Here is a 48,865-nt window from a genome sequence, read left to right as displayed (position 1 = left end):
CGATCAGTTCCATGCCGACTTCCGCGGCCATCTCATCGCGGAACTTGATCATCTCCTGGAATTTCCAGGTGGTGTTGACGTGCATCAGGGGGAACGGCGGCACGCCCGGCGCGAAGGCCTTGCGCGCCAGGTGCAGCATCACGGCGGAGTCCTTGCCGATGGAGTAGAGCATGACCGGATTGGAGAACTCGGCCGCCACTTCACGAATGATGTGGATGGACTCGGCCTCGAGCTGCTTGAGGTGGGTCTGACGTTCCGGTGTGATACCGAGTTTTTCAGCCGTGGACGATGCTGTCATTACAGATTCCTTGAGATCACTCTGCTAGTTGTTCCTGCCCTCTTCACTCGCAGACGAAGCCGCACATCCTGAAGAAGACCACGTATCCTTGACATCAGACTGACATGTACAGACGTCAGTCCTGTGACGCCGTGGCGCATCCCACGCAGTCGGGCATCACGCCCAGGGGGCTGCCGGTCTGGCGCACACGATGAAATAGGGATTCAGCACGCTATCGTGCTGGTTGTAGCGCAGCGCCTGGCGGGTCTCGGCATTGAGCACCTGACCACCGGCAGCCTCGACGACGGCATGTGCCGCGCCGGTATCCCACTCACAGGTCGGGCCGAGGCGCGGGTAAAGATCTGCCGCCCCTTCCGCCACCAGGCACAGCTTCAGTGAGCTGCCCATGGCGACGATGTCACAGGCATGGAAATCGGCGACGAAGGCCTTGAAATCATCGCTCTGGTGGGAGCGGCTGCCGACGATGCGCCAGCTGTCCTGCTCACCGGGCACATGAGCGACGGAAATCGCCTGACGCTCGCCCTCGCCGACCTGCTTCTCGGCGATGGACGCCTGGCCCTCACTCTGCTGGGCACCCACATAAAGCGTCTCGATGGCCGGCGCATAGACGACGCCCATCGTCGGCACGCCCTGCTCGATCAGCGCGATATTGACGGTGAATTCGCCATTGCGCTTGATGAATTCCTTGGTGCCATCCAGCGGGTCCACCAGCCAGTAACGCGACCACTCGCTGCGCACGTCCCAGCGGATGTCGGCATCTTCCTCGGACAGGATCGGCGTGGCGCCGAACTCAGCCTCCATCTCCTTGAGGCCCTCGACGATGACGGCATGTGCCGCACGGTCTGCCGTGGTCAGCGGGGAGTCATCCGCCTTCATGTCGACAGTGAAGTCGCCACTCTCATAGATGTCCATGATGGCGGCGCCGGCCTTGCGAGCAATCGACTCGAGCGCGGTCAACATCGCGCGTGTGGTACTTGCCGCAGTCGTGTCTGTCATGTGCCTTCCTGTGCGTATTGATGTCTTGTACTGAGGTGGATTGTGTCGCTGATGGCTGAGGTGATACGCGCCTGTGCCGCCATCGGCGTTCTATTGTTTCGGCCATGTCCTGCCAGCGGCGCCACATCGCCTCGCCTGATGCAGAGGCAAGAAACCTGCCATCACCGGCTTTCCCGGGTCCCCAGTCTAACCAGTGAATGGCCAGATCACGGGAATCAGGACGACGGATGTCACCCCGACGATGAGGCTCATCGGCAGCCCGACCTTCATGTAATCCGAGACCTTGTAGCCACCGGGCCCCATCACCATCAGATTGGTCTGATAACCCAGAGGTGTGAGGAAACTGGCTGAGGCAGCAAACATGATGGCAATCGCATAGGGCATCAGGGAGACGCCCATCTGCTCACTCACCGCCATGGCGATCGGGAACATGAGCACGGCGGCGGCATTGTTGGTGATGATCTCGGTGAAAAGCGTCGTGGTGAGATAGACCAGCACCAGCATCAGGAAGGGAGAACCACCGCCGAACTGCATCAACTGGTCAGCCACGATCTGGGCTGCACCACTATCGGTCATGGCCTGGCCCAGCGCGAGGGCGGCGGCGATCACGACCAGCACGCTGCCATCGATGCTGGCACGCGCCTGGGCGGCAGGCAGGCAGCCGGTGAAGACCATCAGAATGGCGGCGGCGACAGCGGCCTCGACGAGTTCGACCATGCCGGCCAGATGCGTGACGATCATCAGGCTCATGATGGCAAGCGCGATGGGCGCCTTGGTCAGGTTGGGCATGCCGTTGCCGTCCAGGGTGCTGACCAGCAGGAATTCGCGATTGTAACGGTGCAGGCGCGTGAAATCGGCCGCGGCTTCCAGCAACAGGGTGTCCCCGGGGCGCAGCACGATGTCCCCGACCTTGCTGTTGATGCGCTCACCGTCCCGCGAGACGGCCAGCACCACGGAGTGATAGCGGGTACGAAAACGTGCTTCCTTGATGCTCATCCCGACCACCGGTGAGCTGGGCGCGATGACGGCTTCGACCATGCGGCGCTGGTGGTGGTCGAGATCCAGCCCGGCCGCATCGCTCTCGAGCCCGCGGAAGGCGCGGACTTCATGGGCGGTATCCGCCACACCGACGAAGATGAGGCGATCGCCTGACTGCAGGATGGTGTCAGGCCCGACCATGGACAGCAGCTTGCCGGAGCGTTCGATCTCGGCCAGATAGCCGTACTGCAGACTGCGAAGCCCCGCCTCTTCGATGCTCTTGTCGTGCAGTGGACCCTTGTCGGCGACACGCATGGCCACGGAGTATTCGCGACCATTGCCGAGCTGCTCGACCAGCCCCTTGCGCTGCGGCAGGAAGCGCCAGCCCACCAGCACCATCCAGAGCGTGCCCGCGATGAGCACCGGGATCCCCAGCGCCGTGATGTCGAAGATGCCAAGTCCGGGCTGCTTGGCCTGTGACTGCAGCAGGCCATCCACCACCAGATTGGTACTGGTGCCGATCAAGGTACAGGTGCCGCCGAGAATGGCGGCGTAGCTCATCGGCATCAGCAGACGGGAGGGAGAGATCTTCATGCGCGCGCACCAGCCCTGAACGAGACCGATGAACAGTGCGACCACGGGAGTATTGTTGAGGAAGGCACTCAACAGCGAGGTGATCGGCATCAGGCGTGCCAATGCGGAAGACGGTGAGGTGGGACGCCCGAGCAGACGCTCCAGCATCCAGCGCAGCGCGCCGGTCTCCTGGACCCCGGCCGCCACCACGAAGAGTGCGCCGATGGTCATGATCCCCGGATTGGCGAAGCCGGACAGGAAGGTGGTAGGAGAAATGACACCCAGCAGGATCAGCAGCACGGCGGCTGCCATCATCAGCCACTCAGCGGGCCAACGGTTCCAGATCAGTCCTGCCAGCACACCTATCGTGACGACGAGTGTAATGACAGCATCCATATGCTGCGCAATATCCATCTACAGATGTTCCCTTGGCATCCTGCCGCTTCTCGTTTCTGCTCAGCGCGTTCATTCGTGAGGTGCATGACCCACCGAGCTTGGCGAGGAGATATTCTCTATCGAAGCGGGACACATTAGCAGCAAACCTCATGCCACTAAAGCATGCAGTTAATAAGACTGACTTGAGGCAAAACGCTCAGACTAATCATTTGCCTGCTACCAGTTTCACCCACGAAGACTTTGATTGAATTCATTCGTCACTTTGCGTACTTTCCCTATTTGCGGACTCTGCGTCAACGGTAATGCCGCAAGAGCGGCAAGGACGTCGCCATCACCACGAGTGAGTAGTCACTTTTTTTCAGTGCAACGGATATCTTGCATGCTGGGCGCAATCAAAAAACACGGATGGTGGCTTTTCATGCAGTCTCGCTGCGCCTTTCTCGCTGACTCCCCGAATCGCCGGCCCCCCCCGACATGCGGGGCCTCCCGGCGGACACTGTGCTTCTCGCGTGGAATCCTGCGCCAGCCTCACCTTGAGGCTTTCATTCCGGAGCTGTTGCCACTGAAGAAGGCCGGTGTCTCGGCATCTCTCGGTGCGACATGCCGTGCGCCTGCATGCTACCACCCCTCGTGTCGCCCGAAAAACGCTGCTGCCACCCCACCTGCGACCGGCAAAAATGTAAGAAAATCACCACTTTTTGCATGTTTACCTCGCCAGGAAACAACGCCTATCAAGGCCACTTCTTCCCCTTCGATATTCGGCTTTAGTAGTACAAAAAATGCTAATATATGCAGTATTTTCCGCACTGAATCCAGCGCTGTCGTCGGATGGGGACACAAGGCAACGGCGGCTCAGGCGCGCGCGTATGCCCGGCGACATGCGCTGCCCTATATCGCATTGGAAGATGGCTTCGTGCGCTCACTCACGCTGGCAAGTGCAGGCTACCCCGCCATGTCGATGGTGGTGGATCATCAGGGCATCTATTACGACGCCCGCCAGCCGAGTGACCTGGAGCAGCTGATTCTTGAGGCGCCTGAGCGTCAGGACGAGGCGCTTCTGATGCGTGCCCGCACTGCCATGCAGCGTCTGCGCCACCAGCGCCTGAGCAAGTACAACCATGCGCCGGAGCGACAGCTGCCCGCCAGAACGAAGGCGCGGCGTGTGCTGGTGGTAGACCAGACATCTGGCGATGCCTCGATAGAAGGCGGCATGGCCACGCAGGCGACCTTTCTCGCCATGTTGAGAGAAGCCTGCGCCGAGCCGGAGGCCGAGGTGTGGGTGAAGACGCATCCGGATGTGATCGCCGGCAAGAAGCAGGGCTATCTGGTGGAAGAGGCGCGCCGACTGGGGTGTACCCTGCTCAGCGACGACATCAATCCCTGGTCACTGTTCGAGCAGGTGGACGCCGTGCATGTGGTGACCAGCCAGCTGGGCTTCGAGGCACTGCTGGCCGGCCTGCCGGTGACCTGTCATGGCCTGCCCTTCTATGCCGGCTGGGGGCTGACCGAGGATCGCCAGGCGTGCGAGCGCCGCGGCGAATCACGCCGTCTGGAACAGGTCTTCGCCGCGGCGTACCTCGAGTATTCACGCTATGCCAACCCCTACACCGGGGAGCGCGCTTCGCTGGAGGAGGTGCTTCAGCTGCTGGTAGACCAGAAACGTCAGAGTGAGCATCTGACAGGCCACTGGATCGCGCCTGGCTACTCGCGCTGGAAGCGTGGATTCCTGCCGGCATTTCTCGGCCCCTGGGCTAGATGCGATTTCACTCGCCGTGAGTCTCAAGCGCTGGAGACGCTCACCCATGGCACTCCCGAGAATGCTCCGCTGCGCGTTCTCAGCTGGGCCGGCAGGACCACTCAGGATTTCGCCCGATCCGTCGAGCGTCTGGGCGGAGAGATCTGGCGCATCGAAGACGGCTTCCTGCGCTCGGTCGGTCTGGGGGTGGATCTCACCCGCCCCCTGTCGCTGATCGTCGACGACAAGGCGATGCATTTCGATGCCCAGCGTGCCAGCACGCTGGAGGACCGGCTTGAGCACCACGAGCTTGACGACGCTGAACTTGCGCGGGCGCGTCGTCTTCGGGAGCGCATCATTGCGCTGGGACTGAGCAAGTACAATGCAGAACATGACGCCCTGCCGGACCTGCGGGCCCTGGCCGGCGAGCGCGAGATCGTGCTGGTGGTCGGCCAGGTGGAGTCGGACGCCTCGATCCGTCATGCCTGCCCGGGCATCAAGACCCACCGTGAGCTGCTGGAAGCGGCGCGGGAATTGCATCCTGATGCCTACATGATCTACAAACCGCACCCTGACGTTGTCTCTGGTGGTCGGCGCGGGGAGATGTCCGGCGAGAACACGCCAGAGGACCTGGTGTTGACCTCAGGCGATATCTGCCAGCTGCTCGAACAGGTCGATCATGTCCACACGCTGTGTTCCCTGGCGGGCTTCGAGGCACTGTTGCGCGGCGTGGAAGTCACGACCCACGGGCTGCCGTTCTATGCCGGCTGGGGGCTGACCCATGATCGCGTCAGCTGTGAACGTCGCACACGGCGCCTGAGTCTTGATGCGCTGGTGGCGGGTGCCCTGATCGAATACCCGCTGTACGTGGACCCGGTGTACGGGCATCACTGCAACGCCGAGACGGTTGTCACGATTCTGGAACAACAACGCACCATGCTGAGAAATGGCACCCGCAAGATCACCCTGCCTTGGAAAACAAGGCTCTACCGCGGCTATCGTGCGCTATTCATTGGAAGGCACTGACCTATGCAACAAGGAAGTCTGGCGTTGCCGAATCATCATTCTCCCCTGTCGGGCGGCTCTGAAGCGCGCGGCCTGGCATCGCTGCAGCCGCTGTTCAAGCTGTCGGAAGATATCGGGGTGATGCATCCGACCACGCAAGACGCGCCTTCCTCTCTGCTGCCCCCCCCACCTGTCGCGCGTCGCATTCCCGGTGGTGGACAGCGGCGTGTCTTCCTGCTGTTGCAAGGGGTCTGCTCGCCCTTCTTCCTGCATCTTGCCCACAAGCTGAAGCAAGACGGGCACGAGGTCATCAAGGTCAACTTCAACAGTGGTGACAGCTTCTACTGGCGCCACGACAAGGCCTACGCCTATCGCGGCCGGAGTGAAGACCTCGGCGAGTGGATCGCCGAGCTGTGGCGCAGGCACCACGTCACGGATCAGGTGCTGTTCGGCGATCGTCGTCCCGTGCATCGGGATGCCGTGCTCAAGGCGGAATACTTCGGGATTCGCACCCATGTCTTCGAGGAAGGCTACTTCCGCCCCTTCTGGGTGACGCTGGAGCGCGAGGGGGTCAATGGCCACTCCCTGCTGCCGCGTGACCCCGACTGGTTCCGTAAGGCGGGCAGGCAACTGGACGACGCGCCCACGCCGCAGCGCTTCAAGGCCTCCTTCTGGGAGCGCGCCCGTCATGACATGACCTATCATCTGGCCGGTGCCGCCAATCCGCTGCTGTTCCCGCGCTATCGTCCGCACAGCATCAATGCCGCGGAGGAATACTGCGGCTATGCCACGCGCCTGCCGTTGATGCGCTGGTACAAGCGGCGGGATGCCGGGCGCATCGAACAGCTGATGAACAGTGGCGCGCCCTTCTACCTGCTGCCGCTGCAGCTCAATACCGATGCCCAGATCCGTCATCATTCGCGCTTTTCCAACATGCAGGAAGTCATCCAGCGGGTGATGAAGAGCTTTGCCCTGAACGCTCCGCGCGGGGCGCGCCTGGTGATCAAGAACCACCCACTCGACATGGGTCTGGTGGATTACCCGAAGCTGATCCGAGAGCTCGAGCGCCGCTATGACGTGATCGGCCGCATCGTCTATCTGGAAAGCGGCAATCTCGAGAAGCTGCTGCAGCATGCCAAAGGCATGATCACCGTCAACAGCACCACCGGCAATGTCGCGCTTCAGTATCGCTGCCCGACCTACTGCATGGGCGACCCGATCTTCAACCTGCCCGGCCTGACCTTCCAGGGCGGCCTGCACGAGTTCTGGACTCAGGGCGAGAAGCCGGACACCACGCTGTTTCGCAGCTTCCGCAACACCGTCATCCATACCGTGCAGCTCAATGGCGGCTTCTACTGCAAGCCGGGCATGCAGCTCGCGGTGACGGGAGCCTCGAAGATACTGTGTGCCGAGCGCTCGCCGCTGGAGCAGATGTTGAGTCGCTGCTGATCCTGCCTCCGGGCCGAACATCGAGATCGTCGTTGGCAGGGATGCCACCGTCGATCATGAGAGCGCCATCAGGCGCCTTGCAGAGCAGGAACCCCCGAAGGCAGGCCGTATGTCTGCCCCTGGGCCACAAGAAGAACGACCATGAACAACGCAAGGGAACTGCCGACCGTGAGTGTCGGGATTCAAGGGAGACGATCATGACGGCAATGCCCCCGCAGCAGCCTGACACCCAGGCACCGTCCGCACGGGATGACGCAACGACCACCGAGCAGCGTGAAGGAAAGCAAGCTCCGGATGGCGCACCGCAGCAGAATTCGCGTTCCGCCACTGCCCTGCGCCGCGTGCTGATCACGGGCGCGACCGGCGAGATAGGCGGTGCGCTCGCGCGCGCCTATGCCGCCCGGGGCACCACGCTGATCCTCACCGGTCGCAAGCAGCGCAAGCTGGATGCCATTGCCGGCGAATGTCGCGCACTGGGTGCCGAGGTGGAGTGCACGGTACTCAACCTGTGCGATGAAGAGACACTCTTCACCTGGCTGGATGAGGTCTGCGCACAGGGAGTGCCGGACATCGCCATCGCCAATGCCGGTATGAACACCGACATCGGCCCCCAGGGCAATGGCGAGCGCTGGGAAGACGCGCGTCGCCTGCTGCAGACCAACGTGGTGGGCACCTTCGGCATGGCGCATCATCTGGCCATGGCGATGAAGGCGCGGGGCAGCGGCCAGCTGGTGCTGCTCAGCTCGCTTGCCGCCTGGCACGGCCTGGCACTCACGCCGAGTTACAGCGGCAGCAAGGCGGCGGTGAAGGCCTACGGGGAAGGACTGAGAAGCTGGCTGAAGCCGTTCGGGGTCGGCGTGACGGTGGTGATGCCCGGCTATGTCACCTCCCCGATGTGCGAAGCGATGCCGGGCCCCAAACCCTTCGAGATGCCCGCCGAGCAAGCCGCACGCCGCATTCTCAAGGGTGCGGCACGCAACCGGGCCCGCATCAGCTTCCCCTTCCCGCTCAATTTCGGCTGCTGGTGGCTCAGCGTGCTGCCAGCCGGTATCTCACAGCGTCTGCTGGGATGGTTCAATTACACTCACTGAATGGCTGCCTCACCCCACCCTGTCCGTCGCATGCCAGGCATCGCGGGCAGGGTTCCAGACGGTCGCGATCTGCGCCAGAACATTACACCGCTGCTGCCGTGGCAGCGCTAACGAGGTCGGCATTACATGGAGTTTGTCATTGCGTTCGTGTCTTTCATGGTCTGGCCGCTGCTGGCAGGGCTGCTGGTCACGCTGGTGCTGGAGCATCTGATCCTGCGCCAGATGGACTCGGCACCGGTGGTCTTCTGGCGCCGGTCCTGGAGCGCCCAGCTCGCCCATGTGGGGTATTGGTGCGCGAGCTGGGCGCTCTGCACCCTGATCACGCAACGCCCGTGGTTTTCCGTGGTGGTCGTCAATGCCCTGTGGCTGGTGGTGCTGCAGGTCAGTCACACCAAATACGTCTCGCTGCGTGAGCCTTTCCTGAGCCAGGACTTCGAGTATTTCACCGACGCCATCAAGCATCCCCGGCTTTATATCCCCTTCTTTGGCATCGGCCTGACGATTGCCGCCCTCTGCGCCGGCGCACTGGCGATCGGGACGGGTCTGTGGCTGGAACCCGCGCTGGGGTTCTCTGCGCGCTACGCCGATGACACCAGCGCCTGGCTGGTGCCGCTGGTCGCCCTGCTGCTGGCGAGCGGCGCCATGACCTATGCGCTCGGCAATCGACTGACTCGAGACATCATGCTGTTCCCGGAATATGACCTGCGTGAGCGCGGCATGGTCGCCTATCTGTTGGCATACGCTCGCCTGGCCCGTCGTCCGCTGATGCCGGATCACGATCCCCTGCAGGCGGCTGGGCAGACGGCGCGTGAGGCGCTGGAGGCGATCGGCAACGAAGCTGCACCAGGCTGTCTGCCCCACGTGGTGAGCGTTCAGAGCGAATCCTTCTTCGATGCCCGCCGCGTCTACCCCAAGGTGCGCGATGACCTGCTGCCGAATCTGGACCGCTGTCACTTCACCGCCCTGTCTCAGGGGCTGCCCTGCGGACGACTGGCCGTACCGGCCTGGGGCGCCAATACCGTGCGCACCGAGACGGCCTTCCTCACCGGCCTGACCGCCGAGCAGCTCGGCGTGCACATGTTCAACCCCTACCACCAGCTGGCCAGGCGTGATGTCTCCAACCTGGCCGCCAGCTACAAGGCGCTGGGCTATCGCACCCTGTGCATCCACCCGTATCCGGGTACCTTCTATCTGCGCAATCAGGTGCTCAAGCGCATGGGCTTCGATGAATTCCTCGACATCGCGCACTTCAGCGATGCCGACAGGTGTGGTCAGTACATCAGCGATGCCGCCGTGGCCGCCAAGGTGGAAGACTGTCTGCTGGCCGCGGGCGATACCCCGTTGTTCATCCAGGTGATCACCATGGAGAATCACGGGCCGCTGCATCTGGAGACATTGGACACGGCTCGCCTGTCGGAGTGGCATGACGGCGATCTGCCGGACAACTGTCAGGAGCTCGGCATCTATCTGCGTCACCTGGTGAACGCCGATGCGATGATCGGCCAGCTGACCACGGCGCTTTCCAGACTGCCGCGCGGCGGGCTGCTGTGTTTCTATGGGGATCACGTACCGATCATGCCCGAGGTCTATGCGACCCTGGGAGAACCCAATGGCGTGACCGATGGTTTCATCTGGTCCAGCGCCCTGCCGGAATCCGACGACACCGCACGCCAGACCATGGCGACCGTGCGCGACGAGGACCCGGAGCTGATGGAGTGGGCCCTCGATTGCGATGGGCCTTTCAAGACTGACGAGCAATGCCGCAAGGGCGACCCGCGCGTCACCAATATCGACACATTAGGAAGTGCGCTGCTGGAGGCGACCGCCCGTCATGCTCGCCACAGCGCCGCGACTCAGAAGTTCAGGAGCCTCTCATGACCCGACGCGTTGCCATCATCGGCGCTGCCAGCCGTTTCCCCGGCACCACTCAGGCCACTCTGTGGGACGACCTCCTGGCCGGCAAGGACATGGTGACCGAAGTCGCCGATGACCGCTGGAGCAAGGACTCCCTCCTGCACCCGGACAAGAAGGCACCGGGGATGAGCTACAGCTTCGCCGCTGGCTCGCTGGGCGACATCTCGGGCTTTGACCCGGCGTTCTTCGGCATCAGCCCACGCGAAGCCGCCAACATGGACCCTCAGCAGCGCATGCTGCTGGAGATGAGCTGGGAGGCCATCGAGCACGCCGGCATTCCCGCCGAGAAGATGCGCGGCTCGCGCTGTGGCGTCTTCATGGGCGTGGCGAGTCTCGACTATTCCTATCGCATGGCGGATGACCTGAGCGCCATCGGTCCGAATACCGCCACCGGCAATACCTCCAGCGTGGCCTCCAACCGTCTGTCCTATGCCTTTGACCTGCATGGGCCGAGCCTGTCGCTGGACACCGCCTGTTCCTCGTCGCTGGTCGCCTTCCATCAGGCCTGCCAGTCGATCTGCAGCGGCGAGACCGACATGGCGCTGACCGGCGGCATCAGCCTGCACCTGCACCCTTACGGCTTCCTGATCTTCTCCAAGGCCACCATGCTCTCGAAGACCGGCCGCTGTCAGGTCTTCGATGAGGCGGGCGATGGCTACGCGCGCTCCGAGGGCGGCGGCATCTTCCTGCTCAAGGATCTCGATCAGGCACTCGCCGATGGCGACCGCATCCTCGCCGTCGTCGCCTCCTCGGTGGTCAATACCGATGGCTACAAGTCCGGCCTGACCGTGCCCAACCCCGCCGCGCAGATCCAGCTGATGGAGCGCGCCTGTGAACTGGCCGGCGTGACGCCTGACGAGATCGATTATCTCGAGGCCCACGGCACCGGCACCGCCGTCGGTGACCCACTGGAAACCCGCGCCATCGGTGCCGCCATCGGCCAGAAGCGCTCAAGCCCGCTGCCGATCGGCTCGATCAAGAGCAACATGGGCCACCTGGAGACGGCCTCCGGCGTGGCGGGGCTGGCCAAGGCGCTGGGTGTGATCGCCCACCGCGAGGTGCCGGCCACCATCAAGATCCAGCGTCTGAATCCGAAGATTCGCAGCGAGGAGTGGAATCTCGACATCGTCACCCAGCCGCGCAAGCTCAAGGCCTCCGGCCGTCTGGTGGTCGGGGTCAACTCCTTCGGCTTCGGCGGCGCCAACGCCCATGTGCTGCTGGAAAGTGCCCCCGAACCGGCGGTAGCGCAACCGACGGCTGACGGCGACCAGACGCCGCCGCTGCGCCTGAGCGCCCGCTCCCCCGAGGCCCTCAGACAGATGGCGAGCGAGCTGGCCGAGCACCTGCGCGAGACGCAGGCGCACGATGCCGCCCCGAGCCTCTACGACCTCGCCTGGCATCTGGCGGCCCGCCGTGAGCATCACGTGCACGGCGCGCTGCTGAGTGCCGACAGCCTGGAGCAGCTGATCGAGGACCTCGACACCCTGGGCGGTGAGGCAGCGCTGGGCGATCATCCGCGCATCACCCTGGCGGACCGCCTCGCCCCGCTGCCCGCCGAGAGTGACAACGGTGCCTCGCCGCGCAAGGCGGCCGGCGCGCCCTCCCTCACTCGCGAGCGTGGGCCGGTGTTCGTGTATTCCGGCAATGGCTGTCAGTGGGCCGGCATGGGTCGCACCCTGATGCAGGAATCCGCCAGCGTGCGCGCCTGCCTGACCCGACTGGATGCAGCCTTCCGCGAGTACAATGGCTTCGAGCTGCTCAAGGAACTGGACGGCAGCCTGGCCGAGGACGGCGAGAACCGCCTCGACGCCACCGAGATCGCCCAACCGACCCTGTTCGCCCTGCAGGTGGCGATCACCGAATGGCTGATCGAACGCGGCATCCAGCCGGTGGCCGTCACCGGCCACAGCGTGGGCGAAGTGGCGGCGGCCTGGGCCAGCGGTGCCTTGAGCCTCGAACAGGCGACCCGTGTCATCTTCCAGCGCAGCCACCATCAGGGACGCACCCGCGGCAGCGGCGCGATGATGGCGGTGGGCCTGGGTGAGAGCGAGATGTGCGAGTGGCTGGAACAGCCACAATGGGCCTCGCTGTCACTGGCTGGCATCAACGGCCCGCGCGGCACCACGCTGGCCGGCGACCGCGAACGCCTCGAGGCCCTGAGTGCCGAGCTTTCCGCACAGGGCACCTTCGCCCGCGTGCTGGGGCTCGACTATGCCTTCCACAGCCCGGCGATGGACCCGATCAAGGACGGCCTGCTCGCCTCGCTCGAAGGGCTGACGCCCCGCGCCACCCGCATTCCCTTCCTCTCCACCGTCACCGGCAGCGTGATCGAAGGCGAACGCCTGGACGCCAGCTACTGGTGGGAGAACATCCGTCAGCCGGTGCAGTTCGAGGCCGCCGTCACGCGTCTGGTCAGCTGGCAGTCCGCCAGCGAGTCGGACCTTGGCCGTCATCGTCTGCTGGTCGAGATCGGTGCCCATCCGATTCTGCGCAGCTATCTGAATGATGTCCTCAAGGCGCGCAGTGACGAGGCGCCGGCGGGACAGGTGCTGGCCAGTCTGGAGCGCCGCCATGATGGCCTGGAAGCGCTGGAGCACCTGCGCGGCCGTCTGCTGCTCTCCGGCGCGGTGGATCTCACTCGTCTGTTCCCGGTGGCCGGTCGCTTCGTCGATCTGCCGACCTACCCCTGGCAGCGCACGCCGTGCTGGGTGAAGACCACCAGCGAAGGCCAGCGCCTGCTGGAGCGCCATTACGTGCATCCGCTCCTTGGCTATCGTCTCGCCCAGCAGCAGCTGACCTGGGAGGCGCAGCTCGATACCCGCAAGGTCGCGTGGCTGGCCGATCACCAGGTCGGCGAAAGTGCCGTCTTCCCGGGTGCCGGCTATCTGGAGCAGTGTCTGGCGGCCGCCCACGAATGGCAGGCCGCCAGCGCGGAGGAGGATTCCCTGCCCGACGTGCTGGATCTCGAGGACTTCGAGATTCGCGCCCCGCTGCTGCTCGATGACACCACCCTGCGCCTGACGCGACTATCACTGGACAGCCGCAACGGCGCCATGCGCCTGGAAAGCCGCGAGACCCGCGCCGAAGATGCCGACAAGTGGAATCTTCACGCCGTGGCGCGCGCCTTCACCGCCACACGTGGACGCCTGCTGGAGCGAGCCGCCCCGGTCATGCCGACTCGCGCCGCCGATTTCGGTCGTGATGAGCACGTGGCGGCTGCCGCACAACTCGGCCTGCATTACGGCCCGCACTTCCGCGCCGCCGAGCAGATCTGGGTCGAGCGTGGCAGCGAAGGCGCAGTCAACAGGCACACCGTCGGTGCTACTCCGCATCCGCAGGTGCTGGCGCGCTTCGCGCTGACCCCGGAAATGCTCATGCAGGACGGTGATTTCCACCTGCACCCCGGTGTGCTCGACAGCGCCTTCCAGCTGTTCATCCCGCTGCTGGGCGTGCTCCAGGGCCAGACGGCCGCCAGTGATGGCATGGCCTTCGTGCCGGTGCGGGTCGGCCGTCTGCAGGTGCGTGAGCAGGTACGTGCCTCACAGATCACGACCGCCCGCGTGGTCCTGCGCTCGCGCGGCCCGCATTCGCTGTGTGCCGATTTCGAGCTGTACGATGCTGACGGGCGCGCCGTGGCCGTGGCCGAGGAAGCGCGCTTCCGGGCCGTGCGCCTGGGTCGCGATGGCACGGCCCACCTCGATTTTCTGGATATCGCCCTGACGGCGGCGCCGCATCCGCTGAGTCCGCGCCCTGCCACCGCACTGGCGCTGGAGTCGCTGGTCGCCGAGGCGATGGCGCCCGAGCTTGCCCACAGCGACGACACCACTCATCCGCTGGAAGACAGCCACCGCTTCCGTGATGAGCTGGAGCCGCTGCTCGACAGCCTGATGCTGGCCAGCGTGCACGAGACACTGATGCGCCACGCGGCGCCGGGCGATCCGGCAGCCCCGCATCTGGATCACGAAGCGCTATCTCGCTGGCAGCGCCGTAGCCCGCTGTTCACCCGCGTGCTGCTCGACTGGGCCAGCGCCCAGGGTCTGACCGAATCCCGCGAGAGCGGCGACTGGCAGATTCACCCGCTGGACCTGCCGGCGGCCCGCGACATCTGGCAGCTGCTGGTCCGTGACTATCCGGGGCAGTTCCCGCTGACGCATGCGGCAGGCCGTCTGCATCTGCACCTGGACGAATGGCTCAACCGTGGCATGCCGATGGGCGGCACACCGTTGGATGGCGCCGAGGCAGATTCCGCGGCGGACGTGTTGGATGATACCGAGCAAGCCTCGCCTACCGCTCAAGTCTCCAGCGTGGAGGGCCTCGCCACTGACACCCTCACCCAGGACGCCGAAGCGGCGCTGGCACAGTTGTGCCAGCCGTTGATCCCCACCCTGCTCAAGACCGCCGTCGGCAATGCCGGCTGGCAGTGGCTGAGCGCGCAGCTGGATCAACGCCTCGCCCGCAGCCTGAGTGAACTGCCCGCCGGCCAGCGCCTGTCGGTGCTGGAACTCGGTGCCGGTGGCCCGTGGCTGGGACAGCGACTGGAAGCACTGCGTCTCGCCGACCAGCGTGAGCCGTCTTTCGATGCGCTGGATTACACCTTCCTCGCCGCCAGCCAGAGTGCGCTCGGCGAGGCCCAGCGCCTGCAGGAAGACCTGCCGCTGATCGATGTCACCACCAGCGAGGGCTGGGAAAGCCCCCAGGCGCCGGTACAGGTCGCCATCGTGCATCTGGACATGGAAGCGCCGTCTCAGGCCCGCGAGCTGCTCAGTCAGCTGGTGCAGCGCCTGGCCCCCGGCGCAGAGGTCCTGCTGTGTGGCTGCGAGCCTGCCGCCTGGAGCGGCCCGATACTGGCACTGGATGATGGCGAGCAGCTGCGCAGTCATCCGGGCATGGTCCAGTGGCAGCGTCTGCTCGGCCAGCTTGGCCTGAGCCTGCCGGCGACGGATACCAGCGCGGCGCCGATGTCCGGTGCCTGGTGGCTGGCCGCGAGCAAGGCGATGGCCGAGGACTCCGCTCAGTCAGATGCGCCACAGACGTCTCTGAAGATCGCGCTGCTGGATACCCCACAGGCGGCTGCGGACCAGGCGCTGATCTCGTCACTGTCGCAATCCCTGGAGGCGCGTGGCCATCAGGTGGCGCACGTGACGCTGCCGCTGCAAGACACCCCGGAGGCGCTGTTCGCTCGCTTCTCGAGCGTCGATCATCTGGTCGCGCTGCCGGCCAAGGCCAGCGACGCCGCTGCCGCCAACGCCCGGCAATGTGCCCGCCAGCAGCTGCTCACCAAGATCACCCAGGCCTTCGAGGCGGCGCAGGAAGAGGATGACAGTCTGGTGGCGCCGACCCTGTGGGTGCTCACGCATGATGTGGCCGCCATGTGGCAGTCGCCGCCCTCGGGGGATGCGACTGCCACCGAGGCGCCTGCCGATGCCGCCAGCTGGGGCTTTGCGCGCAGCCTGGCCAACGAGAGCCAGTCACTGGATATCCGCCTGTTGGACACGCCGACGCTGGGAAGCGACGCCGTCAGCACGTCAGCCTTGATCAACGCGCTGGTACAGGAAGTCGAAGCTCCGGATCACGAGCAGGAAGTCGTGCTGGATGCCAATGGCGCCCGCTTCGCGACGCGCCTGCGTCAGGTGACAGCCCCTGCACAGGCAAGGCTTGCGATGGCCGCCGAGCAGGCATCCCACGAGACGGCGGCAGGCCAGAGCGAGACAGCCAGGCAGGATCGCCGCAGCGTGAGTCTGGGCTTCAGTCAGCCGGGCCAGCTGCGCAATCTCGAGTGGCAGCCGCGTCACCTCCCCGAGGTGGCACGCGGTGACGTCGAGGTACGTGTCGAGGCCACCGGCCTCAACTTCCGCGACGTGATGTACACCCTGGGGCTGCTGTCGGATGAAGCCATCGAGCACGGCTTCTCCGGCCCGAGCCTGGGGCTCGAATTCTCCGGTATGGTGACACGTGCCGGTGACAACGCCGAATTCGCGGTCGGTGAGCGGGTGGTCGGCTTCGGCCCCGCCAGCTTCTCGGACCGCCTGGTGATCGCGGATACCGCGCTGGCCCGCGTGCCTCAGGGCGTCAGTCTGGAAGCGGCAGCGACCATCCCGACCACCTTCTTCACCGTCTACTACGCCCTCAAGCATCTGGCGCGTCTGGAAGCCGGCGAGAAGGTGCTGATCCACGGGGCTGCCGGGGGGGTGGGCATCGCGGCGCTGCAGATCGCCGAGTGGCTGGGCGCCGAGGTGTTCGCCACCGTCGGTTCGCCCGCCAAGCGTGACTTCCTGGCGCTGATGGGCATCGAGAACGTCTATGACTCGCGCAGCCACGGCTTCGCGGAGGACATCCTGGCCGATCTCGCCGCCCGCCAGCAGCGCGATCCGAGCGTGGATGCACGCGGTGTCGACGTGGTGCTCAACTCGCTGGCCGGTGAGGCCATCGTCCAGAATCTGCGCGTGCTCAAGCCCTTCGGGCGCTTCTGTGAGCTGGGCAAGCGTGACTTCTACGAGAACACCCCGATGGGGCTGCGTCCGTTCCGCAACAACCTGAGCTATTTCGGTATCGACTCCGATCAGCTGATGAAGGAATGCCCGGGCCTGACCACGCGTCTGTTCCGCGAAATGATGGCGCTGTTCGAGGATGGCACCCTCGCACCGCTGCCCTACACCACCTTCGATGCCAGCCAGGTGGTGGAAGCCTTCCGCTACATGCAGCAGGCCCGCCAGATCGGCAAGGTGGTGGTCACCCAGCGCTCCCTCGCAGCACCGCTGAGCGAGGCGCAATCTGCTCTCGCCGGTTCCGGGACTTCTGGCATGACCGCCGGCGGCTTGGCGGCGCACTCCGGCGAGCTGAGTCTCGACCCGGCGGCCAGCTATCTGGTCACCGGCGGTCTCGGGGGCTTCGGACTGCGCAGCGCCGAGTGGCTGGCCGCACAAGGCGCCCGTGAACTGGTGTTGCTGGGGCGCTCCGGCGCTGCCAGTGACGAGGCTCAGGCAGGTGTCGCGCGTCTCGAGGCACAAGGCGTGCGCGTGCATGCGCTGGCCTGCGATGTCGCCGATGAAGCGGCGCTCACGGCCGTGTTCTCACGCTTCGTCACGTCGGCGGATGCCAGTGAGGCGAAAGATGCCATCGCGCCGCTCAAGGGCATCATCCATGCCGCGGCGGTGATCGACGATGCGCTGATCCGCCATCTGGACGCCGAGCGCATCCAGCGAGTGATGACCCCGAAACTCGAGGGCGCACGCCTGCTGGATCGTTTGAGTGCCGAGCATGCGCTGGACTTCTTCGTGCTCTACTCCTCGGCGACCACGCTGTTCGGCAACCCCGGTCAGAGTGTCTACGTGGCGGCCAATCACTGGCTGGAAGGGCTCGCCGCCAATCGTCGTGCGCGTGGCCTGCCGGCCACCTGTGCCCGCTGGGGGGCGATCGAGGATGCCGGCTTCCTGGCGCGCAACGAGAAGACTCGCGAAGCGCTCAAGAATCGTCTGGGCGGCGATGCGCTGATGGCGGATCACGCCCTGGCCTGTCTCGGCGAGATGATCGTGACGGATCAGCAGGCGCTGGCACTCGGCCAGCCGGGTCGCTCGCTGGGCGTGCTGGAGCTGGAATGGGGAGCGCTGGCGCGCTTCCTGCCCACGGCCGCGACACCGCGCTTTGACGAGATCGCACGGCGCGCCGGAGACGATGACGGCAGTCAGGCGCAGCAGGACGATATCGCCGCGGCCCTGGCGGGCTTGAGCGGTGAGGCGTTGCAGACCGCCATCGTCGAGATCCTCAAGGGCGAGCTGAGCAAGATTCTGCTGATCGACGTGGCCGCCATCGACGTCAACAAGAGCGTCTATGACATGGGCTTCGACTCGCTGATGGGGGTCGAGCTGATGACGGCGGTGGAGGCGCGTCTGGGCATCAGCATTCCGGTGATGATGATCAGCGAGGCTGCCACCCTGTGGCGTCTGGCAGAGCGTCTGATGCACAAGATGAGCGCGGCCGATGGCGAGGACGCCGAGAGCAGCAGTGAAGATCAGGCCATGGCGCAGCTGGTCAAACAGCACGGTGGCGATGCCATTCCCCAGGGTGAGCGCGGCGAGATGGTCAGCAAGTAGCCGCCGGGAGGATGAGACGCGGGCGACGGCGGCAGGACGGTGACGGCGAGGCGAGACTGGCGCCGGCTCCCGTCTTGCCGTAACGTCCCAGTCATATCGTCACAGGTTCGCGTCGCCTCCAACGGCGGCGCCGACATGCATCACGTACCCGACGGGCGGGGAGCCACGGCTCTCGCGCCCGTTTTTGGGTCAGCAACATCGTGAAAGGAATTCGACTCTTGGCATCACGTCATACCCCCGGATCTTCCGCCAGTGACATGAAACAGCAGTTGCTGGACAAGGCCCGTGCACGCCGTACCCGCCCCACCAACGCACAGGCTCAGGGCCCCGAAGACGACATCTTCGCGCACAGGACAACCGCCCCACTGGAGATCAGCGATGACTTCGTGCGCTTCGATCACCAGCCCGGTTATCAGCAGCTGAGCATGATGCAGCAGGCCGGCGCCGCCTTCGGCGTGCCGGAGCCCTTCTTCCGCGTGCATGAAGGCTGCGCTGGCGCCACCACGCGCATCGATGGGCGCGAGCTGGTCAACTTCGCCAGCTACAACTACCTCGACTATTCCCGTCATCCCGAGGTGATCAAGGCCGCGGCCGAGGCGGCGGCCCATTACGGTACCTCGGTGTCGGCCTCACGCGCCGTCTCCGGTGAGCGTCCGATCCATCGCGAGCTGGAAGCGGCGGTGGCGCGCACCTACGAGGTCGAGGATGCGGTGGTGTTCGTCAGCGGTCATGCCACCAACGTGTCCACGCTGGGCTATCTGCTCGGCCCGAAGGACCTCATCCTGCATGACGAGTGGATCCACAACAGCTCGCTGGTCGGCGCCCAGCTCTCCGGCGCTCGTCGCATGCCCTTCGCGCACAACGACCCGGATGCGCTGGAAGCCCTGCTCAGCAGTCAGCGCGGCAAGTTCGAGCGCGTGCTGATCGTCACCGAAGGCCTCTACAGCATGGACGGCGACGTGCCGGACCTGCCGCGCCTGATCGCCCTCAAGCAACAGTACCGCTGCTGGCTGATGGTCGATGAAGCCCACTCCTTCGGCGTGCTCGGGGAGCGTGGGCTCGGCCTGAGGGAGCACTTCGACATCGCTGCGCGTGACGTCGATATCTGGATGGGCACGATGAGCAAGACGCTGTCCGGCTGCGGTGGCTACATCGCCGGCTGCAAGGAGCTGGTCAGCATGCTGCGCTACTTCGCGCCGGGCTTCCTCTACTCGGTGGGCATGCCGGCACAGGTCGCCGCCCCGTCGCTGAAGATCCTCGAACTGCTCCAGGGTGACGATGCCAGACAGCGCATCGCCCGCCTGCATGCCGTCTCCGGCTACTTCCTCACGCGCGCCCGTGCGCTGGGGCTGGATGTCGGCGACAGCCTGGGGGTCGCGGTGGTGCCTGTCATCCTTGGCAGCTCCCTGGTGGCGGCACGCCTCTCCAACCAGCTGTTCGAGGCCGGCTTCAACGTCCAGCCCATCCTGCACCCCGCCGTGCCGGAGAAGAGCGCCCGTCTGCGCTTCTTCCTCTCCTGCGAGCACACTGAAACCCAGGTGGATGCCGTCCTCGAGACCCTCATCCAGCAGCTGAGCGACATCAAGGCAGGGCTCTGAGGGTCGTCAGTCCACACGTGACGGATCGGCCAGTTCTGCCAGTTCACACCCCCGGAACGAAAAACGCGGCCCTGCTGAAAAGCGGGGCCGCGTGCGTCATGGGGTATGCGTTCACTCTATACAGCCATTGCGAAACGAGTATCTGATCCCGTCACTTCAAACACCGTTCAATATCGTCCTGATACCTGACAATTGGTGATGCCAATATTTTCCATTCAAATAAATCAGTATTTCGTAAATTAAACTCTTGGCCAATAACCAAAATAATCCCGCAACTCGTTATCGTATCCTGTATATTCTCGCTGAGATGATCACGCCAATGACTGACATGGTTCCTTGACATCTTTTATACAGAACTCTCAGGGACATGAAAGTGATAAGCGCATCACGAAGTCATATCTACACTCATGCAACGATTACATGGACGTATGCACGATGTCTCAATCTGGAAATCTCTCCCTGACCGGGAAAATCGACAATGGGGTCTCACGAATCCTCTGTCAGATATTGAATACCCTCAAGACCCTCCTGCTCTGGCTCACCGGCCTGATGATAGTGGTTCTACTCCCTTTCGCCATCTTCGAGTACGGTGAAGGCCTGGCTGACATGTCACTCCTGGAATGGGCATTCGTGGTGCTGTCAGGCCTGCTGGTGTGGCGTCATGTCCATTACTGCCAGCATTTCTCGACAGGCTTCTGGAAAGGGGCCAGTCGCTTGCTGGTGTCTCTGGGAATCCTCACGGTTGTGGAACTGGTCGTGATTGGCCTGTGTGAAATATTTCTCTGGCAGTCAGAATATGAAGAGCTCCCGAAGCAGTATCTTCTCGAAGATGATCCGCTCGTCAAACTGGCCACTTACGCCACGTTGCTGATTGCCCTCTATCTGGCAGCACCTACTGCGCTCCGCAGCACAGCGACGAAAGATGAGCAGCAGGACGAAAAGCCCTCTCTTTCCCCCGATGAGGCTGATTCAGCCACGAGTGATACTTTCAAGGAGCCCACACTGTGAAAACCCCATACGGTCAATACTCATTCATCGCTTTCCTCGTGACGCTGGCATTCACCTCGGCCACGCCTGCCCAGGCCAACAAGCATTCGGAACGTCTGATCCAGAGCTGCAACGAGCTGGTGGGAATCTATGCCGAGAGAGATAAACAGAACCTGCTGGCAGGTGTCACGACAAGTGTCTCGGAAGCCCTGCAAGCAGGCTACTGCATGGGTGTGCTGGATGAGTATCGTCGTCATGACAGATGTTACTCCCATGACTGGTTCACTCAGGCTCAGAAGATAGCGGAGATGTCGGTTGGCTACAGCGAGCGCATCTCGGTCAACGAGTTGCTGGAGTTCTCCTGTGAGCGAAGCTGACAAGGGTAACTGGCGCGAAATATCGTCTGTATACGAGGACTTGCTATGCCGCAAGGTAGGCTTGAGCAAGCCCCTCAGTCAGCATGGCAAGCTCCTGAACTCGATCAAGACACTGGTCAATGCTCTGAGTCCTTCTCTCAAGCACAAGGACGATGTCTGTCGCAAACCCGACCGCAGCAAGACGCAACACCTGCGCCTGGATTACACACCAATTGGTCATGGCTGTGACAGCCGGAACCGGGTGCGAATCCACCCAGGCGACATCACGCTTCTCTGGAATGCCATCCTGCTTCAGGGAATCTTCGGTGAGCCAAAGCTCGTCATTCAGCTCCTGGAGCAGAAAACCAGGCGACAGGAGCTGGTCGAGTGGGCACGTGAGCTGTTCTTCGAGCGCCAGTCACTGGCTGGGCTGGGCCTGTTGCGTCAGGAGCTGATTCACCTGCTGGATAGATTGCCTGATGCTGATCTCACGTCAGAGGAATTGCCTAACCCCTTTGCCGATGCGTTACCGCAGATGGGCCTCGGTCACCTGCAGGGCAACGTGCTCAAGGGGCTGGCCGCTCAGACAGCGGCCCTCTCCCAGGGGGACAGCATGATGGCTGCCTACTTCAGGGGAGATCTTCAGGAGGCCTACCAACAGGCATGCCAGCTGAAGACGGACAACGAGATGCTGGTGAAGTATCGCGGCCTGATCCTCCGTCAATACAAGGACGCTTCCTCCTTCGATGCACTGCTGGACACCTTCCGCAAAAAAGAGTGTTGAAGCATGCGTGTTGTGGAATCCACAAATAAATACTGGTTTCGTCAACCAAGACGGAGCCAGTCATGCCAACCATCGATACCATCCTCGCCCGCTGTCCCCATGAGGTCAGCCGCTGTTACCAGTCCAAGGCCATCCAGATTGATCACGCCATGGCCAATGGCACGCCCTACCGATCACTTGGCGGGAAACGCCTGCGCTGCCGCAAGGGCTATCTGCGCTTCAAGATCGGGCATGCCTGGCGTCTGCTTTACCAGCTGACTGCCAATGGCTATGAGCCCTGCGCCCTGATCAGTCGTCAGAGTTTCGACCGTGAGATGAAACGAAGGCGGGACATCAAGTTCTGCAATCCCCCCTCACAGGAGTCATGCTCATGAATGCCATCGTTTCTCTGAACCAACCCCGCGTGGATCGTCACGGGCTGGACATCAATGTCAGCCGTCTCGACCTTGCTCGTCTGAAGCACAAGTACACGGCCTCCAGCGAAGCCGAAATGTCGGTGGAAACCTGGGACCAGGCGGAGCGTGAGTATCGCCGCTTCCTGTCACTCAAGGCCTTCTATCCTGCTGTCTCGCTCGTGCCCAGCAAGGAGGTCGATGCCTTATGGCATGCACACATCCTGGACACACGTGCTTACCGCGAAGACTGCCACCAGGTATTCGGTCGCTTCATTGACCACTACCCCTACTTCGGTATCTACGGTGAAGACGACTACCAGCAATTGAAGGATGCCTTTGCACAGACGGTAGCGCTGTATGAAAAACACTTTGGCGCCTACCCGGGTGGCGGCACTGAATCACAGGCGATGCGTTGTGAAGGACATGCCTGCCACGTAGGTACCACGTGTGCTTGTCGCGTAGAGGGAGCCTGCAAGTAAACGCCGTCTACAGGCATCTGAAATCTTCCAATAGAACATCTTCAATGAGAGCTATCACAATGAAAAACACGACCAAGACTCACGCTCCAGCATCCAAGGCCCCTGCTCGCAAAGCCCCGGCTCCGAAAGTGCCGAACGGACCGAGCACGACCGGCAACCCCTCCGGCGGTCGCCGTGGCAACAACCCGCCCAAGAAGGCTCAATCTCCGGCGCCTAAAGCCCCTGCACGCAAAGCCCCGGCTCCGAAAGTGCCGAATGGACCGAGCACGACCAGCAATCCCTCCGGCGGTCGCCGTGGCAACAACCCGCCCAAGCGTGCTTGAAGGTAGTGTGTCTGAACTCTGCTGAGTGATTGACACACCCCAGAACGCAAAACGCGGCCCTGCTCTTCAGCGGGGCCGCGTTTTTGTCACGGGATCGTCACTACCGAAATCAGTGCCTCAGTGACACCTCATTCGGTGAGGCTCAAGCCTGATCTCCCGAAAGCTCGCTCAACACCTGCTCGAACACCTCTTTAGGCTGGGCCCCGTTCAAGGCGCTACGACGATTGAAGACGAAGGTCGGCACGCTGGAGATGCCCATCTGCTGCCAATGGGCTTCGCGCGCCCTTACCTGCTGGAGGGCTTCCGGGTCGTCCAGCTGTGCCAGCCCTTCGGTGGCATCCAGCCCGACCGCGGCCAGAGAGTCCGCCATCACGGCACGATCCGACATGTCCTTCTGCAAGGTGAAGTAGTCAGCGTAGAACTGCATCATCAGGTCATGCTGCATACCCTGTTCGGCGGCGTACTCGAGCAGGACGTGGAGCTCGAGGGTATTCACCATGCGCATGTCGTCGAAGAAATTGAAGACCAGGCCTTCCTCGGCTGCCAGAGCGGTCAGATTGCGACGTGCCTCGGCACTGGCCTTGGGCGTGGTGTCGTACTTGCGCTCGATATGGGCGCGCAGATTCTCGCCGTGTGCCGGCATGTCCGGATTCAGCTCGAAGGGCTGCCATTCGATCTCGACGCTATCTTCCAGGCCGAGTGACTGAATGGCGCTCTCGAGGCGCTTGTAGCCGATCACGCACCACGGGCACATCACGTCGGAGACGATGTCGATCTTGAGCTTGTCTTGCATGTCAGTTCTCCTGAGCGGTGAAGCAGCCTCCTTCACCCCACGTGAATAGTCGTGAGCGATTGCTCAAATTTTGCGCGTACTGTAGACCTGTCACCTTCGCAGGTCAAAATACTCTCAGGGTGCCTGCAGTGTCTCGAGGCGTCGCTCGTGGGCGCGCAGCGTGCCCCACACGATCGCCAGCCAGAAGGCGTAGACCATCACGCCGCTGGCCTGGGAGAACATCACCCAGGTCATCCCGAAGTCGAGGAAGGTCAGCGGCAGCAGCACGCCGGCGACAGCCAGTGAGCGCAATGTCAGGTCGTCGCTGTCCAGGCGACGATAGAAGAGTCGCAGCGGCACCAGATAGAGTGCCAGCAACGCCAGCAAGCCCAGTACCCCACGCTTGACCCAGGCATCGAGAAACTCGTTGTGGGGATGCTCATAAGGTTGGACATGGCGACTCAGCTCTCCCCGCTCGATCATCGCATCACGCGCCTCGGCATACCCCGTCTCGCCCCTGCCCAGCCACGGCTGCTCGGCGATCATCAGCAGAGCCCCCCGCCACATCTCGAGACGCGCCCCCGCGGAGGTGCCGGCATTGCGGTCCTCCACGTACTTCGTGACATCCGAGACACCGGCTTCGACACGTTGCTGGATACCGGTCGCCGGCGTCATCACCATCAAGGCGATCACCCCGGCGCACATGAAGACGCCCAGCCTGAGCACACGGCGTGAAATCACCTCACCATAACTGCGATACAGCACCCAGGCCGCGAAGGGAAAGCCGATCCAACCGCCGCGTGTCCCCGACATCAACGAGCCGATGATGCCGAACGCCCCGCCAACCAGCAGCGCCAGTATCCAATAGCGCCGCCGGGCACCTGCCTGACTCATGGCCCAGCCAAGTCCCGCGAGACACATCAGCCCCATCAACATGCAGATATCGCCGAAATTGATGGTGTTGGTGAAGCCGCCGGCGCGGTGCACGCCCCACACCAGCTTCTGCCACATCGCCCAGCTGCCGGTCAGCACGCTGCCGAGGATCAACCCACCCCACATCGCCCCCAGCGACGGAGGACACGACAACACGAGCAACAGCACCGGCACAGCCAGCAACAGGCGGATAGGCACGCCTGTCGTCTGCCACGTATCCCCCTGCAGCAGGATGCTCACCAGCAACAAGGCTGCGAGGCCCGCCATCACGCCGATGACTGTCATGTCCTCCTTGCGAGGCGCGCGCAGCAGCGTGCGCGGCTCGCGCAGCAACCCATAGCCACTGAGCAACACCAGCAGTGCCGGCCCGATGCTATAGCCAGAGGGCACGACCAGACTGAGCAGACCGAACAGGAAAACGCCGCAGGACACGGGGCGCGACGTCACCGAGGAATCATCGGCGTCAACGGGGGATGAAGCTGAACGAGCGAGGGAATCGTATGACGGCATACCTGGCCTTCCTGACCCAGTGATGACTCTATGAAGGATGGCACGAGCCACTCAGGCGCATGCTGCAGAGGGCTATTGAGGACTCCATGGGAGGGATAGCCTGACACAACTGCCCACCTCCTTGGCATCAGGCAAGCAGCATGAAAGTCTTCACCTATGCCCTCTCTACCCGGTGCCCTGTGAACCCATATGAAAACGCCGCATCACGAGGATGCGGCGTTGTATTTTCGATCAAGAGCCAGCGCTCTAGATCAATCGTTGCCGAACAGATCGCGGGTGTAGACCTTGTCGACCACATCGGCGAGCTCTTCCGCCATGCGATTACTCAGAATGACGTCAGCTTCCTGCTTGAACGCCTCGAGATCCCGCATGACGCGTGAACCGAAGAAGGTGTCCTCCTCCAGTACCGGCTCGTACACCACCACTTCCACACCCTTGGCCTTGATGCGCTTCATCACGCCCTGCATGGCACTGGCGCGGAAGTTGTCAGAGCCGGACTTCATCACCAGGCGATACACCCCCACCACCTGCGGGTTGCGCTTGAGCACGGATTCCGCAATGAAGTCCTTGCGCGTGGTGTTGGCATCGACGATGGCCTGGATCATGTTGTTGGGCACTTCCTGATAATTGGCCAACAACTGCTTGGTATCCTTCGGCAGGCAGTATCCCCCATACCCGAAGGACGGGTTGTGGTAGTGCTGGCCGATGCGCGGGTCCAGTCCCACGCCTTCGATGATCTGTTTTGCGTCCAGACCATGCGATTCGGCGTAGGTATCCAGCTCATTGAAGTAAGCCACGCGCATCGCCAGGTAGGTATTGGCGAACAGCTTGATGGCCTCCGCCTCGGTGCTGTCAGTGAACAGCACATCGACACCCTGCTTGATGGCACCTTCCTTGAGCAGCCCGGCGAACACCTCGGCACGCTCGGAGCGCTCACCGACGATGATGCGAGACGGATGCAGGTTGTCGTACAGCGCCTTGCCTTCACGCAGGAATTCCGGCGAGAACATCAGATTCTGAGTCTGGAAACGCTCACGCGCCCCCACCGTATAGCCCACCGGCACGGTGGACTTGATGACCATCACCGCGTCAGGATTGATGTCACGCACATCCTGAATCACCGCTTCCACACTCTTGGTGTTGAAGTAGTTGGTGGTGGCATCATAATCCGTCGGCGTCGCGATGATCACGAAATCGGCATCGCGGTAGGCCTCTTCCTTGTCGAGGGTAGCGCGGAAATTCAGATCTCCACGCGCCAGAAACTCATGAATCTCATTATCGACGATAGGTGAGATACCACGGTTCAGGCCTTCCACCTTCTCCGGCACGATATCCAACGCGACGACTTCATGATGCTGAGACAGCAGCATGGCGTTGGAGAGACCGACATAACCGGTGCCTGCGATGGCAATTTTCATTTAGCGCATCCAAATCAAATGAATTGAAAGCAAAGCAAATCGCTTAATATAAGATCTTAGAATGCTTCACTTGGCAGGGACAAACTACTCAGCATCAACTGCGTCCGTAACGATCATTAAAGCGGACGATATCATCTTCACCCAGATAAGAGCCCGACTGAACTTCGATTAGCTCCAAGGGAATCTTACCGGGGTTTTCCAATGCATGCACCTGGCCAATGGGGATGTAAGTTGACTCATTTTCACTGACAAGCTGAGTCTTGTCGCCAATGGTAACCTTAGCCGTCCCAGAGACGACGATCCAATGCTCAGCACGATGGTGATGCATCTGGACGGAAAGCTTGGCGCCCGGCTTCACCGTAATGCATTTGACCTGATAGCGCTCGCCTTTATCAATGCTGTCGTAGACACCCCAAGGCCGATAGACCTCACGATGATTGATATGCTCCTGCCGGCCCTCGTTCTTGAGACGCTCGACGATCTTTTTGACTTCCTGAACCCGGTCCTTATGAGCGACCAGTACAGCATCCTTGGTCTCCACCACGACCAAGTCTTCAACACCGACTGTAGCCACCAAGCGGTGATCTGAATGCACCATCAATCCATGACTATCATGAAGCATGACATCCCCATGACAGGCATTCCCCTGGGCATCATGTTCCTTGACATCCCACAACGCTGACCAGGAGCCGATATCACTCCAACCTGCTTCAAGTGGCACGACAGCTACCTGTTCAGTTCGCTCCATCACCGCATAATCGATGGAGTCTGATGGGCAGGACCTGAAAGCTTCCGCATCCAATCGCGTGAAATCGAGATCCTGACTTGCACCGGCCAGCGCCGCGCGACACGCCTCAACCATGGCTGGCTGGAATCGCTCAAGCTCATCCAGATAGCGCTTGGCAGAGAACAGGAACATCCCACTGTTCCAGTAATAGCCACCTGTCGCTAGATAATCTTCAGCAGTATTGCTATCTGGCTTCTCTACGAAACGCTTGACTCGGAAACCAAAGTCATTGAGCCCCACACCACGCTGGATATAACCGTACCCGGTTTCTGCATGAGTCGGTACGATACCAAATGTGACCAAATGATTTGACTCAGCCAATGTTTGCGCATGATTGATGCTCTCATGAAACTTCTCAACATCACGAATCAGATGATCAGCCGCAAGTACCAGCAACAGTGCACTCGGGTCTTCCACTATAGCGTGAAGTGCTGCTACTGCTATTGCTGGTGCTGTATTCCGGCCTTCGGGCTCAAGCAATATACTTGCATTCGATATACCCTGTTGACGTACTTGCTCAGCTACTAGGAAACGATGCTCTTCATTGCAAATTAATAGAGGTGCGTGATGCTCAATAGACTCCAATCGTTTCAAAGTTTCTTGAAGCATGCTTCCCTCGCCAGTCAAGGGCAAAAATTGCTTCGGATTTAACTGACGAGAATAAGGCCAAAGACGGCTACCACTACCACCGGCTAAAATTACTGGTTTTAAATGCATTATTCAATTATACCTTAAGCAAAAGAGAGTTTATACGATCTTAATACAGCATCCCAAGAATGCTCATTCTCTACGAAGCAGCGCGCGGACATAGATAGATCCCGTAATTCGGATTCAGAATAGGAGTTAACGATGTTTAAATATTCCTCTTCTGTATTTGCAATCAAAACATCTTTATTAACTTCGCAAGAAATACCCTCCAATCCAACATCAGATGTTATGACTGGTATCCCCAAAGACATATATTCTAAGATTTTGTTTTGTACACCTGCACCAATACGCATAGGGCAGACAGCGTATTTAGCGCCATGAGCTTCAGAAACTATGCTTTCTACCTGCCCTGTGCACTTAACTCTATCAAGGCTTTCTAAGGCAATCTTACTTTTTATAGGTATTTTACCTATAACTTTGAAGCAATAATCTTTAGGAAGTATTGGTACAACAAACTTAGCAAACCAATAAGCTGCATCAAAGTTTTGTACAGAATACATATTTCCAATAAATATTATAATATTGCCTGCCGGAGCATACTCATATGGCAAGTCGTTAACATTCACACCATTAGTGACAACTAATGGTTCTTTGTTAGACAACTTACTTAGATGGTCTTTGTCCACATCAGAAATTACAAATGATGAATGGAAGTTTTCCAGGCATTTTCTTTCATAATCTAATAATTTTTTTGCATCATAATGATAAGCCAAATCTTGGAGCGTTCTAATTTTTTTTGAATGCTCTATAAATCTACTGTAATTTAGGGAAATAGCATCCGTTAGCTCAATGACTTTATGTCCGCAAAAGTCATCAAGATATAGACTGGTTCGAATTAAATGACATAGCGCCTTGTCATCAGACTTAATAGCTTTTTTCAATTCTTTATGCAGTGAAGAGGAATAATAATAATACGCCTGAAGAGGCATACGTTTAACTATAGCCTTGAGCATATTCAGATATGACTTCCACTTAGGAAGGTAATATACATTACACTCAGAAAAAACACTTTCTTGATCGATAATATCTAATTCATCTTTGCTTTCACAAGTACTATAGAGCACTAAATCGTAGTCTTTAGATAATACCTTGCATATATTATAGATTCTTAATTTATCCCCGCCTATTGGTGGATACGGTAACCTAGGCGTTATAACAAACAACTTATCTTTCATGTAAAAACAAACCTTCTATAAGCTTTCTAGATTTTTTGTATGTATACTCATTATCAAAGAATTTAAATATACTAGACTCTTTAGGATTAACCTCTAACGTCTTCACTATCGTATGCAGTATATCTTCTGGCAAAGATGAATCTTCTAAAATTATTACATACCCACTATTCACCGCACTTTCATATCCAATTGCTCCAGATCGATAGCTTATTACTGTCTGTCCATATGAGAGAGCTTCAGCTATTTTTGTTTTCATCCCACTACCATCTTTTACTAGATTTATATAGTAACCTGAATTACTAAATAGAGTGCTCATCGCTTCTACCGAAGGATCACTGACTAAAGTTACATTTTTTGGTACGTAAGTAGAGGATGGTAATCCAGAAACGAATAAATCTAGCTTGCGGCCAGCGACCACATAATTAAGAGATGTATTTTTATGAGCTAAATCAATAATTCTTAACAAGGCCTTTTGATTAGGCCAGAAATCAAATGATCCGGTGAAAAGCAGATTTTTTTCACGGTCGCTGCTTAAATTTATATCTTTTGAAGGTAGACATATAGGTAATATATAGTTTCCACTTAGATTTATATTACCTTTCAACATATTTCTATCTTCGCTAGTTATTGTAGTTAGTATATCGGATGATTTGATAGCTAGCTTTTCTGAAAAAGGCACTAATAACTTATCTATTAATGTTATACAAGATTTTAAATTGAATCTTAACTTTGAGGATCTAATCAGTATGGTTTCAACATTATCGAAATGCACAATACATTTCTTATCCTTAAATATTCTTTTTAACAACCAACTCAATAGTCCTAATCTTGAGCTGTGAAAAACCAAATAATCAGAAGTTCTTGCTTCCTTAAATATAGTAAAGAAATAAACCATATGAAATGAGGGCAATAAAAAAATTCGAGAAACAATATCTGCAAAAAAGTTTTTATTAATATCTAGAGTTTTTACCGGAGTAATATAATTATTTGAATTATTTGCCTTAGTTACTAAAGTAACATTGGCAAACTTACTTGCATAACCATCAACGATTTGTCTTAAATACAAACCGCCACCTGTTAATTCTTGAAATGAATTTATAGATATAATAAGAACCTTCATCGCTCTTCTCCTATTTGATTAAACAGGTCTTCCCATTTCCTCAGTATTTTATCTTCAGAGAATCTTAAAGAGTTCTTCATAGCTTGCATACCGAATTCGACTCTTAAGCCAGAATTTTTCATGAGCTTAGTCGCTTTCTCTACAAACATATCAGTGTTTTCATAGGGTATTAAAAAACCATCCTCACCGTCGGTAATAATATCTGAAGGACCGCTATCACAGTCATATGCTATACATGGGACACCTAAGCTTAAGGCCTCTAAAATTACTAAGCCAAATCCCTCATATCTTGAAGTAAAAAGCAACAGACTACTTTCTCTAATTTTACTATCTATATTTTTGCTAAAATTATATATTTTTATACTATCTTTCAGATTATAACTTTCAATCAAAAAAAGTAAGTTTCTTTGCTCAGGCCCTTCGCCATATATCTCCAGCTGCCAATCAGGGTTCAATTTTATTATTTCAGCCCAATCTTTAATTAGTCTATCGAACCCCTTTTGTTGCGTGAGCCTCCCTATAGCAATAGCTTTCTTGTTTATCAAAGTGGATGGCTCTTTATCCTTAAAAGTAAGCCAATTCTCAATACAAGTAACATTGTTTACATTACAATCAATAAATCTATTTTCATCCTTTTTAGTTAAAGTTATTAAGTTATCTAACCTCTTGTAGTTAGTATCTCTTAGCTTTAACTTTATTTTTTCTACTATACTCAAGTCAACATATGACTCTTGGTAACACATGTGATGAATTTCAATTTTTTTACATGGCGTATTATAACGGGCATTAGCATAATATCGAAAAAAATTCCCCCCAATAATTATATCAAATGATAATCTATCTACTTCAGACGTAATCTTATTTTTATTAAAATATCTTGAAATAGCATTCTTAGGCTTTTTGAGGGCAAGATTTATAACCTCATTTTTATCATTTTTATCGTACTTAGAAAACAGGCTTATAATATGAGACTCTATACCTATAGCACGAAAACCTTTATTTAGGTTTAAAGCTACTCTTTCGACGCCACCAATGGTGTTAATATCAGGAACAACTAAGGCAACTTTCATTTCCAAACCCTTTTTAGAATATTATATATACCTATTCTTCTAAGAAGAATAATAATACGACTTTTAATACTTCTTGGGTAAAAACTATGGAAATTTTTTGTTAAACTTATGGATTCCTTAACGTCTTCAGAGTAAATAAAATCAGAAGTATGCACTACTGATGTATTGAACTTATCGGTTTTAGGTGTATTGACTCCTAATCCATCATTACCAATATTGTTAACTAGTGAAATAGGAGGGTAAAGAGTTAACGAATCATGTTGTAAAAACCTATTATAGTCACATCTGATAGCCCAAGCATTTGCTGTACCCTCTACTTGATTGACAAGCATATCGAGCATATCCGATCCAGCCCGTGCGAATTGTTTTTTTTGATGCTTATCCCTGATAAAAACGTCGTAACCAGGTATTGACCAATCGTTTTTTTGCCATCTATCCTTCCATATAGCCCACCCCCAAGAAGAGATTCTTGGAACAAATTCTACTTCATTTGTAGTATTAGTCGTTACTGGTGGTCTATACCCAGAAATCGAGTAAACCTTGTGATTATGCTTATATTTATCCAAGCTCTTGTTCATGAAATCTATAAACCCACGGGATACTACTATATCATCTTCTAAAACTATTACGGTGTCATGTTTTTGTAAAACATAATTTACGCCATTTATAACTGATGCGCCTAATCCTTTATTTATTTTTGAATAGAAAAGATTGATAGAATTAAAGCCAGACACGTTATTTATATAATCTCTGACCTCTTCAACCTTTTGTATATCTTTTTCTTGTCTAGGTCCATCAGAGAAAACATACAAATCTGTATCTTGTACTTTGTCATTTTGCTTCAAAGCTTCTATAGTTTTAATTGTGCAATCTAGGCGATTGTATACGAAAACAATTACTGGCGTCATATATGTCTCTTTCGTTAAAATACTTGTTAAAACATTTAAATACTTTATTTTTGCAAATAAAGCAACATTAATATCGGGCTTAGAATAGAGCCAGTAAACATAGGAAGCAACATTAAATAACATCTAGAAGTAACACGCTTCTCTCTATTTGCACTTGAAATAAAGAAAGCTAAAATCGGTATGGACATTATGCCAAAAGCAACAAACAAGATCCCATAAATATTATCAAAGCCCGAATAAAATATGAGCTCGCCATTCGTATACTTATACAAATAATTAAATATAGAGTTATGGGTATCGATGAATGAGGAATAAGAGAAAAAGCCGACGCCAAAAAAATGACCCAAATTGCTCATAAGATCGTAACCTACTTTAAATGGATTTATAAATCTTATAGTCGCACTTATATCTGGACCATTAATCATAACTCTTGTTATGCGATCGTAAAGATAAGAGCCATTATTTAAATCTATCACTACTAATAATATTAGTATCAAGAATAATGCAGTAACTTTAGTAATTGCTTTAATGGCACGACTACCTAGGAATATAAATGGAGCTAAGAACATATATGAACCAGATAAAGCCAAAGCCCCTAGAACCAGCCATACAAGAGCTTGTAATTCACTTGCTTTAGTGTTATCTCTTTGCAATAGAAAAGCATTTATTGTACAAAAAATACCTAAGTAACTAGGCTCAGAAAAAATGAATTTTACTCTACCGTCTTCTTCTAGCAATATATTATAGTTTATTATAGCCGTAATAAATGTTGCGATAAGGATGATAGCTAATAGGACTAAACAGACTTTATAGAACCTCTTTGTCAATCTAAAGTCATAAATACTAAACATAAGGATAAGTAAACAGAAGTGAAGAACTTGCTTTACATCTATTTTAATTCCCAAAAACAATGCTATGATGAGGCTGTGAATAACGACAGCGAAAAATATTACCAATCCTTTTTTAGGTATTTTTTTGACTTTAGGTACAGAGATAAAAGAAGCCATATAAATTAAAAACAATATATAGCTATTATAAAATGAGCTCCAAGAGTATGCTAAAGCAATTAACATCCAGAATTGTGTTGTTTTCAAAACCTCCTTAATTATCATTTTTTCTCCTAAGAACCTTCATGCTAATAGCCATATACAAATAACAAAAAGCTAGGAAAAATTCGACAAATACCGATACCCAGATTATTGATTTTCCATTGATAACATCGAAAAGATATAGCGTCCAAATTAAAGCAAAATAAACTATGCAGGTTATCGCGGAAATGTAGAAAAATAAATTACCTTTACCTAAAGGAATTAGTACTAGTTGAGAACACAAATTACTTATTGTAATAAACAGTACAGCAATCAGAGCTATCCTGAAAATAACAATAGCTTGTGTGTTTACTTCATTAAAAAAGAATTCCAACAATTCACTAGAAATTATAACACTTAAGCAATAAAACACTATCGACACTAATAATCCACACAACAAAACATACATAACTTTGCTGTAATTTTGAGTGCGTATTATATAAGGAAAAGCAGCTTGGCTTACCGCGCTCAAAATTGACTTATACGCTGAAACACATTTATTTGCAAAGTCATAATAGGCAAGTATTGAACTTCCAGCAACCAAACCAATTAGTATAGGCGTCGCCCTAATATAGGAATCTCTGGTAAACATTGCTCCAAAATAAGGAAATCCATTCACTCCTATAGCATATACACCATGTAAGTTTGGCTTACCAATTATCACACCATACTTGCGCATGGCTATTATCATAGACAAAACACCGCCTACTAATAATGATATACTCAAAAAGGAAGCCAATAAGTAACCATCACTTTCATCTTGTACATAAAAATAAACAAGGGCAATGTATATAATTTTAGACAATGATGAAATTATCGTTATATATTTCATCCTCTCAATGCCCTGGTAGAACCATATTGGCAGTAAAAGATCACCAAATACTATTCCTAAAGAAAAAACGTATATAATATTTATCGACTCAATCAAACCCCAAGAAAGTATGACCAAGGCACTTATCATTATAGAAACAAACAGCTTAAAGTAGAATATATTATTAAATACCTCATTATAGCTGCCGACTTTACTGTTAATACCAGAAATTAACTTTGTACCATAAATATTTAATCCGTAGTTTACAAATATAGTAAGATAATATATAGCTGACTGTGCTAAAATAACATTACCAAACTGATTAACTCCCACTCTATTAATTATCACAGGGTAAATCAATAATGGAGCTACCACGTTTACTAATTGCAATATTGCTAGATAGCTGAAATTCTTTAAGACTATATTCAAGAGGCGTCCTTATTTATCTTGCACCTTTATGAAACAAGACTGTTTTAATAGTCCTAACTAAAATCAAGATATCTAACCAAAAAGAAAAATTCTTTATATAATAAAAATCATACTCGAGCTTCTCAATCATACCTTCCACTTCTGCTGCATAGCCCTGCTCCACCTGTGCCCAACCTGTAATGCCAGGACGTACTACATGACGGTAGTGGAAGAACGGAACATCCTTCTCATACCACTCTGTCAGGCTCATGGATTCTGGGCGCGGGCCAATCATGCTCATGTCGCCTTTCAAGACATTGAACAGTTGCGGAAGCTCATCCAGGCGGCACTTGCGAATGAATCGCCCCACGCGCGTGATACGTGGATCATTACCTTCTTGGGTAAAGCCAGTACCTTTCATGTCGGTATACATGCTACGGAACTTGTAGACCGTAAACGGACGGCAGTGGAAGCCCATACGCGGCTGGCAGAACAGCGCCTTGCCCGGGCTATCCAGACGAATGACAAGAGCCGTCAATAGCATGACAGGGGCCAGCAACGGAATCAGGATTAACGCGGCGAGAATGTCCATGCCGCGCTTGATGACTTCATAGTCTTCACGCGGTGTCAGGGAGCCGAATTCATTGGCATAGAGGTGATCCAACAGTACCTTGCCGGTAATCATTTCATGGGCCTGAGTAGCGTGATACACCGGAATACGGTGAATCGTGCAGTCAGCGAGGAAACGTTGCCATTCTTCGGGAAGATCTGCACGCAGGTCCGCAACCACAGCGTCAATACGCTTGAACCCGACCAGTGTCGGTTCCTTCATCGCGTACCAATACACTGACTTGCTGTGGTGATCACACAAAGACGGGGCTTTCCCGAAGGGCACCACCGCCATGCGCTTGGTGGTGAGCTTGCTGTCGACATAATAGAAGGCCCCACCGAAGACGATGGCCAGCACGAAGGAAATCCCGACCTGCAGACGTGACACCTCGATTTCCAGCACACCGCAGATGATGATGAGCAAGGTATAGGAAGCCGCAACTGTCGGAATGACGTAAGTGAAAGAGCGTGTGCCCGGCAGTTGGCAAAGACGGTTGATCAGCGTCAGGGACAAGGTGAAGGCGGCGGCGGTGCCCAGAATCGCATTCCATTGTGCCAAGGTGGAGGTATTCCAGAAATCGAATCCCCAGCGGTACATGGCAGGCAGTACGACAACCAACAGCACGCCAAAGAATGTCTGCAGGCGCTTGCTGGCAAGCAAGCGCTCGTAGTGACGTGAATAGCGCCGTTGATGCTCCATGGTAGAGCTCATGTCTTTCATGTCTGGTTCCCTTCGAATTCAATATGACTGATGACGGAATACAGCGGGATCATTTATAGCTGTAGTTGTAATAGCCATAATTCTCGCCATAGGCGCCGGCGGCCTTGCGCTCCATGGCGTTGAGGATTCCGCCTTTCACGGCAATGCCAGAAGCTGCCAGGCGCTTGAGAGAGACTTCCACTTCCTTGGGCGCGTTCACCTCGAAGCGCGTGACCAGCAGTGTCGTGCCCATATGCTTGCCGATGACGGCGGCATCGGTGACGGCAAGGATGGGCGGGGAGTCAATGATGACCAGGTCATAACGCCCGCTGACCGCAGTCAGGAAGTCCTGGAAGCGCGCACTCATCAGCAGTTCCGAGGGATTGGGCGGCGCAATGCCGCGCGCGACGTAGGAAAGTGTTTCGAGTGCGGAAACGGGGCGAATGACCTCTTCCAGCGACTTCTTGCCTGCCAGGTAGTCACTCAAGCCACACTCGGAGCGCTCATCGAAGATGGAGTGCATGTGGCCCTTGCGCATGTCGGCATCCACCACCAGCACGCGTTGCCCGGCCTGGGCACAGACAGCCGCCAGGTTGGCGGCGATGAAACTCTTGCCTATCCCCGGGCTGGGGCCGGTGATCATCAGGGTGTTGGATGAGGATTCCAGCATGGCGAAGTGCAGGCTGGTGCGCAGGCCACGCAAGGCCTCGATCGCGAGATCCGCAGGATTGCGTTCGGCCAGCAGGCCGTTGGGAATCTTGCGTGAGTGCTTGTCTGTCGCGCGCTTCACCTTGCGGCTCAGCTTGCCCTGCTCATCCGAGAGCGGGATGGTGGCATACATCGGCAGGCCCAGCGCTTCCAGCTGGTCCGGCGATTCCACCCCACGCCGGAATGCCGCACGCAGCAGAATGACACCGACGGACAGCATGCCACCCAGCAGTGTCAAGATGACCACGATCATGGCCTTCTTCGGCTTGACGGGCTGCGGCAAGATACCGGCATCATCCAGGATGCGCACATTGCCCACCGTACTGGCCTTGGCGATCTCCATTTCCTGCACTTTATTCAGCAGCTGCACATAGATGGCCTGAGTCACTTCCACACTACGTGTCAGGCGCAACACTTCCTGCTGGGTTTCCGGGAGGTCCTTCACCTGAGCATTCAGCTTGTCCATCTCGCGCTTGAGCTGAGACTTCTTCTCGAGCAGTGCCGCGTAGGTGGGGTGGCTAGGCGTATAACGCTTGGCGATCTCGGCTTCGGTCAGTTCCAGCTGATTGACCTGGGCCTCCAGATTCACGATGCGCTCCAGCACTGACTGGGTCTCCAGTGAGAGATCCACACTGTCACGTGACGTCCTGAACGCATTCAGGCGCGATTCCGCCTCATCGAGCTGGGCACGCACCTTGGGTACCTGATTAGCAAGAAACTCGAGACTGTTGCGCGCCTCTTCACTCTGACGCTGAACATTCTGTGAATAATAGATATCCGCGATGGTATTCAGCGTGCGCTGTAGCTCACGCGGCTGCTCCCCCGTCATCGACCAGGAGAGAATGCCGGTTTCCTTGCCCTGCTCCGAGACGGAGAATGATTTACGTAGATCTTCGATCGCCTGCATGCGGCTGATGTGGGTCAGCTCAAATTCCGCGCCTGTGGCGGCATTCAAGGCAGTGACACGCAGATTCAGCTGACCATCGGCAAAGCTGTCCAGCTGATTGATGCGCCCCTTGCCCAGCAACTCACCGTCCTGGATCAGCTCGTAATGCGCATCATCAACGACACGTAGGGTAATGGTGTCACCCAGCATGGCCTCATCGACAGGCATCTCACTGACACTGATGCTCTCCCCTGCCCAGGTACTTGCCCAACCCTGGGCGAAATCCGGGCGCTCCATCCCGCGGCGCACAAGGAAATCTCCCAGCAGCGGCAGTCGCTTCGGCGTGACGGTGACATCCAGGTTGAGCAGGTCCACCGCGCGGCCGAGTACCATCCGCGAGCGGATGATCTCGATCTCGGACTGGGACGGCGGCTCCTTGCCCAGAATCGAATTGACGTCAGCCAATGGATTGGTCGAAGGGGCATCATCGATCTGGATCAGGGCATCCACCTTGTAGATGGGCGTCGCCAACAGCGCGTAGACCACCCCGATGACGGCAAACAGGCCAGTGATCGCGATGATCCATTGCTTGTGATCGAGCAGGATGCCGAACAGGCGCCCCAGATCAATCGCATCGTCATCGTTGTCGCGAGTGGCAGGCGCTGGCATCGCCCCAGTGGCCGTATGTTGCGGGGTCTGATTCATGAAACACCCTTCGAGTGCTGCGGCTCTCGTGAGAACCAGTGGTAGTGGGTAATGAAGAGGGAGACGGGAGGATGACGCGGATCAATCATCACTGCGCAGGTCATCGAAATCACTGGCGGAACGCGTCACCTGATAGACGGCGGTCAGTGTCGGCATCAGCTGGTTGACGACACGGTTCCAGCGACTGAGCGGCGCGGCCGTGACGTAGACCACATCCGAGGGCTGAAGCATGAATTCCGCACCGATCACGAAGGCCGCCGAATCACGCGCATCCAGCTGGTAGACCGTCGCCAGCTTGCCAGTGCTGGTGTCCGCACGCCGCACGACGAAGATGCCCTTGGCATCTGCCTGGCCTTCATCGATACCGCCAGACTGTGCGATGGCATCCGTCAGCGAGATACGCGAATTGCCCATCGCCAGACTGCCCGGCAATTGCACCTCGCCCATCACGTAGACCTTCTGATTGCCCACATCCGGGATGTGCAGCACATCGCCGTCGCGCAGCAGACGGTTGTTGCTCAGCGCGCCGTTTTGTAGCAGGTCATACAGCGAGAAGTGCTCATCACTGTCATCACGTGTCAGTACCACATCGTGCCAGTTGGCCAGCGGCGACAGGCCGCCTGCCTGATTGACGGCGTCGAGGATGGTCAGCGGCACATTGGTGATCGGCAGGATTCCCGGGGTTTCCACCTGCCCGGTGACATAGACCTTCTGGGACTTGAATGCCGCCACCTGCACATCGATCTGCGGGGAGGCGATATAGCCGGACAGACGACGCTCGATGACCGCCCGCAATTCCTTGACGGTGAGCCCCGCCGCTTTCACGCGCCCGATATAGGGATAAAAGATGGTGCCGTCACTGTGAACGCTGTTGCCGGATTCGATGGCGCTGCGCTCGGAGCCGGCCGGGATGGTCAGTTCGGGGTGGTCATAGACGATGATGTTGAGCACATCCCCTCGGCCGATACGGTAATCGTAATCGGCCAGCTGCTGTTCCAGCGTCTCGTTGTCACGCTGGGCCTTCCCGTGACTGTCCTTCAGGGCATCTACCATGCCAAAGGTGATGGGCCGGACCTCGAGCGCGTCATCCAGGGGAGCCGTTTCCGCTTGATAATCCATGTTGCCACCGGGGGCAAAGGCACAGCCGGTGGTAGACAACATGGCAATCAACAGCGCGGTGGTCATTGCCAGGCGGGGGCGCGGCTTCAGCGCACAGCCCTTGCCAAACATGGTGACCTTGATCATGTAAAACCCCCGAAACCTGCAAGATGAAGTAAGCAGCTCATCCGGCGCGCCTTGGCAAGGCACATCCGCCATGAGTGCTGAAGCGATGAAAGACGATGGATCGTCAGGAAGAGACGCTGGTTCGGTGCCCATGAACCGAGGTGGAGCACCTCTGAGCCATTCAGCGTTCAGGCACGCTACCGCCCTGAGGTATGTGACGGCGCTTACCCCAAGGCCCGGACACGCCCACCAGCAGAGACTGCTGGTGACGCGACAGAATTGCTTCCACGATGGAAACAATTCAAGAATTTTAAGACGAACGTTTCCCCACCCTGGAAAGGGCGTTACGAGAAGTCATAGGGAAAGCGGCAATGCAATGTGGCGCCTTGAAACGAAGTTCTCGAGTTCAATGCCGGATGGCCTTGACTCCTTCTCTTGATTTCATTAGGCGAGACATAAAGCATCACCTCAAGACAGAAAGCACATAGTGAGCATCGCCTTGAGGCGTGAGGATTCATCCATCACACGCAGGCATGTCGAGCTCATGAAGTTGCTTTGTGTCTTGACGCTATAGCGTTTGAGTGACTCAACCATGACATTGGCAGTACAAGAACTTTTTTACGCAAAAAAGCACGTCACCAGCGAGTCAGATGCAGGCGTGATTGACAAGAAAGAAGATTGCCAGCAGTAGCGGTAGGAGAATGTGTCACTTGCCAGAGGAGCACACGACAACCTCTGTGGTGCTTGATTTCCTATCAATCTGGTTCGCATCCTTGCCAACCCTGTCGCCTTTTCGCAACACGGTGGTGACAAATAAGGTGAGCATCATACTGTAAAATCACGCAATTCATCCACCAGTTTTTCACATTTCATTCAGGTCCAGGCGTGAGATTCTGGCACAAAATATCTTATAAGCTACTGATATAAACACAATTTCCTGTCATTTGATCCACTTTTCACTGTACTGATCACAGTTGACAAGACCCACCATGCGTCTGCTATGTGCGACGCAGCAGTACTCACACGCCTCCAAACCGTTACACAACGATACGCAAATATACATTCAGAACCACAACAAGCCCCGACAAGCATTAGACAAGCCATCCCCAAGAGATTAATTAAGCACCTTCTTATAATGACTTTCACTCGTCGGATTTAGTAAGCTCAGCCCCCTGACAGATATAAGGCCCGATATGATTTCGGTAGGTGAAGACGTCACATTGGCTCCCATATCTCTGCCAGCGGGTGAAATGAGATTCTCTAAAGAATGGGAATACGCTAAGATGGCTCGCATTATCACTAGATGCGCCATGCTTCAACTGATTTCACCTGTCATTGATGAGAATGTCATGGCTTGAGTGTACGCTTGCTTCTTTCACTCGCATGCTGGGCGCATTGTTCCAACTCTGTTCAAGTCTTGTCATAAAAATGTGCATGACCTGCCGATTGGTGCCAATAGGGAACCCATCGACAGGACATCACGATCACAACCAGATGTGCAGATGTACTCTGCAGGAGATAAGGCCCTCTCATGAAACGTACTGCTACAACATTGGTCATCGCGGGATTGGCGCTATCCCCTCTCGTTGCCGGGATCGCGCGCGCGGAAAGTGAAGCGCCAGCGCAGACGGGCACGACATCCACCGGCTCTTCCACAAGTACGGGCAGTAGCAGCGGTGGTGGCACTGCCGCAGGTGCCGGCGCAGCCGGTGGCATGGCAGCCGGCAGCATCGCCGCCGTTGCCGCTGGCCTCGCAGCGGCAGTGGGCGTCGCGGCGACTGTCGCATCTGGTGGCGATGGCAGTAGTGGTGGTAGCACTGGCGGCGATATCGGCACTGATCCGGGTGACGGCGGTACTGACCCGGGTGACGGCGGCGACGGCGGCACTGATCCAGGTGATGGTGGCACCGATCCTGGTGACGGCGGTACTGACCCGGGTGACGGCGGCGACGGCGGCACTGATCCAGGTGATGGTGGCACCGATCCTGGTGACGGCGGCGGCGACGGCACTGGTCCGGGTGATGGCGGCACCGATCCAGGTGATGGTGGCGATGGCGGCACTGATCCGGGTGATGGTGGCGACGGCGGCACTGATCCGGGTGATGGTGGCGACGGCGGCACTGATCCGGGTGATGGTGGCGATGGCGGCACTGATCCGGGTGATGGCGGCGATGGCGGCACTGATCCGGGTGATGGTGGCGACGGCGGTACTGATCCGGGCGACGGCGGCACCGATCCAGGTGATGGCGACGGCTCCACTGGCACCACCGATCCGGGTGACGGTGACGGCTCCACTGGCACCACCGACCCAGGTGATGGCGACGGCTCCACTGGCACGACCGACCCAGGTGATGGCGACGGCTCCACTGGCACCACCGATCCGGGTGACGGCGACGGCTCGACTGGCACCACCGATCCGGGCGATGGCGACGGCTCGACTGGCACTACCGATCCGGGTGACGGCGACGGCTCTACCGGCACGACCGATCCCGACGATGGCAGTAACCCGGATGAAGGCGGCGAGCCGGGCGATGGTGACGGCACGACAGGTACCACCGGTACCACTGGCACGACAGGTACCACGGGCACGACCGGCACCACCGGTTCTACCGGGACGACAGGCACCACCGGCACGACAGGTACTTTCTGATCATCATGATCTCGACATCCATCAGCATGGGGGGTCGCCTGGCGGCCCCTTTGCTCGTGTCCGGCGCACTGCTGCTTGGCGGCTGTTCCGCGCTTGAGCAGGGGCAGCTGGGGCAGACGGCGAGCGCCGTGTTCGGCAGCGATCAATTCGATGCCGAGCGCGCGCGCGCCCTGCCCTACGCGTCGCTGCGTCTACGCTACGACGGCAACACCGGCATGGTGGTACTGGCGTCACTTGAGACCGTCAGTTCCCGCACGCCCAGCGCCACGGACGCGAGTCCGACACAAGCAGACCACGAGCTGTCTTCACCGGCAGCCTCGTCATCTTCCGCCACTTCTGCCGGGACAGTGACGACTCCCTCGTCGCCTTCGACAGAACTGGCCCGTTTTGAAACCGCGGACCACGCCTTCGTTCGCCTGGAGAACGGCTGGCTGACCGGCACTGCCGGCTTCGACAACGACCTCCTGGACATGCATCGCGAGACTCGCCTGACCACGCTGATGTCCGCGTTGGCCGCTGGCGAGCCTGCTCCCGGCTACCACGTACGCACGCGCTGGCAACGCGCCGATGGCACCGAGGGCTATGCCCAGGGCCGTGCCGACTGGTCGTGTGCCGCGCCGAGCGTGCAGCCCTTCCCGCTTGGCGAGCAACGCGTCGCCCGCTGTGAGGAGAGCATTCACTGGAGCGACGGCTCGTTGAGCATCAATCACTACGCGGTGGCCCCCGCCATGGCACCGGATGCCTCTCCCAGAATCTGGGCTGCAGAGGTTCAGGCCTGGCCTGACTCACCCCATTGGCATTGGGAGGTGGCACGTGCCTGGTGGTAAGCGTGGTACCCGGTATGAAAGTGCCTGGCAAGACGGTACATGGCATGACAGCCACCGGCGTCAGCGCCTTGATCACGTCGCCCCTCGCGGGGGTGCCGACGGCCATTCTCCTGTTCGTCGAGGTGTCGTGAAACCTTATCTGCCAACACGTCTGAAGGCCGTCCTGTCCGCCGCACTGCTCGGCTCTCTGATGGCCGCGTCAGGCGCCTTCCTGACGCCTGCGCCAGCGTTTGCCGCTGAAGCCGCGACTGACCGCGCTCAGCCACCCACCACGCTGACCATCAGCGAGGCACTGTCACGTCACCTCGCCGGATTGAAGGGTGAGCACGGCATTGAATGGCCGCACACCTTCGTGGCGACCCGGCAGGCACGTGAGCACTCTCGCCAGCTGGGGCGTCGGCTGTTCTTCGAATTGCGTCAACTGAGTTCACAGGCGGTGTTCGATGAGCGGTTGCCCGCCGCCGGGCTCAAGCATTGGATGCAGATCGTCAAGCGCACGCCGATCGGCGGCCGTCAGGTGGGGCGTATCGATCCCATCGCGCTGTGGCGTTTCCCGCGCCTGGATATCCCGCTCAGCACGCATGACTGGATCGGGCAATGCCAGCCCGAGACACGCCTGCAGCTGTGGAGCGCCGTGGGCGTTCGTCAGCTTGACTGGCGGCCAGAGCTGACCCTGCGCGAGGCCATCGCCGGCCTGCCGGGCGCACGGACCAGCGCCGAGAGCGCCAGTGTCATCACGCTCAGCGGCCGAGTGATCGAGCGCGGTATCAGCGCCTGGAACGAGCAGCCCTATACGCTGGCACCGGGGGATCGTGTCGTGATCCATCTGCCGCGCCTCTCGCCCTCGGCGGCCTGGGTCAATCGCAGTCTTCCCGAATGGTTGAGCCTGCAATGGCCGGGCAAGGCGTGCCGCAGCCTGGATGCCATCACTGGCCAACCCCAGGCGCCGGAGTACCTGCTGTCGCTGCGTGAGCTGGACGCCTCTCCTGAGGCAGCAGAAGCGAAAGCCCCAGAAGGCACGGCTGAGGCGAAGGTGGCGGCCGACAACGCCCCCGCCGACGCGTCGGCGCCCGCATCCGACGAGAGTGAGACCCCATGAGCGAGGCGTCCATGAACCCGCCGCACGCTTCGCGCTCAGGCAAGCAAAGGATGGCAGCAGACAGCATGCATCATTTCCCCTCTTCTCCCGCCATGCAGGCCCGGCCGCGTCTGGCTCCGCTGCCACGCATCATCCGCAGGCTGGCGCTGCTCAGCGCGAGCGTGATGCTGACCCCCGTGAGCCACGCCGGCGTGCTGGATGGCCCGCAGCCCGTCGAGAGCCGCCTGAGCGGCCTGGGGCATGGCCAATCGGATTTCGGCGGCGTCGGGCTGATGCAGACACCGACCGCGCGCATGCAGAAGCCGGGCAGCATCCACTTCTCCTACAGCCAGGTCGAGCCGTATCAGCGCTATAATGTCAGCCTGCAGCCGCTTGACTGGCTGGAAGTGGGCTTCCGCTATACCGAGGTCACCAACCGTCTGTATGGCGAATCCATCGCCGGTGACCGCGATTATCTGGACAAGGGGGTCGATGCCAAGATCCGCCTGTGGGAAGAGAGCCGCTATCTGCCGCAGCTCGCGGTCGGCCTGCGCGACATGGGCGGTACCAGCCTGTTCGGCAGTGAATATCTGGTCGCCAGCAAGCGCTGGTATGACCTGGACTTCACGCTGGGACTAGGCTGGGGGTATCTGGGCTCCCGTGGGGATCTCTCCAACCCCATCGGCTGGATACGCGACAGCTACAACGACCGTCCCGGTCGCGGCGAGACCGGCGGTGACCAGGGTGGCGAGTTCTCCCTCAACAGCCTGTTCAAGGGCGACATGGGCGTGTTCGGCGGCGTGGAATGGCAGACCCCGTGGAACCCGCTGGTGATGATGGTGGAGCTGGATGGCAACGACTATCAGAGCGAGCCACAGGACAACGATCAAGCGCAGGACAGCCCGATCAATCTGGGCGCTCGTCTGAGCGTGACGGACAACCTGACCCTCAAGGCCGGTTGGGAGCGTGGCAATACCGCGATGCTGGGCGTCAACTTCGGGGTAGATCTCGCCGGGCTCTCCCAGGCCAAGCTGGATCGCCCGCCGGAGGCCTTGCAGGCAGAAGCCCCCTCACGCAACCAGGTCAGCTGGCCTGAGCTGTCCCGCGAGATCCAGACGCAATCCGGCATTCGTGTCGATAGCCTGTCCCGCGAAGGTACGGCGCTGATCGTCAGCGGCGAGAGTACGCGTTTCCGCTCGACCGCACAGGCCGAAGGCCGTGCCAACCGCGTACTGCACAACCGCCTGGATGACTATTTCGAGAGCTTCCATTACCGCCTGCGCTCCGGCGGCCTGGATACCCGCGAAGATGTCCACCAGCGTGCCGATATCGTCAACGCCGGTCACGACGCCCGCCAGCAGCTGCGCTATACCCATGGCGTCTATGCGCTGGCCGCCACCGAACCCGACAGTGACGAGGCACAAGGTGCTGCACGCTACCCGGGTGAGAAGGTACTGCTCGAGAATCCCGATGATCGCTGGAGCGCCGGCTTCTCCCCCGGCCTCAACCAGAACATCGGCGGCCCGGATGGCTATCTCTATCAAGCCTATCTGCGCGGCTCAGCCGCCTGGCGTACCGATCGCCACGGCTGGCTCTCCGGCTCGGCGCAGCTGACCCTGTTCGACAACTTCGACAAGTTCGATTACATCTCGGACTCCAAGCTGCCGAGGGTTCGCTCCTATATCGGGCGCTATATCGAAGAGACCGACGTCGGTATCGACAACCTGCAGTACACCCGTACTCACCAGTTCGGACGCGACTGGTACGGGATGGCCTATGGCGGCATCCTGGAGATGATGTATGCCGGTGTCGGCGCCGAGGTGCTCTATCGTCCGCTGGGCTCTCCACTGGCCTACGGGGTCGATGTGAACTGGGTCAAGCAGCGTGAATTCGACCAGCAGTTCGGGCTGCGCGACTACTCCACCACCACCGGCCATGCCAGCGTCTACTGGGATACCGGCTACGAGGATGTGCTGGCCAAGGCCAGTATCGGCCGCTATCTGGCAGAAGATGTCGGCGTGACGCTGGATGTCTCGCGCGGCTTCGCCAATGGCGCACGCATGGGTGCCTGGGCCACCTTCACCGATGCCGGTGACGACTTCGGTGAGGGTAGCTTTGACAAGGGCCTCTACATCGTGCTGCCGCTGGATGCCTTCTTCATGCACTCCACCCGCGACAATGTCGGCCTGGCCTGGAATCCGCTGACGCGTGATGGTGGCGCCCGCCTCAATCGCAAGTTCAGCCTGTATGACATGACCAGCTATCGCGACATGGACGACTACTGGCGCGGTTTCGCCTCACAGGTATGGAAGTGATCCTGACCGCGAGCTGACCTCTGCTCCCGCAGACAAGGCCGATCGTGCTGAAGTTCTCCTCAGTCACCTGCCGTGCCAACGACAAGGCCCCGATCCTCTGGATCGGGGCCTTGTCGTCTACGCCTTCTGGTCTGCGCCTTCACTCATGCCTTCTTGAGTGAAGGCATGAGTGGGCCACAATCTCTCACGCCGTACTCACCGCCCGGTGAAGTTGTTGCGTACCAGATCGACCACATCATCCATGCGCCCATTGAGCACCGCCTTGGCGGAGTAGAGCGCGGTGGAGGCGACCTGCCCGGCTTCGATGTGCGGCGGCATCACCAGCTCCATGCGATTGACCTTGACCTCCAGCACCCCGGGGCCGTCCTGGGCCAGCAGACTCTGCACTGCCTCATCCAGCTCGTGCTTCTCCTCGACACGCCGTCCCCACAGCCCCATGGACTGGGCGACCAGCGAGAAGTCGGGGTTCTCGAGTTCGGTGTAGGTATCCAGGATGCCCTCGACCTTCTGCTCCAGCTCCACGAAGCCCAGCGTGCTGTTGTTGAAGATGACGATCTTGAGCGGGATCTTCTCCTGCTTGAGGGTCAGCAGGTCCCCCATCAGCATCGATAGACCGCCATCACCGCACATGGCGATCACCTGACGCTCAGGGTAGGCCTTCTGGATGCCGATGCCCTGAGGGTAGGCATTGGCCATGGTGCCATGCATCAGACTTGGCAGCGTGCGGCGCTTGCCGTTGGCGCGGATATGACGCAGACACCACACCATGGGGCTGCCGCCATCGGCGGTGAAGACGGCGTCCTCACTGGCATGGCGGTCCAGCGCCAGGGTCAGCTCCTGCGGGTGAATCAGATGCTCATCGTCGGAGGTGACGGCGGCCTCGTCGCGTGCCTCGAGATATTTCTTGCGGCAGCTGTCCAGCCAGCCACTGTCATCACGCGGGTCCACGCGGGTCAGCAGCGCGTCACAGGTGTCCTTGACGCTACCGACGACACCGAGATCCACCGGATGACGGATACCGATCTTGCCGGGGTCGAGATCCACCTGGATCACGGTGGCCTTGTCCGGATAGAACTGGGACCAGGCAAAGCTGCAGCCCAGCAGTAGCAAGGTGTCACATTCCGCGACGGCCTCGTAGCCGCCCTGCAGGCCGAACACGCCGGTCATGCCGACTTCCTGCTCGTTATTGGGCTCGATGAAGTCCTTGGCACGCGACGTCCAAGCCACCGGCGCCTTGAGGCGACGTGCCAATGCCAGCACTTCTTCCTGCGCATCCTGACAGCCGACCCCGGCGTAGATCGACACCTTGCCCGGCTTATTGAGCGCCTCGGCCACGGCGGCCAGCTCCTGCTCACTCGGACGGATCACCGGCGAGAAGCGGTGGGCACGCCAGGGCAGCGAAGCTTTCGGCTTCTGCGGGAAAAGGTCCCCCGGGACGATCAGCACCGCGACCCCACCTTCCGCCAGCGCCTTCTGCGCCGCGATGGCCACCATGCGGCGAGCATTCTCGGGATTGGTCAGGTATTCACAGAACACGCTGTACTGGGAGTAAAGCGCCTTCTGGTCCACATCCTGCGGGAAGCCCACGCCCATCTCGGCGGTATCGATCTGCGAGGCGATGAACACCACCGGTGCGCCATTGCGATGCGACTCGATCAGACCATTGAGAAAATGGGTGCTCCCCGGGCCACAGGTGCCGGCACAGCAGGTCAACTCCCCGCTGATGAAGGACTCGCCCCCTGCCGCGAAGCCGGCCACCTCCTCATGCCGCACATGCACCCACTCCATCTCGGAGCGCCGGATGGCGTCGGTGAAATGGTTGATGGTATCGCCGACGATGCCGTAACAGCGCTTGGCACCTGCCTCGAGCAGGGATTCGGTGATGATCTCGGAGACGCTATGGGCCGAAGAATGGGACTTGGACATGGGGGCGCTTTCCTTTTCCGTTGAGTTGCGGTGAAGGATGAGCGATGCATTCACTCATTCGAATAAACAGTAAACAAGACGT

Annotated in this window: 32 protein-coding genes; 15 read left to right on the top strand and 17 right to left on the bottom strand. The window is 57.8% G+C overall.

Annotated elements, in window-relative coordinates; translation table 11 throughout:
* The 3 genes from HXS65_RS17025 to HXS65_RS17015 all read right to left on the bottom strand — a co-directional run.
* Positions 1-298 (bottom strand): phosphoadenosine phosphosulfate reductase family protein (locus HXS65_RS17025; protein WP_176494486.1); only part of this gene is annotated, 298 nt, incomplete at its 3' end.
* Between the two features lie 156 nt (positions 299-454).
* Positions 455-1,294, bottom strand: coding sequence for a 3'(2'),5'-bisphosphate nucleotidase CysQ (cysQ, locus tag HXS65_RS17020; protein ID WP_176494485.1), 840 nt, complete (start codon positions 1,292-1,294; stop codon positions 455-457).
* Between the two features lie 186 nt (positions 1,295-1,480).
* On the bottom strand, positions 1,481-3,259 hold the full coding sequence (locus HXS65_RS17015; protein WP_255304546.1) for an SLC13 family permease: 1,779 nt from the start codon (positions 3,257-3,259) through the stop codon (positions 1,481-1,483).
* Positions 3,260-4,028: 769 nt separating this feature from the next.
* Between HXS65_RS17015 and HXS65_RS17010 the strand changes: the two genes are divergently transcribed.
* The 11 genes from HXS65_RS17010 (at position 4,029) to HXS65_RS16960 (ending at position 23,124) form a co-directional block, all read left to right on the top strand.
* A complete protein-coding gene (locus HXS65_RS17010; RefSeq protein ID WP_308483189.1) occupies positions 4,029-6,002 on the top strand; it encodes a capsular polysaccharide biosynthesis protein in 1,974 nt (657 codons plus the stop codon).
* 3 nt (positions 6,003-6,005) lie between these two features.
* A complete protein-coding gene (locus HXS65_RS17005; RefSeq protein WP_255304545.1) occupies positions 6,006-7,430 on the top strand; it encodes a capsule biosynthesis protein in 1,425 nt (474 codons plus the stop codon).
* Between the two features lie 197 nt (positions 7,431-7,627).
* Positions 7,628-8,521: an SDR family oxidoreductase gene (locus HXS65_RS17000; protein WP_255304544.1), complete on the top strand. Its 894-nt coding sequence runs from the start codon at positions 7,628-7,630 to the stop codon at positions 8,519-8,521.
* 126 nt (positions 8,522-8,647) lie between these two features.
* Positions 8,648-10,399, top strand: coding sequence for an LTA synthase family protein (locus tag HXS65_RS16995; RefSeq protein ID WP_176494482.1), 1,752 nt, complete (start codon positions 8,648-8,650; stop codon positions 10,397-10,399).
* A complete protein-coding gene (locus HXS65_RS16990) occupies positions 10,396-18,525 on the top strand; it encodes a type I polyketide synthase (protein WP_176494481.1) in 8,130 nt (2,709 codons plus the stop codon). The genes HXS65_RS16995 and HXS65_RS16990 overlap by 4 nt, the downstream gene beginning before the upstream one ends.
* A 257-nt stretch (positions 18,526-18,782) precedes the next feature.
* Entirely contained in the window at positions 18,783-20,123 is a 1,341-nt protein-coding gene (locus HXS65_RS16985) for an aminotransferase class I/II-fold pyridoxal phosphate-dependent enzyme (RefSeq protein ID WP_176494499.1), read from the top strand.
* Between the two features lie 435 nt (positions 20,124-20,558).
* Positions 20,559-21,131, top strand: a complete 573-nt coding sequence (locus tag HXS65_RS16980) for a hypothetical protein (protein ID WP_084208335.1) — start codon at positions 20,559-20,561, stop codon at positions 21,129-21,131.
* Positions 21,128-21,487 (top strand): hypothetical protein, encoded by a 360-nt coding sequence (locus HXS65_RS16975; protein ID WP_176494480.1) that lies wholly within the window; start codon positions 21,128-21,130, stop codon positions 21,485-21,487. The genes HXS65_RS16980 and HXS65_RS16975 overlap by 4 nt, the downstream gene beginning before the upstream one ends.
* Positions 21,474-22,250 carry a hypothetical protein gene (locus HXS65_RS16970; protein WP_176494478.1) on the top strand — a complete coding sequence of 259 codons (777 nt, stop codon included), beginning with the start codon at positions 21,474-21,476 and terminating at the stop codon, positions 22,248-22,250. Before HXS65_RS16975 ends, HXS65_RS16970 begins: the two co-directional genes overlap by 14 nt.
* Before the next feature lie 62 nt (positions 22,251-22,312).
* Positions 22,313-22,624, top strand: coding sequence for a hypothetical protein (locus tag HXS65_RS16965; RefSeq protein ID WP_176494477.1), 312 nt, complete (start codon positions 22,313-22,315; stop codon positions 22,622-22,624).
* Positions 22,621-23,124 (top strand): glycine-rich domain-containing protein-like, encoded by a 504-nt coding sequence (locus tag HXS65_RS16960; RefSeq protein ID WP_176494475.1) that lies wholly within the window; start codon positions 22,621-22,623, stop codon positions 23,122-23,124. Before HXS65_RS16965 ends, HXS65_RS16960 begins: the two co-directional genes overlap by 4 nt.
* Positions 23,125-23,589: 465 nt before the next feature.
* On the opposite strand, the gene HXS65_RS16955 is transcribed toward HXS65_RS16960, so the two are convergent.
* From HXS65_RS16955 to HXS65_RS16895, 13 genes are all read right to left on the bottom strand, one after another.
* The gene (locus HXS65_RS16955) at positions 23,590-24,240 is read right to left on the bottom strand and encodes a DsbA family oxidoreductase (RefSeq protein WP_176494474.1); all 651 of its coding nucleotides are present in this window, start codon (positions 24,238-24,240) and stop codon (positions 23,590-23,592) included.
* Between the two features lie 114 nt (positions 24,241-24,354).
* Positions 24,355-25,662: an O-antigen ligase gene (locus HXS65_RS16950; protein WP_176494473.1), complete on the bottom strand. Its 1,308-nt coding sequence runs from the start codon at positions 25,660-25,662 to the stop codon at positions 24,355-24,357.
* A gap of 251 nt (positions 25,663-25,913) precedes the next feature.
* Entirely contained in the window at positions 25,914-27,080 is a 1,167-nt protein-coding gene (locus HXS65_RS16945; protein ID WP_176494472.1) for a nucleotide sugar dehydrogenase, read from the bottom strand.
* A 94-nt stretch (positions 27,081-27,174) separates the two neighbouring features.
* On the bottom strand, positions 27,175-28,584 hold the full coding sequence (locus HXS65_RS16940; RefSeq protein ID WP_176494471.1) for a mannose-1-phosphate guanylyltransferase/mannose-6-phosphate isomerase: 1,410 nt from the start codon (positions 28,582-28,584) through the stop codon (positions 27,175-27,177).
* Positions 28,585-28,598: 14 nt separating this feature from the next.
* Entirely contained in the window at positions 28,599-29,750 is a 1,152-nt protein-coding gene (locus HXS65_RS16935; RefSeq protein WP_176494470.1) for a glycosyltransferase, read from the bottom strand.
* A complete protein-coding gene (locus HXS65_RS16930; RefSeq protein ID WP_176494469.1) occupies positions 29,740-30,870 on the bottom strand; it encodes a hypothetical protein in 1,131 nt (376 codons plus the stop codon). Before HXS65_RS16930 ends, HXS65_RS16935 begins: the two co-directional genes overlap by 11 nt.
* Positions 30,867-31,940, bottom strand: a complete 1,074-nt coding sequence (locus HXS65_RS16925) for a glycosyltransferase family 4 protein (RefSeq protein ID WP_176494468.1) — start codon at positions 31,938-31,940, stop codon at positions 30,867-30,869. The genes HXS65_RS16930 and HXS65_RS16925 overlap by 4 nt, the downstream gene beginning before the upstream one ends.
* On the bottom strand, positions 31,937-32,848 hold the full coding sequence (locus HXS65_RS16920; protein WP_176494467.1) for a glycosyltransferase family 2 protein: 912 nt from the start codon (positions 32,846-32,848) through the stop codon (positions 31,937-31,939). The genes HXS65_RS16925 and HXS65_RS16920 overlap by 4 nt, the downstream gene beginning before the upstream one ends.
* A 44-nt stretch (positions 32,849-32,892) precedes the next feature.
* Positions 32,893-33,960, bottom strand: a complete 1,068-nt coding sequence (locus tag HXS65_RS16915) for a hypothetical protein (RefSeq protein ID WP_176494466.1) — start codon at positions 33,958-33,960, stop codon at positions 32,893-32,895.
* On the bottom strand, positions 33,950-35,176 hold the full coding sequence (locus HXS65_RS16910; protein WP_176494465.1) for an oligosaccharide flippase family protein: 1,227 nt from the start codon (positions 35,174-35,176) through the stop codon (positions 33,950-33,952). Before HXS65_RS16910 ends, HXS65_RS16915 begins: the two co-directional genes overlap by 11 nt.
* 13 nt (positions 35,177-35,189) lie before the next feature.
* Positions 35,190-36,485 carry an exopolysaccharide biosynthesis polyprenyl glycosylphosphotransferase gene (locus tag HXS65_RS16905; protein ID WP_218015108.1) on the bottom strand — a complete coding sequence of 432 codons (1,296 nt, stop codon included), beginning with the start codon at positions 36,483-36,485 and terminating at the stop codon, positions 35,190-35,192.
* A 49-nt stretch (positions 36,486-36,534) separates the two neighbouring features.
* Entirely contained in the window at positions 36,535-38,763 is a 2,229-nt protein-coding gene (locus HXS65_RS16900; RefSeq protein ID WP_255304543.1) for a polysaccharide biosynthesis tyrosine autokinase, read from the bottom strand.
* Between the two features lie 81 nt (positions 38,764-38,844).
* Positions 38,845-40,008, bottom strand: coding sequence for a polysaccharide export protein (locus HXS65_RS16895; RefSeq protein WP_304363416.1), 1,164 nt, complete (start codon positions 40,006-40,008; stop codon positions 38,845-38,847).
* 1,658 nt (positions 40,009-41,666) lie between these two features.
* On the opposite strand from HXS65_RS16895, the gene HXS65_RS16890 reads away from it, so the two are divergent.
* From HXS65_RS16890 to HXS65_RS16875, 4 genes are all read left to right on the top strand, one after another.
* On the top strand, positions 41,667-42,734 hold the full coding sequence (locus tag HXS65_RS16890; RefSeq protein ID WP_176494464.1) for a hypothetical protein: 1,068 nt from the start codon (positions 41,667-41,669) through the stop codon (positions 42,732-42,734).
* The gene (locus HXS65_RS16885; protein WP_176494463.1) at positions 42,694-43,464 is read left to right on the top strand and encodes a hypothetical protein; all 771 of its coding nucleotides are present in this window, start codon (positions 42,694-42,696) and stop codon (positions 43,462-43,464) included. The genes HXS65_RS16890 and HXS65_RS16885 overlap by 41 nt, the downstream gene beginning before the upstream one ends.
* A gap of 127 nt (positions 43,465-43,591) precedes the next feature.
* Positions 43,592-44,563, top strand: a complete 972-nt coding sequence (locus HXS65_RS16880) for a capsule biosynthesis GfcC family protein (RefSeq protein ID WP_176494462.1) — start codon at positions 43,592-43,594, stop codon at positions 44,561-44,563.
* Positions 44,564-44,628: 65 nt separating this feature from the next.
* Complete coding sequence (locus tag HXS65_RS16875) at positions 44,629-46,857, top strand: YjbH domain-containing protein (protein WP_255304542.1); 2,229 nt, start codon at positions 44,629-44,631, stop codon at positions 46,855-46,857.
* A 195-nt stretch (positions 46,858-47,052) separates the two neighbouring features.
* On the opposite strand, the gene HXS65_RS16870 is transcribed toward HXS65_RS16875, so the two are convergent.
* On the bottom strand, positions 47,053-48,783 hold the full coding sequence (locus tag HXS65_RS16870; RefSeq protein WP_176494461.1) for a thiamine pyrophosphate-dependent enzyme: 1,731 nt from the start codon (positions 48,781-48,783) through the stop codon (positions 47,053-47,055).
* Positions 48,784-48,865 lie beyond the last annotated feature (82 nt).

This window comes from Cobetia sp. 5-25-4-2, from assembly GCF_013374075.1.
Classification (GTDB): Bacteria; Pseudomonadota; Gammaproteobacteria; order Pseudomonadales; family Halomonadaceae; genus Cobetia; species Cobetia marina.
The sequence above is the reverse complement of the archived record's forward strand: the minus strand, read 5'-3'. Positions and strand labels throughout refer to the sequence as shown.

Excerpts from the sequence above, each read along its gene's own strand:
- HXS65_RS16985 (WP_176494499.1), top strand. The coding sequence starts at position 18,783 with ATGAAACAGCAGTTGCTGGACAAGGCCCGTGCACGCCGTACCCGCCCC.
- HXS65_RS17000 (WP_255304544.1), top strand. The coding sequence starts at position 7,628 with ATGACGGCAATGCCCCCGCAGCAGCCTGACACCCAGGCACCGTCCGCA.
- cysQ (WP_176494485.1), bottom strand. The coding sequence starts at position 1,294 with ATGACAGACACGACTGCGGCAAGTACCACACGCGCGATGTTGACCGCG.
- HXS65_RS16950 (WP_176494473.1), bottom strand. The coding sequence starts at position 25,662 with ATGCCGTCATACGATTCCCTCGCTCGTTCAGCTTCATCCCCCGTTGAC.
- HXS65_RS16900 (WP_255304543.1), bottom strand. The coding sequence starts at position 38,763 with ATGAATCAGACCCCGCAACATACGGCCACTGGGGCGATGCCAGCGCCT.
- HXS65_RS16960 (WP_176494475.1), top strand. The coding sequence starts at position 22,621 with ATGAATGCCATCGTTTCTCTGAACCAACCCCGCGTGGATCGTCACGGG.
- HXS65_RS16870 (WP_176494461.1), bottom strand. The coding sequence starts at position 48,783 with ATGTCCAAGTCCCATTCTTCGGCCCATAGCGTCTCCGAGATCATCACC.
- HXS65_RS16965 (WP_176494477.1), top strand. The coding sequence starts at position 22,313 with ATGCCAACCATCGATACCATCCTCGCCCGCTGTCCCCATGAGGTCAGC.
- HXS65_RS16995 (WP_176494482.1), top strand. The coding sequence starts at position 8,648 with ATGGAGTTTGTCATTGCGTTCGTGTCTTTCATGGTCTGGCCGCTGCTG.
- HXS65_RS17005 (WP_255304545.1), top strand. The coding sequence starts at position 6,006 with ATGCAACAAGGAAGTCTGGCGTTGCCGAATCATCATTCTCCCCTGTCG.
- HXS65_RS16915 (WP_176494466.1), bottom strand. The coding sequence starts at position 33,960 with ATGATAATTAAGGAGGTTTTGAAAACAACACAATTCTGGATGTTAATT.
- HXS65_RS16925 (WP_176494468.1), bottom strand. The coding sequence starts at position 31,940 with ATGAAAGTTGCCTTAGTTGTTCCTGATATTAACACCATTGGTGGCGTC.
- HXS65_RS16905 (WP_218015108.1), bottom strand. The coding sequence starts at position 36,485 with ATGAAAGACATGAGCTCTACCATGGAGCATCAACGGCGCTATTCACGT.
- HXS65_RS16930 (WP_176494469.1), bottom strand. The coding sequence starts at position 30,870 with ATGAAGGTTCTTATTATATCTATAAATTCATTTCAAGAATTAACAGGT.
- HXS65_RS17015 (WP_255304546.1), bottom strand. The coding sequence starts at position 3,259 with ATGGATATTGCGCAGCATATGGATGCTGTCATTACACTCGTCGTCACG.
- HXS65_RS16990 (WP_176494481.1), top strand. The coding sequence starts at position 10,396 with ATGACCCGACGCGTTGCCATCATCGGCGCTGCCAGCCGTTTCCCCGGC.
- HXS65_RS16945 (WP_176494472.1), bottom strand. The coding sequence starts at position 27,080 with ATGAAAATTGCCATCGCAGGCACCGGTTATGTCGGTCTCTCCAACGCC.
- HXS65_RS16980 (WP_084208335.1), top strand. The coding sequence starts at position 20,559 with ATGTCTCAATCTGGAAATCTCTCCCTGACCGGGAAAATCGACAATGGG.
- HXS65_RS16895 (WP_304363416.1), bottom strand. The coding sequence starts at position 40,008 with ATGATCAAGGTCACCATGTTTGGCAAGGGCTGTGCGCTGAAGCCGCGC.
- HXS65_RS16935 (WP_176494470.1), bottom strand. The coding sequence starts at position 29,750 with ATGAAAGATAAGTTGTTTGTTATAACGCCTAGGTTACCGTATCCACCA.
- HXS65_RS16920 (WP_176494467.1), bottom strand. The coding sequence starts at position 32,848 with ATGACGCCAGTAATTGTTTTCGTATACAATCGCCTAGATTGCACAATT.
- HXS65_RS16940 (WP_176494471.1), bottom strand. The coding sequence starts at position 28,584 with ATGCATTTAAAACCAGTAATTTTAGCCGGTGGTAGTGGTAGCCGTCTT.
- HXS65_RS16955 (WP_176494474.1), bottom strand. The coding sequence starts at position 24,240 with ATGCAAGACAAGCTCAAGATCGACATCGTCTCCGACGTGATGTGCCCG.
- HXS65_RS16875 (WP_255304542.1), top strand. The coding sequence starts at position 44,629 with ATGCATCATTTCCCCTCTTCTCCCGCCATGCAGGCCCGGCCGCGTCTG.